Source organism: Streptomyces albus subsp. chlorinus (assembly GCF_013302895.1).
Lineage (GTDB): Bacteria > Actinomycetota > Actinomycetes > Streptomycetales > Streptomycetaceae > Streptomyces > Streptomyces chlorinus.
This window is the reverse complement of sequence record NZ_VJOK01000001.1, coordinates 5,601,179-5,642,626: the sequence shown is the minus strand read 5'-3', so window position 1 is coordinate 5,642,626 and position 41,448 is coordinate 5,601,179. Positions and strand designations below refer to the sequence as shown.

28 protein-coding genes and 1 pseudogene are annotated in these 41,448 nt (G+C 71.6%); 7 read left to right on the top strand and 22 right to left on the bottom strand.

Annotation, left to right across the window (positions count from 1 at the left end):
• Positions 1-211: 211 nt before the first annotated feature.
• The 3 genes from FM076_RS24770 to thyX form a co-directional block, all read right to left on the bottom strand.
• Positions 212-1,897: a ribonuclease J gene (locus FM076_RS24770; RefSeq protein WP_173873132.1), complete on the bottom strand. Its 1,686-nt coding sequence runs from the start codon at positions 1,895-1,897 to the stop codon at positions 212-214.
• 169 nt (positions 1,898-2,066) lie between these two features.
• Positions 2,067-2,966, bottom strand: coding sequence for a 4-hydroxy-tetrahydrodipicolinate synthase (gene dapA, locus FM076_RS24765; protein WP_173873131.1), 900 nt, complete (start codon positions 2,964-2,966; stop codon positions 2,067-2,069).
• Positions 2,967-3,217: 251 nt separating this feature from the next.
• Positions 3,218-3,910 (bottom strand): FAD-dependent thymidylate synthase, encoded by a 693-nt coding sequence (gene thyX, locus FM076_RS24760; RefSeq protein ID WP_180218650.1) that lies wholly within the window; start codon positions 3,908-3,910, stop codon positions 3,218-3,220.
• A gap of 335 nt (positions 3,911-4,245) precedes the next feature.
• Between thyX and FM076_RS24755 the strand changes: the two genes are divergently transcribed.
• The gene (locus FM076_RS24755) at positions 4,246-4,482 is read left to right on the top strand and encodes a hypothetical protein (protein ID WP_173873129.1); all 237 of its coding nucleotides are present in this window, start codon (positions 4,246-4,248) and stop codon (positions 4,480-4,482) included.
• 179 nt (positions 4,483-4,661) lie between these two features.
• Entirely contained in the window at positions 4,662-5,246 is a 585-nt protein-coding gene (locus tag FM076_RS24750) for a hypothetical protein (protein WP_173873128.1), read from the top strand.
• Here FM076_RS24750 and FM076_RS24745 read toward each other — a convergent pair.
• The 6 genes from FM076_RS24745 to eccD all read right to left on the bottom strand — a co-directional run bounded on the left by FM076_RS24745 (position 5,243) and on the right by eccD (position 12,343).
• Positions 5,243-5,692 carry a hypothetical protein gene (locus tag FM076_RS24745; RefSeq protein ID WP_173873127.1) on the bottom strand — a complete coding sequence of 150 codons (450 nt, stop codon included), beginning with the start codon at positions 5,690-5,692 and terminating at the stop codon, positions 5,243-5,245. The genes FM076_RS24750 and FM076_RS24745 overlap by 4 nt on opposite strands.
• 14 nt (positions 5,693-5,706) lie before the next feature.
• Positions 5,707-6,459: a 4-hydroxy-tetrahydrodipicolinate reductase gene (gene dapB, locus FM076_RS24740; RefSeq protein WP_173873126.1), complete on the bottom strand. Its 753-nt coding sequence runs from the start codon at positions 6,457-6,459 to the stop codon at positions 5,707-5,709.
• Between the two features lie 47 nt (positions 6,460-6,506).
• Positions 6,507-7,889 carry an insulinase family protein gene (locus FM076_RS24735; protein ID WP_173873125.1) on the bottom strand — a complete coding sequence of 461 codons (1,383 nt, stop codon included), beginning with the start codon at positions 7,887-7,889 and terminating at the stop codon, positions 6,507-6,509.
• Positions 7,886-10,135, bottom strand: a complete 2,250-nt coding sequence (locus tag FM076_RS24730; RefSeq protein WP_173874981.1) for a polyribonucleotide nucleotidyltransferase — start codon at positions 10,133-10,135, stop codon at positions 7,886-7,888. Before FM076_RS24730 ends, FM076_RS24735 begins: the two co-directional genes overlap by 4 nt.
• 297 nt (positions 10,136-10,432) lie before the next feature.
• On the bottom strand, positions 10,433-10,723 hold the full coding sequence (gene rpsO / locus FM076_RS24725; protein ID WP_016470189.1) for a 30S ribosomal protein S15: 291 nt from the start codon (positions 10,721-10,723) through the stop codon (positions 10,433-10,435).
• A 93-nt stretch (positions 10,724-10,816) separates the two neighbouring features.
• Positions 10,817-12,343, bottom strand: coding sequence for a type VII secretion integral membrane protein EccD (eccD, locus tag FM076_RS24720; protein WP_173873124.1), 1,527 nt, complete (start codon positions 12,341-12,343; stop codon positions 10,817-10,819).
• 273 nt (positions 12,344-12,616) lie between these two features.
• Between eccD and eccCa the strand changes: the two genes are divergently transcribed.
• Positions 12,617-16,594, top strand: coding sequence for a type VII secretion protein EccCa (gene eccCa, locus FM076_RS24715; protein WP_173873123.1), 3,978 nt, complete (start codon positions 12,617-12,619; stop codon positions 16,592-16,594).
• 73 nt (positions 16,595-16,667) lie between these two features.
• On the top strand, positions 16,668-16,931 hold the full coding sequence (locus FM076_RS24710) for a DUF397 domain-containing protein (protein WP_173873122.1): 264 nt from the start codon (positions 16,668-16,670) through the stop codon (positions 16,929-16,931).
• A gap of 185 nt (positions 16,932-17,116) precedes the next feature.
• On the opposite strand, the gene FM076_RS24705 is transcribed toward FM076_RS24710, so the two are convergent.
• The 7 genes from FM076_RS24705 to eccB form a co-directional block, all read right to left on the bottom strand.
• Positions 17,117-17,461, bottom strand: coding sequence for a WXG100 family type VII secretion target (locus FM076_RS24705; RefSeq protein WP_173873121.1), 345 nt, complete (start codon positions 17,459-17,461; stop codon positions 17,117-17,119).
• A 54-nt stretch (positions 17,462-17,515) separates the two neighbouring features.
• Positions 17,516-17,971 (bottom strand): WXG100 family type VII secretion target, encoded by a 456-nt coding sequence (locus tag FM076_RS24700; protein ID WP_173873120.1) that lies wholly within the window; start codon positions 17,969-17,971, stop codon positions 17,516-17,518.
• Positions 17,972-18,033: 62 nt separating this feature from the next.
• The gene (locus tag FM076_RS24695) at positions 18,034-19,248 is read right to left on the bottom strand and encodes a S8 family serine peptidase (protein ID WP_173873119.1); all 1,215 of its coding nucleotides are present in this window, start codon (positions 19,246-19,248) and stop codon (positions 18,034-18,036) included.
• An 18-nt stretch (positions 19,249-19,266) separates the two neighbouring features.
• Positions 19,267-20,985 carry a hypothetical protein gene (locus tag FM076_RS24690; RefSeq protein WP_173873118.1) on the bottom strand — a complete coding sequence of 573 codons (1,719 nt, stop codon included), beginning with the start codon at positions 20,983-20,985 and terminating at the stop codon, positions 19,267-19,269.
• Positions 20,986-21,059: 74 nt separating this feature from the next.
• Positions 21,060-21,536, bottom strand: coding sequence for a hypothetical protein (locus FM076_RS24685; RefSeq protein WP_173873117.1), 477 nt, complete (start codon positions 21,534-21,536; stop codon positions 21,060-21,062).
• 180 nt (positions 21,537-21,716) lie between these two features.
• Positions 21,717-22,994 carry a type VII secretion-associated serine protease mycosin gene (gene mycP / locus FM076_RS24680; protein WP_173873116.1) on the bottom strand — a complete coding sequence of 426 codons (1,278 nt, stop codon included), beginning with the start codon at positions 22,992-22,994 and terminating at the stop codon, positions 21,717-21,719.
• A gap of 14 nt (positions 22,995-23,008) precedes the next feature.
• Positions 23,009-24,529, bottom strand: coding sequence for a type VII secretion protein EccB (gene eccB / locus FM076_RS24675; RefSeq protein ID WP_173873115.1), 1,521 nt, complete (start codon positions 24,527-24,529; stop codon positions 23,009-23,011).
• Positions 24,530-24,805: 276 nt separating this feature from the next.
• On the opposite strand from eccB, the gene eccE reads away from it, so the two are divergent.
• The 3 genes from eccE to FM076_RS34145 all read left to right on the top strand — a co-directional run bounded on the left by eccE (position 24,806) and on the right by FM076_RS34145 (position 30,903).
• A complete protein-coding gene (gene eccE, locus FM076_RS24670; protein WP_173873114.1) occupies positions 24,806-26,185 on the top strand; it encodes a type VII secretion protein EccE in 1,380 nt (459 codons plus the stop codon).
• On the top strand, positions 26,185-26,889 hold the full coding sequence (locus tag FM076_RS24665; RefSeq protein ID WP_173873113.1) for a hypothetical protein: 705 nt from the start codon (positions 26,185-26,187) through the stop codon (positions 26,887-26,889). Before eccE ends, FM076_RS24665 begins: the two co-directional genes overlap by 1 nt.
• A gap of 114 nt (positions 26,890-27,003) precedes the next feature.
• A complete protein-coding gene (locus tag FM076_RS34145) occupies positions 27,004-30,903 on the top strand; it encodes an SCO5717 family growth-regulating ATPase (protein WP_345945203.1) in 3,900 nt (1,299 codons plus the stop codon).
• A 637-nt stretch (positions 30,904-31,540) separates the two neighbouring features.
• On the opposite strand, the gene FM076_RS24655 is transcribed toward FM076_RS34145, so the two are convergent.
• The 6 genes and pseudogenes from FM076_RS24655 to infB all read right to left on the bottom strand — a co-directional run.
• Positions 31,541-32,485 carry a bifunctional riboflavin kinase/FAD synthetase gene (locus FM076_RS24655; protein ID WP_173873112.1) on the bottom strand — a complete coding sequence of 315 codons (945 nt, stop codon included), beginning with the start codon at positions 32,483-32,485 and terminating at the stop codon, positions 31,541-31,543.
• 224 nt (positions 32,486-32,709) lie between these two features.
• On the bottom strand, positions 32,710-36,927 hold the full coding sequence (locus FM076_RS24650) for a serine protease (RefSeq protein WP_173873111.1): 4,218 nt from the start codon (positions 36,925-36,927) through the stop codon (positions 32,710-32,712).
• A 319-nt stretch (positions 36,928-37,246) separates the two neighbouring features.
• A complete protein-coding gene (gene truB / locus FM076_RS24645; RefSeq protein ID WP_173873110.1) occupies positions 37,247-38,173 on the bottom strand; it encodes a tRNA pseudouridine(55) synthase TruB in 927 nt (308 codons plus the stop codon).
• A 3-nt stretch (positions 38,174-38,176) separates the two neighbouring features.
• Positions 38,177-38,659, bottom strand: a complete 483-nt coding sequence (gene rbfA / locus FM076_RS24640) for a 30S ribosome-binding factor RbfA (RefSeq protein ID WP_173873109.1) — start codon at positions 38,657-38,659, stop codon at positions 38,177-38,179.
• A gap of 97 nt (positions 38,660-38,756) precedes the next feature.
• Positions 38,757-39,053 carry a DUF503 domain-containing protein gene (locus FM076_RS24635; protein ID WP_173873108.1) on the bottom strand — a complete coding sequence of 99 codons (297 nt, stop codon included), beginning with the start codon at positions 39,051-39,053 and terminating at the stop codon, positions 38,757-38,759.
• 277 nt (positions 39,054-39,330) lie between these two features.
• Positions 39,331-41,448, bottom strand: a pseudogene (gene infB / locus FM076_RS24630) (translation initiation factor IF-2); the annotation flags it as partial.

Genomic DNA, 41,448 nt, shown 5'->3' with positions numbered 1-41,448 from the left:
GCCCTTTCGATGTTCTCCACCTTACCAGAATCTTTTTCCGGCTCGTTTCCGAGTCGAATTCGGATTCCTGGATACCGGTCGGCCTCGGACCGTAGTGGTCCCGGGTTCCCGATGCGGTGGAGAGGTAAACGTACTGGAGCGGGGCGCCTGGAGGCAAATCGAGGGGCGCCCCGCTCCTCCGCGGGCCCGCCGAGGGGCCACGACGGGCGGGTCAGACCTCGACGACCACGGGGAGGATCATCGGACGACGGCGGTAGCTGTCCGAGACCCACTTGCCGACCGTGCGGCGCACCAGCTGCTGGAGCTGGTGGGTCTCCGCGATGCCGTCCTGCGCGGACTTGGCGAGGGCCTCGTCGATCTTCGGGATGACCGCGGCGAAGTCCGTGTCGTCGATGCCGGAGCCCCGGGACTGGATGTGGGGCCCTCCGACGATCTTGCCGGTGGTGCTGTCGACCACGATGAAGACCGAGATGATGCCCTCGTCGCCGAGGATGCGCCGGTCCTTGAGGGAGGACTCGGTGACGTCGCCGACCGAGAGGCCGTCCACGTAGACGTATCCGGCCTGGACCTTGCCCGTGATCTTGGCCTTGCCGTCGACGAGGTCCACCACGACGCCGTCCTCAGCGATCACGATGCGGTCGTGGGGGATTCCGGTGGCCGCGCCCAGTTCGGCGCTGGCGCGCAGGTGGCGCCACTCGCCGTGGACGGGCATGAGGTTCCGCGGCTGGCAGATGTTGTAGAAGTACAGCAGTTCGCCCGCCGAGGCGTGGCCGGAGACGTGGACCTTGGCGTTGCCCTTGTGGACCACGTTGGCGCCCCAGCGGGTGAGGCCGTTGATGACGCGGTAGACCGCGTTCTCGTTGCCCGGGATCAGGGACGACGCGAGGATCACGGTGTCGCCCTGGACGATCCGGATCTGGTGGTCCCGGTTGGCCATCCGGGAGAGGGCGGCCATGGGCTCGCCCTGGGAGCCCGTACAGACGAGGACCACCTCGTCGTCCGGGAGGTCGTCGAGCGCCTTGACGTCCACGACGAGCCCGGCCGGCACGCTGAGGTAGCCCAGGTCGCGGGCGATGCCCATGTTGCGGACCATGGAGCGGCCGACGAAGGCGACCCGGCGGCCGTGCTCGTGGGCGGCGTCCAGGATCTGCTGGATGCGGTGGACGTGGCTGGCGAAGCTGGCGACGATGATCCGCTTCTGCGCGCTGGAGAAGACCTGGCGCAGCACGGAGGAGATCTCGCGCTCCGGCGGGACGAAGCCGGGGACCTCGGCGTTGGTGGAGTCGCTCAGCAGCAGGTCGATGCCCTCTTCACCGAGCCGGGAGAAGGCCCGCAGGTCGGTGAGGCGGCCGTCCAGCGGCAGCTGGTCCATCTTGAAGTCGCCGGTGTGCACGACGAGGCCGGCCGGGGTGCGCACGGCGACGGCGAGGGCGTCGGGGATGGAGTGGTTGACCGCGAGGAACTCGCATTCGAAGGGGCCGATGCGCTCGCGGTGCCCCTCCTCGACCTCCAGCGTGTAGGGCCGGATGCGGTGCTCCTGGAGCTTGGCCTCGATCAGGGCGAGGGTCAGCTTGGAGCCGATGAGGGGGATGTCCGGCTTCTCCCGCAGGAGGTAGGGGACGCCGCCGATGTGGTCCTCGTGCCCGTGGGTGAGGACGATGCCGTCGATGTCGTCGAGGCGGTCCCTGAGCGTGGTGAAGTCGGGGAGGATCAGGTCGATGCCGGGCTGCTCCTCCTCGGGGAAGAGGACGCCGCAGTCGATGATCAGAAGCCTGCCGCCGTACTCGAAGACGGTCATGTTGCGGCCGATCTCGCCGAGGCCGCCCAGAGGGGTGACGCGCAGGCCGCCCTTGGGGAGTTCCGGGGGCGGGCCCAGTTCTGGATGCGGATGACTCAAAAGACTCTCCTTACCACGCGCGCCACGCACCCGCCTGGGTACGTGGCGCGCGGTATTCATGAGGCGCACGGGGACGCGGCGGTTCTGCCGCGCAGGTGTCGTGCGTGTTCCATTGGGCTGTGCACTTGTGCCGCTGAGCGGCCGTATGCAGTTGTGAGAAGTCTGGGGACTACAGGTGTACCCCGCCGTGGGCGAGATCGTGCGTCAGCTGGTCCAGCTCCTCGGAGGACAGTTCGACCAGGGGGAGGCGCAGCGGCCCGGCGGGGAGGCCCAGACGGGCGAGGGCGGCCTTGGTCGTGATGACGCCCTGGGTGCGGAACATGCCGGTGAAGACCGGCAGCAGCTTCTGGTGGATCTCGGTGGCCTTCGCGACGTCGCCGCTCAGGTGCGCCTCCAGCAGGGAGCGCAGCTCGGGGGCGACGACGTGGCCGACGACGGAGACGAAGCCGACGGCGCCGACGGACAGCAGCGGGAGGTTGAGCATGTCGTCACCGCTGTACCAGGCCAGGCCACTGGTGGCGATGGCCCAGCTGGCGCGGCCGAGGTCGCCCTTGGCGTCCTTGTTGGCCACGATGCGGGGGTGCTCGGCGAGCCGCACGATCGTCTCGGTGTTGATGGGGACGCCGCTGCGGCCCGGGATGTCGTAGAGCATCACCGGCAGGCCGGTGGCGTCGGCGATCGCGGTGAAGTGCCGGTAGAGGCCCTCCTGCGGCGGCTTGCTGTAGTACGGCGTCACCGCCAGCAGTCCGTGGGCGCCTGCCTGCTCGGCGGCGCGGGCCAGCTCGACGCTGTGTGCCGTGTCGTTGGTGCCGGCTCCGGCGACCACATGGGCGCGTTCGCCCACCGCCTCCACGACGGCCTTGACGAGCTGGGCTTTCTCCGCATCGGTGGTGGTCGGTGACTCGCCGGTGGTGCCGTTGACGACGAGGCCGTCGTTGCCGGCGTCCACCAGGTGGGCGGCGAGCTGCTGCGCGCCGTCGAGGTCGAGCGCGCCGTCCGCGGTGAACGGCGTGACCATCGCGGTCAGGACCCGCCCGAAGGGCGTCTGCGGTGTGGAGGTCGGAGCCATAGGCTCCACGCTACTCGCAGCGCACCCCGGGACGCTTCCTCGGGGCGCCGGATCGGAGCGACGGGAGGGGATCCGGGGGAAGAAGAGGGGGCCCCGGCACTGCCTGCTCGGGGGTTCAGGCAGTGCCGGGACCGCATATTCACCCTAGAGGAACATCTTGAAACGTCGCAATACGGACACCTCCCGGGGGACTCCGACCGGCGGGTACGGAGTGCGGGACGAGTGAGCCCGCCCTCCGGCCCCGGGAGCCGTCAGGGAGCGATGCGGCCGTTGGCGTTGAAGGCCGCGTGGGTCAGCGGCATCAGCTCGGCCCACCGCTCCTCCATCAGCTCGCCCACCATCTCGATCTCGCGCTGCGGGAAACTGGGCACCTTGGCCTGCTCGTGCTGCGTCCGCAGGCCGAGGAAGTGCATCAGGGAGCGTGCGTTGCACGTGGCGTACATGGACGAGTACAGCCCCACCGGGAGGACGGCACGGGCCACCTCGCGGGCCACCCCGGCCTCCAGCATCTCCAGGTAGGTCTCGTACGCCTTGCGGTAGACGTCCTCCATGGCGCGCCCCGTCAGCTTGTGCTGCTCGGGGGTGCCCTCGACGAACTCGTACTTGCCGGGGCGGCCCTGCTGGACGAGCTTGCGGGTGGCGTCGGGGACGTAGAAGACGGGCTCCAGGCGGCGGTAGCGGCCCGACTCCTCGTTGTACGACCAGCCGACGCGGTGCCGGTGGAACTCCCGGAAGACGAAGAGCGGGGCGCTGATGAAGAAGGTCATCGAGTTGTGCTCGAAGGGGCTGCCGTGGCGGTCCCGCATCAGGAAGTTGATCAACCCCTTGGAGCGCTCCGGGTCCTTGTTCAGCTCGTCCAGGGACTGCTCGCCCGCGGTAGAGACCCGGGCGGCCCACAGCACATCGGTGTCGGCGGCGCTGTGCTTGACCAGCTCGACCGTCATGTCGCTGCGGAAACTCGGGGCGGGCGGGGCGGAGGTCTCGGTCACCGGCGGGGTCCTTCCACGTGCGTGTGCCAGGGCGGGGCAAGCCTAAGGGGAGGTCCTGACAGGTGACTCGACGCGGGGGCCGATAGCCCGTTTTGGTGGAACATAAACGGACAAAACCGACTCGGTGCCTGGAAACGGCACCCCCGGTGACATACCTCGTCGCCGCGGTTGATATTTTTCACATGCGTCCCCCGGCAGCGGGCACTCGGAAGCCGGCTCGGACGTTGTGTCTACGAACAGCAAGTGCCAGCAAGAATCCGCCCAGAACGATCAAGCAGGAGCGCACCGTCATGTCCCGCCGCGGAGAGGCAGTTCCGTTCGCCTTCATAGCCGAGGCCGACCGGTTCCGCAGCAATGTCACCCCGCCGCCCCGTGCCCGCCGCAGCTTCCGCCAGGTCGCCGGCAGTGCACTGGTGGGCGTGACGATCGTCGCCGGACTCGTGGGTTCCGTCTTGCTCGGCGGTCCCGCGCTCACCGATAACCAACTGCCGGCGCGCGATCATCCGGCAGCGGCCGAGGGCCGCTGACCCGAGCGGCCACTCCCGGGATCGCACCCGGGGGTGGCCGCTTTTCTCCACCCTCGCTAATGTCACCGCTCACAACCGCCATGGCACGCAGCCGTGGCGGCGGCCCCCACGGTCTCGGGCCGTTCCCTTCCGGGACGCGCCCGAGCAGCCCCTGTCGTGAGCGAGCGAGGACCCCTGCCGTGCCCCTGCCCTTTGTGACAGCCGACCGCGAGGACCGTATCGAGGCGGCGCAGTCCGTGACGCTCGCCGAGGCCGACCGCGAGGTGTGGCGGCGTCCCTACAGCCCCGGCCCCTGCCGGGTGGCCGGCGGCGCGCTGCTGCTTCTGCTCGCGTCCTTCGTGCTCTTCTCCGCGCTGGTCGTCGTGCTCGCCGGCGCGCTGCCGAGCGGGGTGCTGTGCGCGGGCTGCGGCGTACTGGTGATCGTGCTGGCCGTGCGGCTGCTGCGCGCGGGCGTATGGGTCAGCTCGTACGGGCTGCGCCACGCCGGGCTGCTGCGGACCACGACGCTGCGCTGGACCGAGGTGGGCACGCTGCGCACGGTCCAGCAGCCCGTACGGTGGCTCGGCCTGCCCCGCACGGTGCAGGGAGAAGCGCTGATGCTGCTGCCCCCGCGCGGGTCCGCGGACACCCGGGCGGAAGGCGACCGGCGGATACTGCTGACCGACCACAACGCGGACTTCCTGACGCGCCGCGGGGGCTTCGTCCGCGCCGCTGACGTCATAGAGGGCTGGGCTGCCGAGTCCCGCCCCGTGGCGGCCGGCTAGCCGCGCGGGCGCCCCTCGCGCAGCGCGATGGCGTGCTGCATGGCCTTGCGGGCGCGGGGGGTGTCGCGGGCGTCGTGGTAGGCGACCGCCAGCCGGAACCAGGAGCGCCAGTCCTCCGGGTTCTCCTCCGTCTCGGCCCGGCGGCGGGCGAAGACCGCGTCGGCGGAGGCGCGGTCGATCCGGCCCGAGGGAGTGCGCTCCAGCTCGTCGACCGGCAGGCCGCCCTCCGCCTCCAGTTCCCGGGCGAGCTGTCCGGCGCGGCGGGCGAAGCGCGTGGTCTGCCACAGGAACCAGGCGCCGATGAACGGCAGCACCAGCACCGCGATGCCGAAGGGGACGGTCACCGCGGTGCCCTGCTCGATCAGCAGGACGCCCCGGCTGCCGACCAGGACGAAGTAGACGACCAGGATGGCGGCCAGCAGGAAATAGGTGATCTTCGCGCGCACGGTGCCGTACCCCGTCAGTCCAGGTCGAGGAAGTGTTCGAGACCGAAGGTGAGGCCCGGGGTGGCGGGCACCTTGCGGATGCCCAGCAGCACGCCGGGCATGAAGGAGCTGCGGTGCAGCGAGTCGTGGCGGATGGTGAGCGTCTCCGCCTCGTCGCCGAAGAGGACCTCCTGGTGCGCGACCAGGCCGCGCAGCCGCACCGCGTGCACCGGGACACCGTCCACGTCGGCGCCGCGCGCGCCCTCCAGGGACTGGGTGGTGGCGTCGGGCTGGGCGGGCAGACCGGCGTCCTGGCGGGACTTCGCGATCAGCTGCGCGGTGCGCACCGCGGTGCCGCTGGGCGCGTCGACCTTGCCGGGGTGGTGCAGCTCCACCACCTCGACGGACTCGAAGAAGCGGGCCGCCTGCTGGGCGAACCGCATGGTCAGCACCGCGCCGATGCCGAAGTTCGGGGCGATGAGCACGCCGGTGCCCGGCGAGTCCGCGAGCCGGGCGCGGACCGCGGCCAGCCGCTCCTCGGTCCAGCCGGTGGTGCCGACCACGGCGTGGATGCCGTTGGCGACGCAGAACTCCAGGTTGTCCATGACGGAGTCCGGGCGGGTGAGGTCGACCGCGACCTGCGTGCCCGCCTCCGTCAGCGTGCTGCGCGCGTCCCCGCTGCCGAGGGCCGCCACCAGCTCCATGTCGTCGGCGGCCTCGACGGCCCGTACGGCCTCGGAACCCATCCGGCCCTTGGCGCCGAGGACGGCTACGCGCAGCTTGCTCATGGTGCTCGTTCCTTACGTGGTGGGAGTGACGGAGAAGGGGGCGGGGCTCAGGCGACGGCCTCGTGCAGCCGTCCCGCCTGACGGTCCCCGAGCTGCCCGATGACGGACAGCGAGGGGCGGCGGTCCAGCACGTCGCGGGCGACCTGACGGACGTCGTCCGGGGTGACGGCGGAGATCTTGGCGAGCATCTCGTCCACGGACATCTGCTCCCCCCAGCACAGCTCGCTCTTGCCGAGGCGGTGCATCAGGGCACCGGTGTCCTCCAGGCCCAGCACCGTCGAGCCTGAGAGCTGGCCGACGGCACGGCGCAGCTCGTCGTCGCCGAGGCCGTGCCGGGCCACGTGGTCGAGTTCGTCGCGGCAGATCCCCAGCACGTCCGGCACCTGGCCGGGACGGCAGCCCACATAGACGCCGAACAGTCCGCAGTCGGCGAAGCTGGAGGTGTAGGCGTAGGTGCTGTAGGCCAGTCCGCGCTTCTCACGGATCTCCTGGAAGAGCCGGGAGCTCATGCCGCCGCCCAGGGCCGTGCTGAGCACCGCGAGCGGCCAGCGGCGCTCGTCGTGCCGGGAGACGCCGGGCATGCCGAGCACCAGGTGGGCCTGCTCGGTGGGGCGCTCCACGTAGTCGACGCGGCCGGCGGTGCGCAGGGCGCGGCTGCCCGAACGGGGGCCGACCGGGTCGGCGCCCTCGGTACGGGCCGGCACGCCCGCGCGTTCGAACGCCGCCCGGACCTGCTTGACCACCGTGTGGTGGTCGAGGTTGCCCGCGGCGGCGACCACCAGCCGGGTGGGGTCGTAGTGCTTCTTGTAGAAGCGGGCGACCTGGTCGCGGGTGAGCGCGTTGACCGTCTCGACGGTGCCCAGGACGGGGCGGCCCAGCGGGGTGTCACCGAACATGGTGCGGGCGAACAGGTCGTGGACGCAGTCCCCCGCGTCGTCCTCCGTCATCGCGATCTCCTCAAGGATGACGCCCCGCTCCGCGTCGACCTCGGCCGGGTCGATGACGGAGGAGGTGAGCATGTCGGAGACCACGTCGATGGCCAGCGGGAGGTCGGCGTCGAGGACCCGCGCGTAGTAGCAGGTGAACTCCTTCGTGGTGAAGGCGTTCATCTCGCCGCCGACCGCGTCCAGCGCCGCCGAGATCTCCAGCGCGCTGCGCCGCTCGGTGCCCTTGAAGAGGAGGTGCTCCAGATAGTGCGTGGCGCCGCCCAGCGCCGGTGTCTCGTCCCGGGAGCCCACATGGGCCCAGATGCCGAAGGTGGCGGAGCGCACGGTCGGCACCGTCTCGGTGAGGACGCGGAGCCCGCCGGGCAGCACGGTCTTGCGGACGGTGCCGGCGCCGTTCTCCCCCGCGATCAGGGTCTTGGTACGGGCGACGGCCCGCCCTGCCGGGGAGGCGGGGCGGGCCGTCGTACGGAACTGCGAGGTCACTTCGCGGTCTCGTCCTCGGACTCGGTGGCCGTGTCGGACTTCTCGGCGGAGCCCTCGCCGGACTCGGCCTCGTCCAGGACGGGGATCAGCGAGAGCTTGCCGCGCTGGTCGATCTCGGCGATCTCGACCTGGACCTTCTGGCCGACGCCGAGGACGTCCTCGACGTTCTCCACGCGCTTGCCGCCGGCCAGCTTGCGGATCTGCGAGATGTGCAGCAGACCGTCCTTGCCGGGCAGCAGCGAGACGAAGGCACCGAAGGTGGTGGTCTTGACGACCGTGCCGAGGTAGCGCTCGCCGACCTCGGGCATCGTCGGGTTGGCGATGCCATTGATGGTGGCACGCGCGGCTTCGGCGGCCGGGCCGTCGGCGGCACCGATGTAGATGGTGCCGTCGTCCTCGATGGTGATGTCGGCGCCGGTGTCCTCCTGGATCTGGTTGATCATCTTGCCCTTCGGGCCGATGACCTCACCGATCTTGTCCACCGGGATCTTGACGGTGATGATCCGCGGCGCGTTCGGGGACATCTCGTCCGGAACGTCGATCGCCTCGTTCATCACGTCCAGGATGTGAAGCCGCGCGTCGCGGGCCTGCTTGAGGGCCGCGGCCAGCACGGACGCCGGGATGCCGTCCAGCTTGGTGTCGAGCTGGAGGGCGGTGACGAACTGCTTGGTGCCGGCGACCTTGAAGTCCATGTCACCGAACGCGTCCTCGGCGCCCAGGATGTCGGTCAGCGTCACATAGTGCGTCTCGCCCTCGATCTCCTCGGAGATCAGCCCCATGGCGATACCGGCGACCGGGGCCTTGAGCGGCACACCGGCGTTCAGCAGCGACATGGTGGAGGCGCAGACCGAGCCCATGGACGTCGAGCCGTTGGAGCCCAGCGCCTCGGAGACCTGCCGGATCGCGTACGGGAACTCCTCGCGGGTCGGCAGCACCGGGACGAGGGCGCGCTCGGCGAGGGCGCCGTGGCCGATCTCGCGGCGCTTGGGGGAGCCGACGCGGCCCGTCTCACCGGTGGAGTAGGGCGGGAAGTTGTAGTTGTGCATGTAGCGCTTGCGGGTCACCGGCGAGAGGGTGTCCAGCTGCTGCTCCATACGCAGCATGTTCAGCGTGGTGACGCCGAGGATCTGCGTCTCGCCGCGCTCGAACAGTGCCGAGCCGTGCACCCGCGGGATGGCCTCGACCTCGGCGGCCAGGGTGCGGATGTCGGTGACACCGCGGCCGTCGATGCGCTTCTTCTCCTTGATGACGCGCTCGCGCACCAGGTTCTTGGTCAGCGCGCGGTAGGCGGCGGAGATCTCCTTCTCGCGGCCCTCGAACTGCGGCAGCAGCTTCTCGGCGGCCAGCGCCTTGACCCGGTCCAGCTCGGTCTCGCGCTCCTGCTTGCCGGCGATGGTCAGCGCCTGGGCCAGCTCGTCGCGGACGGCCGCGGTCAGCGCCTCCAGGACGTCGTCCTGGTAGTCCAGGAAGATCGGGAACTCGCCGGTGGGCTTGGCGGCCTTCGCGGCGAGGTCGGCCTGGGCCTTGCACAGCACCTTGATGAAGGGCTTCGCGGCCTCCATGCCGGCGGCCACGACCTCCTCCGTCGGAGCCTCGGCGCCGCCCTTGACCAGCTCGATGGTCTTCTCGGTGGCCTCGGCCTCGACCATCATCACGGCCACGTCACCGTCGGGCAGCACGCGGCCCGCGATGACCATGTCGAAGACGGCCTCCTCCAGCTCGGAGTGGGTCGGGAAGGCCACCCACTGGCCGCGGATCAGGGCGACGCGGGTGCCGCCGATCGGGCCGGAGAAGGGCAGGCCGGCCAGCTGCGTCGAGCAGGAGGCGGCGTTGATCGCGACCACGTCGTAGAGGTGGTCGGGGTTGAGCGCCATGATCGTCTCGACGATCTGGATCTCGTTGCGCAGTCCCTTCTTGAAGGAGGGGCGCAGCGGGCGGTCGATCAGGCGGCAGGTGAGGATCGCGTCCTCGGACGGGCGGCCCTCGCGCCGGAAGAAGGAACCGGGGATCTTGCCCGCGGCGTACATCCGCTCCTCGACGTCCACCGTCAGGGGGAAGAAGTCGAGCTGGTCCTTCGGCTGCTTCGAGGCCGTGGTGGCCGACAGCACCATCGTGTCGTCGTCCAGGTAGGCGACGGCGGAACCCGCGGCCTGCTTGGCCAGGCGGCCCGTCTCGAAGCGGATGGTGCGGGTGCCGAAGGCGCCGTTGTCGATCACGGCCTCGGCGTAGTGGGTCTCGTTCTCCACCAGGAAAATCTCCTCGTCTTCGTCCGCGCACATCGCGTGGCGGACCGTGTGCCGCAAGGAGCGCTCCCGGTACGGGCCGGTCTTCGATCGAAGCTCCCGGGACTGCTCGCCTCCGGGGGCCACTACCGAGGACCGGCGTCGGGTCGCTCCTGCCTCGTTGTGTCGTTGTGCGCGCTCGGGGTGTGAGCGCTCTCGCGTGACAAGACTACAAAGGTTCTCCGTCACGCGAGGGTTCTGTACTGCGATACGGCGAAGGGAGCGGTTCCCGGATCCGGGAACCGCTCCCTTCATCGCGTCCTAGCGGGCGCCGGCCGCGCCGCGGCGGATGCCCAGGCGCTCGACCAGCGCACGGAAGCGCTGGATGTCCTTCTTGGCGAGGTACTGCAGCAGGCGGCGGCGCTGGCCGACGAGCAGCAGCAGACCACGCCGCGAGTGGTGGTCGTGCTTGTGGGTCTTCAGGTGCTCCGTCAGGTCGCTGATGCGACGGGAGAGCAACGCCACCTGGACCTCGGGGGAGCCGGTGTCACCCTCCTTGGTGGCGAACTCGGAGATGATCTGCTTCTTCGTCGCGGCGTCGAGAGACGACACTCGTACTCCTCTGGATCGGTGCTGCCGAGCGCCCCTGGTCTTCCTCACAGGGGAATCTTCGATACTCGGGAAGCCCGTACAGAGTAGCAGTGGCTAGCTGGTGAGACTGCGGGCGGCCGAGTAGACGTTCATCACCGCGAGGCACAGCGGCACCAGGGTGAGCAGGACGAAGGTCTCCAGGATCTCCACGAACCGGCCCCAGAAGGGTGTCACACCCTTGTCCGGCACGGTCAGCCCGATGGCGATCACCAGTACGGCGCCGACGGCCAGCGCCGCGCTCAGCCACACGGTGCGCAGCGCGTCACCGTCCGCGGGGAAGTCCCCCGCCAGGCCGGCGCCCAGCAGCACCAGCGCCACCAGCCCCGCGATGAGCGCGCTGCCGACCTGCGAGGTGTAGCGGAAGAGGCGGGCCCGCAGCAGCATGGCGATGCCCGTCGCCAGGGTGAGCAGCTGCCCCCACCCCGAGTCGGAGAAACTGAGGACCGCGCAGGAGACCACGACGACGGTGGCGCAGCCGCCGACCAGGCCGACCAGCAGCTCGTGGCCGCGGCGGGCCTGCGCCGCGACGCGCTCGGCGTCGATCGGGCCCTGCGTCTGCGGCGCCGCGTCCGGGTCGGCGTCGTAGTCGCTCATCCGGGTGCGGGTGGCCTCGAACCCGATGGGCAGCCGGGCGAAGCGGGTGGAGAGGCCCGGCAGGAACGCCAGGAGGCCGACGGCCACGGGCGCGCAGATCGCGGCGGTCTCCACCGGGCGGATGTCGCTCACGATCGCGATGAAGGTGATCAGGGTGCCGACGGTCGCGGTGAAGGCGGCGGCGACGAACGGTCCGTCGCCGTTGGGGGTGAGGGCGATCAGCACGGCGGCCGCCAGCAGCACGGTCACACATCCGAGGAGGAACTGCAGCCTGCCGATGCCCTGCCCCTCCTCCAGGGGCAGCAGCCCGCTGCCCGCCACCATCAGGTGCGGCAGACAGCCGAGGCCGAGCGTGATCGCGGTGGGCCGGTCGTCGTAGACGCGGGCCCGCACGGCCGACAGCGCCAGCAGCAGCACCCCGGTGACAGCCGCCAGGACACCCGCCAGCCCGTGCATGTCGTGGCCGGCGGGGTCGGAGAACCACAGCACGACCGCCATGAGGGCCAGCAGCACACCGCCGCCGATCAGCCCGGCCGCGCGCATCATGCCGTCGCCCCACAGCTTGCGGTCCTTGGTGACGGCGGAGGCGACCGCGTCGGACACGTCGTCGAAGACGGCCGGCGGCAGCGACTCGGCGAAGGGGCGCAGGCTGAGCACCTCCCCGTCGAGGATGCGCTGGGCCGCGAACGTGCGGGAGCTGTCCAGGACGGTGCCGTCACGGCGCACCAGGTGGTATCCGACGGGCGCGCCGTCGGCCGGGCTCTGGCCGGACAGGCGCAGGATCTCGGGGTAGAGGTCGGCGACCGCGATGTCCTCGGGGAGCGCGACGTCGATCCGGCTGTCGGGCGCGACGATGGTCACCCGGCAGAAGCCGGTGTCCAGGGCTGCTCCGGCTGCCCGGCCGGGCGTGCCGGCCGCTCCCCGGGATCCGCCCGGGCCCGGCTGCCCACCGGGTCCGGTGGCGGCGGCGGAAGCCGTCGTACTCACCTGTGTGTCCCCCTCGATAGCCTGCTGGGCACCTGCCGCCCCGCATGTGCCTGGATGCGCGGAAAGTACGGGATACCGCCCGGCTGTGGACGCCTGTGCGGACCGTGCCGCAGGTCGCGGCGGCAGCGCGCGCCACCCTACCGCTCCCGGTCAACTCACTGTGCCACTAGGATCGCCAGCCGCGGAGGGGGAACCGTCGCCACGGGGGCGCCGGCAGCGAGATGTCCCTTCCGCACCAGGACGCGAGGGAACGCAAAGAAGAATGGTGCGCGAGTGACCCAGATCGTCGTCAAGCGTCCGCCGCGGGCTCTGCCTCCCGAAGTACCCAGCGAGCAGCTCCAGTTGCAGCCTCCGCCGGAACTGCCGCGCGGGCAGCAGGAGGGCATGTGGATGCAGCTCCTGCCGATGCTCGGCATGGGCGGGTCCAGCATGTTCTTCCTGATGCCCGGCTACAACTCCCACCCGATGATGCGGGTCATGGGCGCGCTGATGCTGGTGTCGACGGTCACCATGGTCATCGCGATGGCGATCCGGATGCGCCGCGGCACCCAGGGCGAGATGGCGCAGTCCCGCCGCGACTACCTCAAATACCTGGCACAGACCCGGCGTACGGTGCGCAGGACCGCGCTCAAGCAGCGCGACGCCCAGTTCTACCTGCACCCCGCGCCCGACCAGCTGTGGTCCCTGGTGGCCGAGGGCAGCAGGCTGTGGGAGCGGCGCCCCTCGGACGGCGACTTCGGCCAGGTCCGCGTCGGACTGGGCACCCAGCAGCTGGCCACGCCGCTGGTCGCCCCGGAGACGGCGCCGGTCGACGAGCTGGAGCCGCTGACGGTCGGCGCCATGCACCAGTTCCTCAACACGCACGCCACCCTCGACGGGCTCCCCATGGCCGTCTCGCTGCGCGCCTTCTACCACATGACGGTCAGCGGCGAACCGGACGCCGTCTACGGCTCGGCCCGCGCCATGCTCTGCTCGCTGGCAGCGCTGCACTCCCCCGAGGACCTGGTCATCGCGATCGCGGCGGGCCGGGAGACCTACAGCTCCTGGGACTGGGCCAAGTGGCTGCCGCACGCCCAGGCCAAGGACCTCGCCGACGGCGCGGGCACCCGCCGGCTGATCGTCACCGACACCCTCGAGCTGGAAGAGCTGCTCGCCGCGCGGCTGGAGGGACGGCCCCGGTTCAACGCCGCCGGGGAACCGCTGCTGGAGCAGCCGCACATCGTCGTCGTCCTCGACGGGACGGCCGTCCTGCCCAACTCGCTGCTGGCCGCGCCCGAGGGCCTCCAGGGCGTCACCGTCGTGGAGATCGTCCCCGGCGACGCCGATGTGGCGCGCGGCGGCCTCTCCGTCGTCGTCCAGCCGCGCGCCCTGCGCCTGGAGTCGGGGCACGGCCTGGTCTACGACGGAACCCCGGACACGCTCTCCTACGAGGCCGCCGAAGCGGTCTGCCGCCAGCTGGCGCCGCTGCGCGTCGGCTCCGGCGACGACGGTGACGAACCCCTGCTGGCCAAGCTGGAGTTCACCGACCTGCTCGGCCTGGGCGACGCCGCCTCGGTGGAGGTCTCGCGCACCTGGCGGCCCCGCTCCCAGTCCGAACGGCTGCGGGTGCCCATCGGCGTCGGCGAGGACGGCCAGCCGGTGATGCTGGACCTCAAGGAAGCCGCGCAGGACGGCATGGGACCGCACGGGCTGTGCGTGGGCGCGACCGGCTCCGGCAAGTCGGAACTGCTGCGCACCCTGGTGCTGGGCCTGGCGGTCACCCACTCCTCGGAGACGCTGAACTTCGTCCTCGCCGACTTCAAGGGCGGCGCCACCTTCGCGGGGATGGCGCACATGCCGCACGTCGCCGCGGTGATCACCAACCTCGCGGACGACCTGACCCTCGTCGACCGCATGGGCGACTCCATCCGCGGCGAACTCAACCGGCGCCAGGAGATGCTGCGGGACGCGGGCAACTACGCCAACATCCACGACTACGAGAAGGCCCGCGCCGCCGGCGCCCCGCTCTCGCCGATCCCCTCCCTCATCCTGGTCATCGACGAGTTCAGTGAGCTGCTCACCGCCAAGCCGGACTTCATCGACATGTTCATCCAGATCGGCCGCATCGGCCGGTCGCTCGGCGTCCACCTGCTGCTCGCCTCGCAGCGGCTGGAGGAGGGCAGGCTGCGCGGTCTGGAGACCTACCTGTCCTACCGCGTCGGTCTGCGCACCTTCTCGGCCGCCGAGTCCCGCGCCGCCCTCGGCGTCCCCGACGCCTACCACCTGCCGTCCGTGCCCGGTTCCGGCTACCTGAAGTTCGGTACGGACGAGATGACCCGCTTCAAGGCGGCCTACGTCTCCGGCGTCTACCGCCCCGGCAGCGACGGCGAGCCGACCGGCGGGCCGGTCGCGCCGAACCGCCGCCCCGTCCTCTTCACCGCCGCCGAGGTACCGGTGCAGCGCCCCGACCCCGGCACCGCCGCCCCGGTGCCCGCGCAACCGTCCGGCACGGCCGACGACGACGCGCTGGCCGACACCGTCCTCGATGTGATCGTGCGGCGTCTGGAGGGCCAGGGCACCCCCGCCCACCAGGTGTGGCTCCCTCCGCTGGACAGCGCCTCACCGCTGGACGAACTCCTCCCCGGCCTCACCCCCGTGGAGGGCCGCGGCCTGACCGCCCCCGACTACCCCCGGCTGGGCGGGCTCGTGGTGCCCGTCGGCCTCGTCGACAAGCCGTTCGAGCAGCGGCGGGACCCGCTGTACCTCGACTTCTCCGGCGCCGCCGGCCACATGCTCGTCGTCGGCGGCCCCCAGTCCGGCAAGTCGACGCTGATGCGCACCCTCATCTCGGCGTTCGCGCTCACCCACACCCCGGCCGAGGTCCAGTTCTACGGCCTCGACTTCGGCGGCGGCGGCATGTCCGCCATCGCGGACCTCCCCCACGTCGGCGGCATCGCCTCCCGCCTCGACCCCGAACGCGTCCGCCGGACCGTGGCCGAGGTCTACGGCGTCCTCAACCGCCGCGAGGAGTACTTCCGCTCCCGCAACATCGACTCCATCACCACCTACCGCCGCCGCCGCGCCCGCGGTGAGCTCACCGACCAGCCCTGGGGCGATGTCTTCCTCGTCATCGACGGGTGGGGCAACTTCCGCAACGACTACGAGGGCCTGACCGAGATCGTCAACGACATCGCGGCCCGCGGTCTGGGCTACGGCATCCACCTCGTGGTGACCGCCTCCCGCAACATGGAGGTGCGGGCCGCTCTCAAGGACCTGCTGATGAACCGGCTGGAGCTGCGGCTGGGCGACACGATGGACTCCGAGTTCAACCGCAAGGTCGCCGCCAACGTACCGGCCGGCGTCCCCGGACGCGGCCAGACGATGGACGCCCTCCACTTCATGGCCGCCGTCCCGCGGATCGACGGCGTCGGCTCGGACGAGGAACTCGCCGACGCCAGCGCGGAGATGTGCCGCGCCCTGGCCACGCACTGGCAGGCCGACCCGGCACCCAAGGTCCGGCTGCTCCCCCGCGAACTCCCCGCCGCCCACCTGCCCGGCGGCGGAGATCACCCGGAGCGCGGCGTCGCCTTCGCCATCGACGAGAACAACCTGGAACCCGTCTTCGTCGACTTCGAGACCGACCCGTTCTTCCTCGTCTTCGGCGAGAGCGAATCGGGCAAGACGGCGCTGCTGCGCCTGCTCGTCAAGCAGATCACCGAGCGCTACTCCGGTGACGAGGCGAAGATCGTCGTCGGTGACTACCGGCGCTCGCTGCTCGGCGCGATCCCGGAAACCCACCTGCTCGAGTACGCGCCCATGTCCAACACCATGGAGACGCACATGAACGCGCTCCGCGACCTGATGGACCGGCGGGCGCCCTCGTCCGACGTCACCCCGCAGCAACTGCGCGACCGCAGCTGGTGGAGCGGCCCGCAGATCTTCGTCGTCGTCGACGACTACGAACTGGTCGCCACCTCCAGCGGCAACCCGCTGGCGGTGCTCACCGAACACCTGCCCTTCTCCCGGGACGTGGGCGTGCGCTTCCTGATCGCGCGCAGCGCCGCGGGCGCGTCACGGTCGATGTTCGAGTCGTTCATGACCCGCATCAAGGAACTGGGCGCCCAGGGCGTCGTCCTCTCGGGTGACCCCAACGAAGGCGACCTCCTCGGCAACGTCCGCCCCCGCCCCATGCCACCCGGCCGCGGCTTCTTCGTCTCCCGCCGGCGCGGAACGCCGCTGGTGCAGCTGGGATGGCTGCCGGACGAGAGCTGAGAGAACCCGGGCCCCGCCGTGCCCCGGCCGCGTAGTCTGGCAACCGCACGAAGGCACGAAGGGAGAGCCGCTGATGGGTACGCAGCAGGAAAAGGAAGAGCTCTACGCGATGGACATCTCCGGCGCGGTCTGGGAGAGCGCTCCCGGCAGCCCGGAGGACGAACGCGTCGAGATCGCCCACCTGCCCGGCGGCGCCGTCGCCATGCGCAACTCCAAGGAACCGGACGTGGTGTTGCGCTACACGGCAGCGGAGTGGCGCGCGTTCGTCCTGGGGGCACGGGACGGTGAGTTCGACCTGGAACCGGCGCCGCGTGAGGGGGGAGCGGGGGAGCGGTAGGGAGCCGGAAGGAAGCAGGACGAAGAGCCGGAAGAGCCATAGCGGCCAGAGGGCAGCAGGGCGACGAACGGCGAGGCGACAAAAGAAAAAGAAGACGCCCCACAGAAGAAGACGCATCACAGAGGGGGCGCCAAAAGAAGGGGCAGGGTGTTCGGTGACACCCTGCCCCTATGCGTCGCTGAAGGTCACCAGCGGGACACCTGACCGGACAGCTGCGCGAAGAGGCTCTCGCCCTTCTTGTCCGTCATCTGGTAGTGGTCCTTGCCTTCCAGGATCAGCTTCTCGATCTTGTCGAGCTGGGCCTTGATGTCGTTCGCGCGCGCGTGCCACTGCCTGTCGATCGCGCGGAACATCTCCTTGGCCTCACCCTCCCAGGCCTCGTCGACCTTCTTGACCTCGGTCCAGACGGCTTCCATCTGGTCCTCCAGCAAGGTGCGGCGCTTCCTGAGCTGCTCGGCGATGGAGACGACGTGGGCGTAGTTGACCTTCAGGACGTCGGGGGTCTCCAGGGACATGATCTCTCCGATCACGAAAGGGATGTGCGGGGAACGTTCTCCGGCGGAATGACACGCGCGGACGGGGAATTACAGTCCGGACAGCTTGCTGCGGTCGACGCCGACCTCGACATTGTTGTAGTTGGCGCTTCCCGCACCGCTCTTGTCCAGGCCCGCGTCGATGCCCCCGAGGCCGCTGTCCGCGCTGATGTGACCACCGGCGGCGGACCCGTTGACGTCGATCTGCCGGAAGGAGTTCAGGATTTCCTCGTCGTTGCCCACGCCGAGCTTCTGCGTGTTGTGCACGGCGTCGATGATGCCGTGCAGCAGCTGGTTCATGGCGTGGTGATCATTGTTGATGGCGTTCTGCGCCCTCTGGAAGGCTCCGGCGCCGGCGCCCTGCCACCCGGCACTCACCGTTCCGATGAGCGCCTGGAGATCCCGCACGTTCTGGACCAACTCACCGTTGATCCTCTCCAGGTTCCTCTTGAAGGTGTTGTATTCGGAGTGGCTGATCTTCTGGCCGTAGCCAGCGGCTTCCGCCATGGTGTGCCCTCTCTGCTCTCGAACATGTCCGCTTCATGATCCAGGACGTCGGCTGACCCCTGCTAGTTCCGTCGCAGACGCGCGACCGCGAAGCCGCACCCCGCGAGGAGGACGACTCCCGCTGCGATCCCGACCGCCGGAAGAAGCGAACTACTGTCCCCATCCTCCGACTTCGAGTCTGCCACCTCGACCTTGTCAGGGGCACCACTTTTATCGGAATCGTTGGCCTTCGAACTCGCCTTTCCGGATGCGGATCTGGTGTGAAGAGTCCGCTTCCCCGTGAGTGGACTGATGTCCGGATCGCCCGGGTCGCCCTTGTTCTCCAGGAGGTTGAGACGGGGACGGACCGCGCCATACCCCAGATATTTACTCAACCCCTTCTTCTTGCCCTCCATGCCAGCGGTGTCGGTCAGCACCCGAAGCACCTGGTTCGCCGTCCAGTTCGGATGCTTGGACCAGATCAGAGCGGCGGAGGCAGAGGCGATGGCGGTGGCCACGCTGGTGCCTTGGACCTTGCAGTAGCTGGCTCGTCGGGCGTCACACCAGCCGGGGACGCCTTCCCCGGGTGCCGCCAGCGTGACGTCGTCGCCGGATACTGGGAAATCGCTGACCTTTTTGGCGTTGATCGAAGTGACACCGACAACTTCGGGATGACTCGCGGGCGCGGAAAGGGGCAACTTCTTCGTTCCGACGCCCGCGAAGAGCAATTTGCCCTTCTTGATCGCGTAGTCGATCGCAGAGTCCTGCTCGTCGCTGCTCGTGCCGCCGAACGACATGTTGATGATTTTGGCGTCACTGTCAGCTGCTGCCCTGATGGCCTGCGCACTCTCGGTGAATCCCTTGTTACCTTTGACTCCGAACAGGCCCAGCCTGTAGGGGAGGATTTCAGCGTCCGGTGCCAGCCCCCGAATCCCTCCCCCTTCCCCTGAGCCAGCGATAAGTTCGGCCATTGTCGTACCATGGCCGACGTCATCCTTGGTCTCATCACCTGGCGCAACCGCGAAGTCCTTTCCGGGAAGCACCTTGCCCCGCAGTGACTTCGTTGACGGATCAACTCCCGTGTCCAGTACGGCCACGGTGATCCCTTTACCGGTGCTGACCTTCCACATCTTCTCGGCCTGCATGGCATCGAGGTACCACTGCTGGGAGCGAGCGTCCTCGGCGGTGGCCCCTGGTGCGAGCCCCCCTTGGACGGCTACAAGAGCACCTGTGGCCAATACGGCGGCGATCAGTCGCCGCCGCGTCGACCAGTTGGTTTCGGCAATGCCTGCCGTCATGGACGCACTCACTCCGCACTACTCGATGACGGGGGGAACGGGGTTGGAACGGCCCTTCTTCCGATTGCCTTCCTCTGCTGGCCGAGACGCGCTGTTCTCCATCGATGCGTGGCCGTCGGAATTTCCCCGAGACGAACCACGCCGGGAGCCGGAGCCGTTGTTGCGCGGTGTGCCCAGGACGCCTCCTGGGCTCGCGCTCGGCGTCTGACGCTTCTTGCCCTGTGCGGACTCCGAGTTCTGCCCTGGCACTCCGATCGCAGGCGTACCGATCGGACCGCGCCGCGGGGTGGTTTTCCCTTCCGTCCCGACGACCGTTCCCCGCGGAAGGCTCTGGCTGCCGGAAGTCGGCCGGGCCTGGCTCGGAGTCCCCCCGACGACTCCCCCGGTTTGCGAAACCCGCGGGCTTCCCGCGTTGTTCGTCCGACCGGGGCTGCCGGTGCTGGGAGGCATGGCACCGGGCCTCGTTCCGGGGCGGCCCACCGGGCCCGGACGGCCTGCGGACCCTTGCGTCGTCGGCCCGGTGCGTGGCGGAGGCGTTCCCGCCTGCCCCGGCATGCCGAAGGGGCCGGGGCGGCCCATGGGACCGGGACGTCCGGCCGGACCGGTTGCCGGGCGGCCGGTCGGCCCCGGACCCACCGGTCCGGGCCGGGCGGGCCCAGGAGGCGACGACTGCACCGGCGAGGTAGGGACGCGCCCCGGGGGCCTGGCTGTGGGCGGCCCCAGCGTCTTGCCGGCCGGGGGCGCCGGGGCGGGCCCCACGATGGGCTGAGTAGGACCGGGCCCGGTCGGCCCCGGACCGGTCGGCCCGGGGTTGGACGGACTGGGCGGCATCGCCTGAGTTGTCGTCGGGTCGAAAGTAGGAGTCTGGACGCTGTCGATGGAGGTGGAGACTCCCGTGTCGGGTACGTGGGGCATCTCGGGCTGGTGAGGCGTCACAGGGGACATCACCGCACCGCTATGCGGCGGATTGGCCGGTACGTAGGCCCCGTCAGGGCTCTCCACATCTTCGCGAGCGGCGAAGCCGGCTTGGTTCGCGCTCGGCGCGACACCTCCGGGTACGGCCGCCCCAGCAGCGCCGGGACCCGATCCGCCGTTCTCCGGGTCGTAAACCGGTACATCGAGCGGCGGCGTCGGCTCGAACTGCGGAACCATGCTCTCCGCAACCACGAGGCTGCGGGTCGAGACGTTGTAGTAGGAAGCGAGGCGGTTCATCTGGATAAGCGCCTCGTTGTGGTGCTTCTTGTACCGCTTGTACTTCGGGTTGTCGTCCTTGCGCTCGTCCTTGGGAATCTCTTCGATATCCCGGACGTCGACATCCTCCTCCTTGGGCATCGCGCTCTGCGCGCCCGCCAGCCCGAGGCTCATGACCGAGAGTTCGGTGCTGACCGCCTCGGCGTAGGCTCCCATCTGCTGGGTGTTCTTGCCGAGTTGCACCGCCCACTTCTTGCAGGCTCGCTCCGTCTTGCCCTCCCACTCGGCACGTCCGGCCTCGGTCTGCAGCCAGGAGCCGGCCGCCTTGATGGCCTTGGACGCGTTGTAGAGGGCGTTGCCCACCGCTTCGAGGTCGGAGGGCTTCGCACCCCGCACCATGTCGAGCATCTCCCCGAGGGTCTTACTCTCGAAGTCGGTGGTCTCCCCCGGCATGTAGAGCACCGCGAAGGGGGAAGGCATGAGCCCGGACTGCGCCAGGTCACGCATGACCTTGTTCACGCCGGCGTTGGGGTTGTCCAGATCCACGTTGTGGCCGGGCGAGCCGCCACCTTCTTTTTCACCCACGGTCTGCCTCCGTCACAGTCGCTGGCGGCCAGAACTCACAGCTTGGGGCGGTCCTGGTCGTTCGCCCCGGTGTCTTCCCTCTTGCCGTCCTTCGCGTGCTTCTCGGCCTCGGCCCGCCGCTTCTCTTGTTCCAGTTCTGCCTGGATCGCCCAGTACCGCTGGCTGTCTTCGGCGCTCACCCGGTCGAACCCTTTGTCCGCCCCCTCGACGGCGACGCCGAACATGAAGATCTGGTCGTCGAGCTTCCTCGACAGTTCGGTCAGATGGCTGTGCACCTTGTTGTACTGGGCGAGTACGGCGTTGGCCTCGGGGAAGGGGCGGTCGCCGTGGACCGATCTCGGCGTGAGTCTCTGGGCCTCCATGGCGAGACGGCCGCCCTCGGACTCCCGCAGTTCCTTCAGGGCATCGTCGATCTTCTTCTTGAAACCCTTGAGGACTTCCTCACCACGCAGCAGGTCCGGCTTCTTGCTCCCCTGCGGTTCACTCTTGGGCGTGCCCTTCGGCTCGCTCATGCCCTCCCCCTCGTGCGCGTCCACCCGTTCCAGGTCCTGCCAGCGGGCCCGCGCATGCCCACCGTTCGCTGTGTGTCACTGTAGCCACACCCTGTGCCCGTTCCCACTGGGAATCCGGCAAGGATGGCCGGTCGCAGCACGGCTGTTGCGTGCGTGTGACAGACAGCTTCTCCCATCTTCTCAACCCCCACCGACACCCGCCCCCCGCCGGCGGCGCCAGTCGCGGTGGATCATGGACGTGCCCGCCACGATCGCGACGAGGATGGCGCCTCCCAGGAGGACGTAGGTTCCGAGCCTCTCGTTGCGTTCCTGCTCGGTTTCTCCGAGTTGGAGTTTGGCCGGCGTCGGTTTCTTTCCGGTTTCGATGCCTTCTTCGGCGACCGGGTGGTCGATGCGTTTGTCGTCGTCGGTCAGGGCGGCGACCGGGTCGACCACGCCCCAGCCGACGAGGCGGTCGTGGCCGGGGACGGAGCGCTCGGCGGTCTGCTCGATCTGGGCGACGATGTTCTGCTGGCTCCAGCGGTCGGCGCCCTCGTTGTGCTTGGCGCGGAGGAGGGCCGCGACGCCCGCCACGTAGGGGGCGGAGAAGCTGGTGCCGTTATCGGAGCAGTGTCCTCCGTGGGGGACGGTGGAGACGATGTCCACACCCGGCGCCGCCACGTCCACGAAGTCACCCGACTGGGAGAAGGGCGCGCGCTCGTTGTTGCGGTCGGAGGAGGCGACGGCCAGGACGCCGGGGTAGGAGGCGGGATAGGTCTTCTTCACGTTGCCGCCGAGGCCGTCGTTGCCCGCGGAGGCGACCACGACGACATCCGCGTCCAGGGCGCGCCGGACGGCGAGTTGGAGCGTGGAGTCCGGTTGCAGGGCCTCCGCCGTGTCCTGGGAGATGTTGATGACATCGGCACCGGCCTCGACCGCGTAGTCGATCGAGCGGGCGAGCGACTCGGCCGTGCCGCTGCCGTTGGCGTCGTTCTGTTTGATGGGAATGATCGTCGCCTTGGGCGCCAGGCCGACGAAACCGGTGTCCGGTGCGGGGCGTGCGGCGATGATGCCGGCGACCTTGGTGCCGTGTCCGACCTCGTCGGTGGTGGGCTTGCCGCGCGGCGTGGCCTGGCCGGTCTCGTCCTTCTTGGGCTTCTTGGGGAGGAAGTTCCTGCCCAGGCGGGGGTCGACGGCGTCCGTGAGCTGTTCGTTCCTGACGTCCACGCCGGTGTCGATGACGGCCACCCGCACGCCCGCGCCCTGGTCCGTCTCCCGCCACAGCTCGTTGAGGAGGACTCTCTGCAGCGCCCAGGGGCGGCCCTTGTACGGCTTCGCGGGGAAGCTGCACTGGGTGCTGGGGTCCGCCGCGGCCGGCGGGGCCGTGGTGAGGGTGAGGGTGGAGGCGACGGCGGCCGTCGCCGCGGTGAGGGCCGCCAGACGTCGCAGGGCCGTGGCGCCCTTGGTGGTTGCGCGCATCCTTCCCGTCCCCCTTACGAGCCCTGCGGCTGGAGCGCGTCGCCGGTGGACAGCCGGGGCCCGGTGGGCAGGAACGCGGCCCACTCGGCCGGTACGGGAGCGATCCGCACGTCCTCGTACCCGAGCCTGCGCTGCGCGTTCTGGCCCTCCTGCTGCTCTTGCCGGGTCTTCTTCTTGCCGTCCTCGCCGATGCCGGAGTCGTCGTGCGCGCTGTCGGAGTTGGACTGCATGGCGTACCGCAGCCCTGTGTCGGTGACCAGGAAGACGCCGCCGGACTTGGTGTCGCGGCCCTTGATCTGGCGGAAGAGCTGGCCGGTGCCTGGCGTGACGTAGGCGCTGGAGGTGCCCGCGGGCAGCTGGGCGGGGAACTCCTCTCCGGACCAGGTGCTCAGTGTGGTGGCGCCGGTCTTGCCGTTCACCTTGCGCAGCACGTTGCAGGCGACGTTGCGGCTGCCGGGCCGGGGGCTGGCCGAGTTGACGGCGTGGGACTTGTCCTCGGGCCACTTCAGCGAGCCGCCGAAGTGCGCGTTGCCCGTCGAGAAGGCACCGGCGTTGACCTTGAACGCCTCGCCGTTCTGGTTCAGGGACAGCAGCTGCTTGGAGGAGAGCAGGAGCTGCGCCATGAAGTCGGAGATCTTCATGACCTTGCCCCGCAGAACGACGTAGTGCTGCCAGTGGTCGCCCTCCGGCGCCGTGATGACGGCGCCCACCCGGTTGGTCCGCGAGTCGAGGCCCTGGACCCCGGCGTCGGTCCCGGCCCCACCGGGGACCTGGGGGAAGGCGATGGGCTCGCCCGGGTGAAGAGTGGCCAGCCATTGGCGGGAGACCCGCTGGGGCTCGCGGTTGCCCGTCAGGATGCGCAGAAGAGTCTCGTCGTTGTGGACGGGATACTTGGTGCCCGCCCTGTCGACGACGTAGAGCCGGTCGTCGGGGCCCTGTACGTAGAGGAGTTCCCCGCCGCGCAACCGGCTCGCGCCGCCCACCTTGCCCCTGTCGCGGTCGGCCAGCACGAAGGCGGCCTTCTGGACGGCCCGGCCGCCCTGTCCGGGGCGCTCGCAGACGGCCCACTGCTTCCTCTCACCGGCCTCCTTGGGCTCGGGGAGACGGTCGGGCGCGTACGGGATGCCGAGAGTGGCGCCGTGCGGGATGTCACCGCTGTCGAGAACCTTCTCGTCGACCTTGACCACCTCGCCCTTGCCCGGGTCGAGAAGCAGCTTGGCGGAGGCCAGGTTGAGCACGGGGTGGAGCTGCGCCTTTCCGTCGGTCTCCAGCACCACGTACCGGGTGGTCGACTTCGAGCCGATGATGACCTTCTCCTGGGGCTTGTCCCAGCCCTCCGGGGCCTTCGGCTTGAACATGCCCCACGCCCCGAACCCTGCCAGGATCAGGGCGCCGACGACGATGCCGGGGAAGATGCCCCGCAGGGGGCGGGGGGCGCCCTCCTCGGTGCCGGTCGGAGACGGCTGGAGGAACGCCGCCACCAACCGCTTCTTCGCGAAGGTGTAGGCGTTGAGCTCGTCGCGCCGTGATGCCATGAGTGAAAGACGCTCCCTGGAAGTCCCTGCTGTCCCCGCTGTCCCCCGTGCCGCCCGCCGGACCCTGATGGCCCCGGCCGGTCCGGAACGGTCCCGCTCACCGGTCCGCCCGGCACCCCCGTGGCGACCGCGGGCGCCGCCTCGGACACTGCCGATTGTCGGACCGGACACCTACTATGCCGGTTGGGGATCGCCTTGTGCCGCTCCGGTATCGTGATCGCCCGCCCAACACCCTTGACGAGTGGGGCGAATTCGGACATGAGGGGGCCTTCCGGGATGGGATCTGCGACGCGCGCGCGGGGTGCGGCGAGCACCGCGGGGCGCCCCGGGCCGGGAACGTCCCGGCGTCCGGGAGCCGGCGCCTCCGCCGCACGCGCGTCCCAGTCCCCGCCGCCGGCCCCCGCCTCGACGACGCTGCGCACCGCGTCGCGGACCAGCAGGCTCGGACCGTTCCAGTTGCAACAACTGGTGCTGCTGGAACTGGCCGCCGCCGTACTGCTGGTCGCGGCGGCCGTCGACGAGCTGCTGCTGGTGCCCGCGGTCGTCGTCGCCGCCCTGCTGGTGGCGCTGGCCGTCATCCGCCGGCACCAGCGCTCGGTGCACGACTGGGCGGCCACGCTGCTCGCCCTGCGCGCCCGCAGGCGTGCGGCCGCCCTGCCCCTGACGCCTGCCATGGTGCTGGACGAGGAGGGCGAGCGGATCGATCCCGGCTTCCTCCCGCTGGTGGAGTGCGCGCCCCGGCTGCGCACATACGCCTACCTCGACAAGAAGCGCCGCACGGTGGGGATGCTGGGCGACGGCACGTTCCTGACGGCACTCGTGCGGATCGAGGCGGCTCCCAGTGCGCTGCGGCCCGCGTTCGGGGCCCGCGCGCTGCCGCTCGGTCTGATGCACGACGCGCTCGACGTCGACGGTATCGCGCTGGAGTCGGTCCAGGTGGTGCAGCACGTCCAGCCCGCTCCGGCACCCCACCTGCCCGACCAGTCGGTGGCGCGGCGCAGTTACGGCCCGCTGCAGGAGCAGACCGGCTCGCCCGCGCTGCGGCTGACCTGGGTGGCGCTGAAGTTCGACCCGGAGCTGTCCCCGGAGGCCGTCGAGGCGCGCGGAGGCGGTCTGGAGGGCGCGCAGCGCTGCCTGGTGCGCGCCGCGGACCATTTGGCCAGCAGGGTGACGGGCGCCGGCTTCGTGGCGACGGTGCTCAACGAGCAGGAGCTGATAGCCGCGGTGGCGACCTCCGCCTGTGTGAGCCCGGTGGCGACGGCCCGCGCGAGCCGCCCGGACGCCGCCCCGGCGCGGCGCACCGCCGAGACGGTCCGCGCCTGGCGGTGCGACGACCGCTGGCACACCACGTACGCGGTCGGCCGCTGGCCCGAGCTGGGCCGCGCCGCCACCCCGCTGCCCAGGCTGGTGGCACAGCTGACGTCTGTACCCACCCTGACGACGACGTTCAGCCTGACGCTGGGCCGCTCGGCGCGGCACAGCGATGTCGCGGTCAGCGGACACGTACGGGTGACGGGCCGGTCGGACAACGAACTGGCCGCCGCGCGCCGTCATCTGGAGCGGTCGGCCCGCTCCGCCCGGCTGGGCCTGGTGCGCCTGGACCGGGAGCAGCTCCCGGGCGCGCTCGCGACGCTGCCGCTGGGGGGTGCCCGCTGATGGCGAGCCGCTACCTGCAGGGCGTACTGGGCCCGCGCCGTACGGAGCACGCGGTTCCCGCGGCTCACTTGGGCGCGCTGTCGCTGCCCCTCGGGGACGACGGCGTGGTGGTCGGCAACGACGCCGAGGGCCGCCCCCAGGTGATCGGCTTCCACCATCCGAGCCCGTACGACGTGGTGCTCATCGGCGGCCTGTGGACCGCGCAGGTGCTGGCACTGCGGCTCGCCGGGACAGGTGCGCGCGTCGCCGTGGAGACCGGCCGGGCCCACGTGTGGACGAACCTGGTGCAGGCGGCGGGCGCCGGACAGGAGTGCATCACGCTGTACGACGTGGGGCGCGTACCGCCGATGGGTCCCACGGTGAGCAGCCCGGTGCTGGTCGTACGCGACTGCGGGATGCGGCCCCCGCGCGGCCGTGTCGCCTCCATGCCGTGGCAGTCCGTGCTGACGCTGCTGCCGTATCTGAGCCCCGTGGCTCCCCGGTTGCTGCGCGGCGCCGCCCTGGCCGGCATCCAGCGGGTGTCCCCGGACGAGGCAGAGCAGATCGGCCGCCTCATGCAACTGCCGCGGCAGGAAGTGGAATCCCTCTCCACACTGGGCGACGGGGTCACCCTGTGGTGCACCCGGCGCGAGCGCCGCTACGCGCTGACGCAGCCGACCGACGCGGAGACCGGGCTGCTCGGCTCGCCGCGTCGTCTCGACTGAGCACCGGTCCTCGGACCGCACTGCCGTAGCGACAGTTGTGATGATTAGGCTGGATGGACGCGCGTGTGGCGGGCGCGCGGCAAATCGGGGTGAATGACCACAGCAGGAGGCATTGTGAGCAGCGACCGGGACGAGATCCGCGTCCGCGGGACCATGCCCGGTTCCGAACAGCTCGACGCGGAAGCGGATGCCGAGAGCGAAATGGAGTCGACCGGGCAGTTCACGATCGACTACACACCGCCCGCCTGGTACACGCAGAACGCGGCCGGCACAGCGGAGCCGGAGAGCACACCGGCGCACCCGTCCCAGGAAGGGCCCACGGACTTCGCGGCGCCCGCCTCGTCGAGCGGAGCGGACGAGGACGCACGCGCCGGCCAGGGCGGGGCCGACTGGTGGACGGCCTCGGCACCGACGAGCACGCCCCCGCCGCCGCCGGCACCACCCGTTCCGGACCTTGCGCCCCGGCCGGACGCGGCGCCGTCGAACACCTTTGACGACGCGCCCTCGGACGAGGCGTTCGGCACGGCCTCACAGGCGTCCGACTCGCGGGTGGACGCGGCTTCCCCGTCCGACCTGCCATCCTTCCCCTCGCTGCGGCCGTACCGCGAGGAGAGCGCGGAAGCCCACGGCGACCACGACGCGTGGGACGCTACGACGGATACTCCGGCACGGGACGCCGCCTCAGAGGCTCCGGCACAGGACGCCGCCGCGACGGACGCTCCGGAGGAACCGCGTGCGGTCCGGGAGGAGCCGTTCCCGCGCGAAGAGACGTCCGGACGCGAACAGGTAACCGTGTTCGAAGAGCTGACGGCACGCGGCGAGGCGCCCGCGCGGGAGGACGACGAGGAACGGCGTGCCGAACGGGCGGAGGAGCCGCCGGTAGCGAACTTCTCGCTGGACCCTTCCTTCGACCGCCCCGTGACGGACCCGGACGCGGCTTCGGTCCGCGACGCGGACATGAGTGCGACGACGCCCGGGGCCGCGGAGTCGGCCCCGGGCGGACGCGTGGCGTCCGACGCGGACGTGGCCTCGGAGAAGGACGCTGAGCCGGAGGGCGGGGGTGCCGCGGGCTGGGACGACGTGCTGGGCCCTGACTCCTTCGGGGCGGAATCCTGGGAGGCGGCGGCGCTCGAGCCGGAGGTCGAGCGTGGAACCGAGCGGGAGCGCGACGCCGACGGTGACCGTGACGGTGACGCAGCGGACGCCTCGACGGCTCCCCCGGAAGCGGGCGACCCGTGGGGCCCGGCGGCCCCGGCAGACCCGACCGCGACAGCCGGCTCGGACGCATCGGCGGGCGCCGCACCGAGTTGGCGTGCCTCCTCCCCCGAGCCCCCCTCCGGTCCGGAACCGGAGTCCCCGGCCAGGCCCACCGCCGAGGACGGCGCCACCATGCGCTTCTCCGCCTCGGCACTGCGCCGGGAGATCGCGGCCTACGCGGCGCAGGAAGAGCGCGAGCGTGACGAGGCCGGCGACGCCCCCGCCGGCGAGCCGGCCCGTCCCGGCACCTCGGCCGGCGGTACCGGCCGTACCGGCGAAGAGCCGCCGACCGACGCCGCATCAGGCGGAAGCGAGGGGGCCGCCCGGCCGGAGCGGGAGGAGCGGGCGGCCCGCACGTCCGAGCCGCAGGACGCGATGTCCCCGTCGTACGACTTCGACCTCACGGCGCCCTCCAGCACCCGCCGGTACGAGGCTCCGCCGTCGACGCCGTCCCCCTCGCCCTCTTCCGAGGCACCGCGAGAGGAAGCCCTCTGGTCAGCCTCCCCCGCCACGGAGGGCGGCCGGCCCACCGAGAACGCGGAGGCCCTTCCTCCGCTGCCCCCGGACTTCCAGCCCGCGGCGTCGGCCCCGCCGGCCGGCACGCCATGGCCGGTTCCGGACACGGGCACGGGTACCGGTACGGGTACGGACGCAGACAGCACGGGCGCGGCGACGGGGGCCGGTGCCGGCGCCGAGCAGCCCGGTCACCGGAGCCGGGCGGAACCGCCCACGTCGTACGCGCTCCCCGCCCCGTACGCACCGCGGCAGCCGCAGGCACCGAAGTCCCCGGACACACCGGACACACCGGATACACCGGATACACCGCAGGCTGAGCAGCCGTCGCAGGTCCCTCAGTACCCGCGGGTGCCGCACGCTCCTCAGCAGAGCCCGCATGTCCCGGCGCAGCAGGGCGGTCCCGGCTGGAACCAGGGGGAGGCCCCGGGGAACGGCCCGGCGCAGCAGAGCCACTACGGCTACCCGCAGGCGACTCCGCAGCAGCCGCGCGGCGGCCCCGCGACGCCCCCGGCGCCGTCTCCCCACGCACAGCCCCGGTATGGGTACCCGGTTCCCGGACAGCCGGGACAACCCGGGCGACAAGGCCAGCCGGAGCAACCGGAGCAACAGGGCCAACCAGGACAGGGGGAGCAGCCGGGGCAGCAGCAGCCGGTGCCGCCCCAGGGGAGCGGACAGGGCGCCGTACCCGGGCAGTTCCCGGGGGCGGGCGCTCCGCAGCACCCCGAGAGCGGTCGCGACGGTCACGACGCTTACGGTGGCCAGGGCGGTCACGCCGGTACGCCTCCGCAGCTGCCCCAGGCGCCCCACGTTCCCCGGGCCCCCCATGGGCCGGGTCCGCAGGGGCAGGAACCGGGAGCCGTTCCGGGCCAGCGCCCCGGACAGCACCCCGCTCAGGCCGGGCCCGGGCCCCAGACCCAACTGCCCGGCCAGGCGCAGCCGTCCGCCCCGCAGCAGCCCCACGCGGCGCAACAGCCGCAGGCCGGTCAGCCGGGTCAGCAGGGTCAGCAGCCGCAGGCGGCCCACCAGCCCCTTCAGCCGCATCCGGGTGCCGTCGATCCGCGCCGGGTGGACCAGTCCGGTTCGCCGCTGGGTTACACGGCCGCCGTCGAGCTGTCGTCGGACCGGCTGATCAACAGCAAGAAGAAGCCGCGTCCGCAGTCGGGCAACAAGGGGCCGCGCTTCCGGTTCGGCGCCAAGAAGGAGGAGGCCGAGCGGCAGCGGAAGCTGGAGGTCATCCGCACGCCTGTGCTGTCGTGCTACCGGATCGCGGTCATCAGCCTCAAGGGCGGTGTCGGCAAGACGACCACGACCACGGCGCTGGGCGCCACGCTCGCCACCGAGCGCCAGGACAAGGTCATCGCCATCGACGCGAACCCGGACGCGGGCACGCTGGGCCGCCGCGTACGCCGGGAGACCGGTGCGACCATCCGCGACCTGGTGACGGCCATCCCGTACATCAACAGCTATATGGACATCCGCCGGTTCACCTCGCAGGCACCCTCCGGTCTGGAGATCCTCGCCAACGACGTCGACCCGGCGATCTCCACGACGTTCAACGACGACGACTACCGCCGCGTCATCGACGTGCTGGGCAAGCAGTACCCGATCATCCTGACCGACTCGGGCACCGGCCTGCTGTACTCGGCGATGCGGGGAGTCCTCGACCTCGCCGACCAGTTGATCATCATCTCCACGCCGTCCGTGGACGGCGCGAGCAGTGCCAGCACCACGCTCGACTGGCTGGCGGCGCACGGCTATTCGGACCTGGTGCAGCGGAGTATCACGGTGATCTCCGGGGTCCGCGAGACCGGGAAGATGATCCGGGTCGAGGACATCGTGGCCCACTTCGAGACCCGGTGCCGCGGCGTGATCACCGTCCCGTTCGACGAACACCTCGCGGCCGGGGCCGAGTTGGACCTCACCATGATGCGGCCGAGGACGCGGGAGGCGTATTTCAACCTGTCCGCCATGGTCGCGGAGGACTTCGTCCGCGCCCAGCGGGAGCAGGGCCTGTGGACGGCGGACGGGAGCAGCCCTCCGCCGCAGCTCGCCCCGCCGATGCCGGGGCAGGGCGGCGTGCCCGGCCCGGGGCCCGCGGGCCCGCCCGCGGCGGGACAGCAGCCCCAGCCGCCGTACGGCGCGGGCGGCGGTTACGGCTACCCCGGCCCCGCGCAGCCCGGTCACCCGGGTCATGCCGGTCACCCGGGACAGCCGCAGCCCGGCAGCGGCTGGAACCAGTAGCGCACGGGCCGCCTCGCCCGGCGCGCCCCCGACGGGACGCGCCGGGCAGAAGCGGACAGAGGCGGTCCGAGCTGCGCCAAACCGGACAGCGCCGGGCCGAGTTGGACCGAGCTGGGCCGGGCCCGGTCCGGCAGCACCCACCCGGGCGGGCGACGGCCGCGGTGGACAGGGCGGACAGGCGTGCGGCGAGGGGCCGACGGGTGATCCGCCGGCCCCTCCGCCGCACGCCGCTTCTCGCATCGTCTCCGGCCTGTCGCGCCGGACCTTTCGAGGGACCTGTCGCACCGGGCCTCCGGGCAGCCGCCCGGGGTGGCATCTCCGAACCGAGTCCGCACCGGTCGGGCGCCCGGGCCGGCCGAGCGTCCGGACCTGACCGGCTCGGAACCGAGTCGACCGAAACGGTGTCGGATCTGGACCAGGTCGAGCCGGAACCAGATCGGATCGGAACGAGGCCGAGCCAGAACCCGGGAGGATCGGAGCCAGGTCGAGCCCACCCAGCCAGGTCGAGCCCATCGAGCCCATCGAGTTGACCGACATCGGGTCGGGCCGACATCGAGTCAGGCCGACATCGTGTCGGGTTGGGTCGGCGCCGGGGCGGCCGGAACCGGTCGAGACCGGCGGTTTTCGGGCCGGTCCGTCAGCCCTCGGACGCCGCGACCATCCGCCTCGCCTCGTCGACGTCCTGGGCCATCCGCGCCTTCAGCGCGTCCAGCGTGTCGAACGTCTCCTGGCCGCGGATGTAGTCCAGGAAGTCCACACCGACGTGCAGTCCGTACAGATCGAGGCCGACACGGTCGATGGCGTACGCCTCCACGGTACGCTCGGTGCCCTCGAACTGGGGGTTGGTGCCGACGGAGATCGCGGCGGGCATCGCCTCGCCCTGGACCGTCAGCCAGCCCGCGTAGACGCCGTCGGCCGGGACGGCGGTGTGCGGCAGAGTCTCGACGTTCGCCGTCGGGTAGCCGAGTTCCCGGCCGCGCCGCGCTCCGCGCACCACGACGCCCTCGACACGGTGCGGCCTGCCCAGAACCTCGGCGGCACCGCGGACCTCGCCCGCGCCGATCAGCCGCCGCGCCATCGTGGAGGAGAACGCCTCGCCACTCTCGGCGCGCTCGAAGAGGTCCACGACGACGACGTCGTAGTCGTAGGTCTCCCCCAGCTCGGCGAGCGTCTCGACGGTGCCGGCGGCCTTGTGGCCGAAGCGGAAGTTGGGGCCCTCCACGACAGTGCGGGCGTGCAGCTTGTCGACGAGGACCTTCACCACGAAGTCGGCGGGCGCCAGCTTGGAGAACTCGGAGGTGAACGGCAGGACCAGCACGGCGTCCACGCCCAGCTCGCCCATGAGTTCGGCCCGCCGGTGGTGGGGGGCGAGCAGCGGGGGGTGGCTGCCGGGCCGGACGACCTCGCTGGGATGCGGGTCGAAGGTGACGACGACGGCGGGCACGTCCAGCTCCCTGGCCCGCTCCACCGCCTTGCCGATGATGAGCTGGTGTCCCCGGTGCACCCCGTCGTACGAGCCGATGGTGACGACGCTGCGCCCCCAGCCCTCGGGGATGTCCTCCAAGCCACGCCAGCGCTGCACGTCTGCTCCTCGTCGCTGCCTAGTCCGCTAGTTCGCCAGTGCCTGAGCCGATGGCGATGACGATGGTCTCGCCGGTCCAAGGGTGCCATGCCCCACCGCCGTGACCCGCACGGACCCACCTCCGGGGCCGCCGCCCGGACCCGGAGCCTCCTCCCCGGTCACGGGACGGCCCCGGGATCCGCGGTCCGCAGCTCATCCGGCCCCGGACTCACTCGTATACCGGCTCACCCGTATACCGGCTCGCCGGTCACCGGCCCCCTCTCGCCGCACACGCGGCGGATACCGGGTCCCGTGAGGGCCGACCATCTCTCCGGCGCCTCCGCCAGCCAGCCGCTGAGGGCCGCGGCGAAACCGGGCAGTTCATGGGCGAGGCGGACGAGCGCCCGGTCGAAGGCGTCCGCGCCGTCCGGCGTCGTGGCCATGCACAGCCCGATACGCCGCACGAGACGCTCCTCCGGCCCCGCCCAGGGCCCGGTCCGCGTACTCGCGCGCTCCCCACCCGATACGCACTCCCCGTGGGACCCGTGCTCTCCACCGGTCCCGCTCTTCCTGCCAGGCCCGTGCTCCCCACCCGACCCGCCCACGGGCTCCCCGTCGGACCGCGCAGGTGCCGCCGCACGGAGCTCTTCCCCGGACCGGCTTCCGCAGGGCTCCGTCCCCGGGTCGGGGCCCGGACCCGGACCCGGCTCCCGGCGAGGTTCCGGGAGGGGCCGTCGTCGTGCCACGGCGTCCAGCGCGGCCTCCAGTACGGACGGATCGGCCTCGTCGGCCAGCAGGAGGTCCAGTAGTTCGTCGCGCAGCGGCCCCTCCCCCGCCGCGAGCACCCCCGCGACCCGTGCCCGGAAGGCGGCGTCCTGTTCGCGCAGCACTTCCGCCACCATGGGGCGGAGCACCGCGCGGGCGGCCGGACCGTGGCGCAGCCGGGTCGCGAGGTAGGCGGCCACGTCGTCGCGGGCCTGCCGGGGATGCCGGGCGGTGTACTCCCGTACCAGACAGGCCGCGCGCCGGGCCAGTGCCGGGGTACGCAGCCGGGCGAGCGCCCGTACCGCCCGGGACTGCGCCGTCGGGGAGCCGGGACCGGTCAGCAGGGTGCGCAGGGCGCCGAACACCGGCTGCGGATGGGTTGCCGCGGCCGGACCGAGTGCGGCGGCCAGGCCGGTGTCACCCCGCGCGGCGAAGCACCGCAGAGCGGCCTCCAGGTACCGCGAACGGCTCGTCGGGTCCCGGACGAGCACCGCGAGGGCGGCGTCGTGCAGGGGTCCGGGTCCCGGGCGGCGCAGCAGTGCGCGCGCCGCGCGCCGCAACAGCTCCCGGTCGCCCTCGGTACGGGCGAGGCACGCGGCCCGCAGACCGTACGCGGCGGCGGCCTCCCCGCGCGCGTCCCGCATGTCGCGGGCCCACCGTTCGACGGCCCGGCACAGGGCGGACGTCTCGTCGCGGACCAGTTCGGCCAGCAGCTCGTCGGCACGGGGGTGCGCGGCGTCCAGGAGGGCCTCGCACAGGTCGTCCACGGCATGCTTCCTGCGGGTGTGCAGCAACGCCTGCGCCGCCGCGGCGACGGTGGGCAGGGGCGCGCCCGTCACGTCGGTACGGGGGCGCAGCGGGCGCAGATCGCTCAGCCACTCGCACAACAGCGGTTGCAGCGCGCGGGGTTCCGCGGCGAGAAGCCCGTCCAGGACGTCGAGGTAGCGGCCCTCGGGACCGGGCGTGTCAGGGGGCGGGTCGGCGGGGAGCAGGATCCGCAGCAGTTCCGCCTTGGCGGCGGCTCCCAGCGGCAGCCGACGCCAGAACGCGGGCCCGAACCCGGACCGGAGCCCGGCCCCGGGTACCGCCCGGGGCTCGTCCGCCCGGAAGCTGTTCCGCACGTCGTTACCGCCACCGCGGCGCTTGGCGAGGCGCTCGGCCAGGCTCCGCAGCACATGGAGGTACGGACGGGCGTCGGGCAACCGCAGCAGCGTCTCGCGCAGCAGCCGGGTGGCCCACCACACCGCCTCGCTGTCCGTCCGGGCACCCGCCGTAGCGCCGCCCTCCGTACCCTCCGCGTCCGCCGCGCACACCAGCCGCTGAAGGCGGAGGGCGAGCATCTCCGCGCCGTCCCGACGGTCGCACAGCAGCAGCGCCTGGAGGACGGGCCCGATACGGTGCCGGGGTACCGGAAGCGCGTCGGCGGCCGTCGCACGCCGGTGCACCAACGCGTCCAGGGCTCCGTCGAGGTCGAGGTGCCGCCCCTGGAGCCAGTCGGCGAACTCCTCGTCCACGAAGCGGTACCCCTCACCGGCCGGGGCCAACACGCCCTCCGCGAGCACCGCCGCGGCCCACCCACCCCTCCAGGGGAACAACTCCTCGAAGGCGCCGCGGCTCAATTCCCCCTGCCCCGGGCCCAGACAGCGCCGTGCCGCCTCGTGCAGCTGCCCGGCGACACGGGCCGCCAGCCGGCGGACGGCCCCGGGCGACGGGGGCGTCGGCGGGGCCGTGCAGGTGTCCCCTGAGTTCCCGTCGTCCCCTGTGTTCCCGTCGTCCCCTGTGTTCCCGTTCGCTGTGTCCGCGTCCGCTCTCCCTCCCGGCTCCCTGCCCCCTCCTCCCCCGTCACCGCCGTCATCACCGTCACCGCCGTCACCTCTCGCGTCCTCGCCGTGCCGCTCCGCGAGGCGCTGTGCGATGCGGAGGGCGAGCAGGTGGCAGAACGCGGAGAAGATGTCGTGCCGGTCCGGTCGCTCTCCTGCCTTCCCGGTGAGCGTGGGGTCCTCCTGTGTGCCCTCCATGTGGGCGCCCTGTGCGGTGCCTGTCCGCACGCCCTGTGGGGAGCCTGTCCGTGCACCCTGTGCGGCACGTACCTGGGCCAGCATGCGCATCACGAGGGGGTGCCCTTCGTCGTCCGGGGCCAGTGCGCCGTCCGGCAGGCCGTAAGCCGCTCGCGCCCGTGCCGCCTGGCGGGGTGGCAGGTCCTCCAGCGGCACCCACCCAGTGGTTCCCTCCGGCGCGTACAGCAGGTCAGCGGGAAACAACGCGGCGGCCTGCTCGGCGAATTCGGGCCGGCAGGCGAGGACCAGCCGCGCACCGGCCGCCCGCAACCAGCCGGCCGTGCGGATCGTCCAGTGCCGCAGCCGGTGGGCGAGGTGGGGCGGCATCTCCTCCGGTGCGTCCAGCAGGACGAGGAGCGGACGTCCGCCCGCGCGGGACAGGCGTGCGACCACGTCGGGGTCACTGTCCCGGGGATCGCCGACCAGCACCGGCCCACTGCCCGCATCCGGTTCGCCGTCCGGCGGCGGTGCGGCCGCGTCCGTCCGGACCGGGGCCGTGAGGGCCCGGCCCGCCGTCGTCAGGGCACGCCCGACGGCCTCCCGCAGGCTTCCGTCGTCCGCCCGCAGGTCGGCGCCGCGCAGCCAGACGCTGGGCGCCGGTACCGCCGCGCGGGAACGGCGGGCGGCGAGGGCGGCCAGCTCGGTGGTCCGGCCGGTACCGGGGTCGCCCGCCAGCACGGCCACGGTCGCCGAGCTGTGCGGGAACCGGTCCAGCAGCCCCGCCGCCCCGGGACGGGCGACCGCGTGGGCGCACCGCTCCACCGCGGGTCCCACCGAGGCGGCGGACAGCCGCAGCACACCGGCCAGGTTCAGGTCGGGACCGAAGCCGGGCGCACAGGCGCCGTTGCGCCGCAGCAGAGTGCCCAAAGGCCCGTCGGGGTCCAGCACGGACGCCACCGGCAGCGGCACGGCGAAGGCGTGCCGCTGGGAGGGCGCACCGGCGGAGGGTGCCTGCCCGGACGCGGAAGGAGCCGGCTCGCTCCGCGCCTGCTGCTGCCGCGCCTGCTCGCTCCGCGCAAGCTCGGTTCGCGCGTGTTCGCTCCGCGCGTGCCCGGTTCGCGCGTGTGCGGTTCGCGCGTGTGCGGAGGGAGCAGGCGCGGAGGGAGCAAGCACGGTGGGCGCGGGCGCGGCGCTCGCGTGCCCGGTGGGGGCGTAGGCCGCGGAGCCGTCGAAAGCCGTGCCGAGGACGCCGAGCACGGCGCCGGTGGCCGCGTCCACGACGGGTGCCCCGGACGTCTCGCGGCACAGCACCGGCCGGGCACCGGCCGTGTCGGCCAGGGCGAGGCGCAGCACCTGTTCCAAGGAGTACCGGCGGGCGGCGGAGGCGTAGGCGGCACCCACGGTGTCCTCCAGGCGGGCGGCGAGGGGGCCTTCCTTGGTGAGGACGCGCACCTCGCCACCGGGGCCGGGGCGGTCACCGCCGATCACCAGGGGCGCCAGACCGAGCCCCCGGGTGCGGATGAGCGCGAGGTTCCATTCGGGCAGGGGCGTGATGTCGCAGGCGGCCACCGCGCACGAGGTCTCCCCCGCGTGGAGGACCGCTCGGCCCAGACCGTCCACCGCTTCATGGCTGGTGACCACGGTTCCCAGGTCGTCGGCGGGGAACCCGGTCCCCCGCGGCCGTCCCGCCAGGTCTCTCACGCACACCAGCGTGGGTCTCCCGTACACCGCCGACATGGTCCCCCTTCCGCGCTGCCCGCACCGCAGCCTCGACCGTAGAGCCGAGTTGATCAGCGGCGACAGGCCCGGCGGGGAACGCGCCCCCACCCGCGCCCGCGCTTCACACCGAGCGCCTGCCCACCCGGGTGAAACAGGGGCCGTTCAGGGATGGAGCCGCACAGGTCACCCACACGAGGGCGGATACGTCACCCACACGAAGACGAAATGCGCCGCGCAAGCGGCGCATTCGAAGGGCACCCGGAACCGGACCGGTCACGCGGAACCGGTCACATGAAACCGTTCACACGAAGACGGCGAGGCTCTTCGCCCTGCCCCCCTGCTCCCGCACGAGCGCGACGAACTCCTCGCCCGGGCCGAAGACCGCCACCGGGCCCGGCCCCAACCCCTGGGCGGGCATCCGCAGTTGGACTCCGTTGCCGATACGCCGCGCCTGCTCCTCGTCCAGGTCCCAGCGGGGGAACGCGGCGGCAGCCGCCTCTCCCAGCGGCAGCACCGGCAGCGGTTCGCCGGCGTCCAGGCGCTCCTGGAGCCGATCCAGCGTGTGGGCGCCGTCCAGCTTGTAGGGTCCCACCCGGGTGCGCCGCAGCGCCGTGAGGTGTCCGCCCGTGCCGAGGGCCGCGCCCAGGTCGCGGGCGAGCGCGCGCACATAGGTGCCGGACGAGCACACCACCGACACCAGCAGGTCGGTGACCGGGGTGCCGTCCCCGGCGGTCTCCTGACGCAGGTCGTGCACCACGAACGCGGATACGGTGACCGGCCGGGCGGCCAGCTCCACCTGTTCGCCCTCGCGCACCCGCGCGTAGGCACGCTTGCCGTCCACCTTGACCGCGCTGACGGCGGAGGGGACCTGCTGGATCTCGCCGGTCAGCGAGGCGACGGCCGCCTCCACCCGCGCCCGGTCGAGGTCCTCGGCGCCGCGGGAGGCGGTGATCTCCCCCTCGGCATCCTCGGTGACGGTCTCCTGCCCGAGCCGGACCGTCGCCACGTACTCCTTCTCCGTCAGGGCGAGATGGCCGAGCAGCCGGGTCGCCCGTTCGGTGCCGATGACCAGGACACCGGTGGCCATCGGGTCCAGCGTCCCGGCGTGCCCCACGCGCCGGGTACGGGCCATGCCGCGCAGCTTGGCCACGACGTCGTGGGAGGTGAACCCGGCGGGCTTGTCGACGACGATCAGCCCGCCGGGGCCGTTGTCTCTCTTGCGTGCCACGGGTCAGGCGCTCTCGTCCTCGCCGTCCTCGTCCTCGACGCCGTCCGGCTCGTCGAGGCCGGGCTCGCCGGGCTTGCGGTAGGGGTCGGCCTCGCCCGCGTAGGAGGCCCCCGAGGACGCCTTGCGGACCTCCTCGTCGGCGGCCCGCGCCCTCGCGAGCGCCTCGTCGATGGTCTTGGCGTTCTCGGGCAGCGCGTCCGCCACGAACGTCAGGCTCGGGGTGTGCTTGATGCCCGCCGCCCTGCCGACCGCGGTGCGGAGCACGCCCTTGGCGCTCTCCAGACCGGCCGCGGCGGCCTTGCGGTCCTCCTCGTCGCCGTAAACGGTGTAGAAGACCGTCGCTTCCCGCAGGTCCCCGGTGACGCGGGTGTCCGTGACGGTCACATGTGTGCCGAGCCGCGGGTCCTTGATCCCCCGGTGCAGCTTCTCCGCGACCACCTCACGGATGAGGTCTGCCAGCCTCTTGGCCCGTGCGTTGTCGGCCACTGGTCCGTCTCCTTGCTCTGCGCCGCGCGCTCGCACGCGCCGCGGCTCTTGTGCGTCTTTGCGTCTGTGCGACGTCGCGTCGTCGCCGTCTGTGCGTCTATTCGTCGTCGTCGCCGTGGAACCGCCGCCGGACGGACAGCAGCTCCACCTCGGGACGCGCCGCGACCAGCCGCTCGCAGCGGTCGAGCACGTCACTGAGGTGCCCCGCGTCCCCGGAGACCGCCGCGAGGCCGATGTGGGCCCTGCGGTAGAGGTTCTGCTCCCCCGTCTCCGCCACGCTGACCGCGTACTTGCGCTGCAGCTCGGCGACGAGGGGACGGACGACGGAGCGCTTCTCCTTGAGCGACCGCACGTCGCCGAGGAGCAGATCGAAGGACAGCGTCCCTACGTACATACCGTGCGGGTCAAGCCACCCGTGGGGCCTTGGGGACGCCTCCCAGCGGCGGCTGGAAGGCGGTAGGCGTCTTAGGCACCGTACACGCAACGGCCGGGGCCGATCGACGGATTTCCCCGCCGACCGGCCCCGACCCGAGTCGCTCCGGCACGGCCGCCTCACGGGCGGCCGCTCCGGTCGGAGGCGGGACCACTCCCGCCTCCCGCCTTGCCCTTCCCCGGCTGCCGCCGGGGGCCCAGGCCCGGCCGCCCCAGGGCGGCCGGGCCTGGGCACGGCATCACGCGCGGGGCTTCTCCCGCATCTCGTAGGTGGTGATGACGTCGTCCACCTTGATGTCGTTGAAGTTCCCGAGGTTGATACCGCCCTCGAAGCCTTCGCGGATCTCGGTGACGTCGTCCTTGAAGCGGCGCAGGCCCTCGATGGTGAGGTTCTCCGCCACGACCTTGCCGTCGCGCACGACGCGGGCCTTGGAGTTCCTGCGCACCTCGCCGGAGCGGATGATGACACCGGCGATGTTGCCCAGCTTGGACGACCGGAAGATCTCGCGGATCTCCGCCGTACCCAGCTCGACCTCTTCGTACTCGGGCTTGAGCATGCCCTTGAGGGCCGCCTCGATCTCCTCGATCACCTGGTAGATGACCGAGTAGTAGCGGACGTCCACGCCCTCGCGCTCGGCCATCTGCGTCGCGCGCCCCTCGGCGCGGACGTTGAAGCCGATGACGATGGCGTCGGAGCCGGTCGCCAGGTCGATGTCGGTCTCGGTGACCGCACCCACACCGCGGTGCAGGATGCGCAGGTCCACCTCTTCGCCGACGTCGAGCTGGAGCAGCGAGGACTCCAGGGCCTCGACCGAACCGGACGCGTCGCCCTTGATGATGAGGTTGAGCTGCTGCACCTCGCCCGCCTTGAGCACCTTGTCCAGGTCCTCCAGGGAGACCCGGCGGGTCCGCTTGGCGAAGGCCGCGTTCCGCTCGCGGGCGGCACGCTTCTCGGCGATCTGACGGGCCGTACGGTCCTCGTCCACCACCAGGAAGTTGTCGCCGGCGCCCGGGACATTGGTCAGGCCGAGCACCAGGACGGGGGTCGAGGGACCCGCTTCCTTGATGTTCTCGCCCTTGTCGTCGAGCATCGCGCGGACCCGGCCGTAGGCGTCGCCCACGACCATGGTCTCGCCGACCCGGAGGGTGCCGCGCTGGACCAGCACGGTCGCCACGGCACCGCGGCCGCGGTCGAGGTGGGCCTCGATCGCGATGCCCTGGGCGTCCTGGTCCGGGTTGGCCCGCAGGTCGAGCGCCGCGTCCGCGGTGAGGACCACGGCCTCCAGCAGCTCGTCGATGTTGGTGCCCTGGCGCGCGGAGATGTCGACGAACATCGTGTCGCCGCCGTACTCCTCGGCCACCAGCCCGTACTCGGTCAGCTGGCCGCGGACCTTGGTCGGGTCGGCGCCCTCGACGTCGATCTTGTTGACCGCGACGACGATCGGCACATCGGCCGCCTTGGCGTGGTTGAGCGCCTCGACGGTCTGCGGCATCACGCCGTCGTTGGCCGCGACCACGAGGATCGCGATGTCGGTCGACTTGGCACCGCGGGCACGCATGGCGGTGAACGCCTCGTGGCCCGGGGTGTCGATGAAGGTGATCTTGCGCTCTTCGCCGTTCACCTCGGTCGACGCCTGGTAGGCACCGATGTGCTGGGTGATGCCGCCGGCCTCGCCCTCGATGACGTTGGTCTTCCGGATGGCGTCCAGAAGCCGCGTCTTACCGTGGTCGACGTGACCCATGACGGTCACCACCGGCGGACGCGGCGCGAGCGCCGTCTCGCCGCCCTCGTCCTCGCCGAACTCGATGTCGAAGGACTCGAGCAGCTCGCGGTCCTCCTCCTCCGGGCTGACGATCTGGACGGTGTAGTTCATCTCGTCGCCGAGCAGCTGCAGCGTCTCGTCGGAGACGGACTGGGTCGCGGTGACCATCTCACCCAGGTTGAACATGACCTGGACCAGCGACGCCGGGTTGGCGTTGATCTTCTCCGCGAAGTCCGTGAGCGAGGCACCACGCGACAGCCGGACGGTCTCGCCCTTGCCGCGCGGCAGCATCACACCGCCGACGGACGGCGCCTGCATCTGCTCGTACTCCTGGCGCCGCTGCCGCTTCGACTTGCGGCCACGACGGGCCGGACCGCCGGGACGGCCGAAGGCACCCTGTGTGCCGCCACGGCCACCGGGACCACCCGGACGACCGGCGAAACCGGGACGGCCACCGCCACCGGGACGGCCGGCGAAACCGCCGCCACCGCCACCGGGACGACCGCCGCCGCCACCGCCGCCGCCGGGGCGGCCGGCGAAACCGGGACGGCCACCGCCGCCCGGAGCGGCCACCGCCGCCACCGGGACCACCGC

Bases quoted from the DNA above. Each gene is read 5' to 3' on its own strand.
- dapA (WP_173873131.1), bottom strand. From the start codon at position 2,966: ATGGCTCCGACCTCCACACCGCAGACGCCCTTCGGGCGGGTCCTGACC.
- thyX (WP_180218650.1), bottom strand. From the start codon at position 3,910: ATGACGGTCGAGCTGGTCAAGCACAGCGCCGCCGACACCGATGTGCTG.
- FM076_RS24755 (WP_173873129.1), top strand. From the start codon at position 4,246: ATGTCCCGCCGCGGAGAGGCAGTTCCGTTCGCCTTCATAGCCGAGGCC.
- dapB (WP_173873126.1), bottom strand. From the start codon at position 6,459: ATGAGCAAGCTGCGCGTAGCCGTCCTCGGCGCCAAGGGCCGGATGGGT.
- FM076_RS24710 (WP_173873122.1), top strand. From the start codon at position 16,668: ATGGGTACGCAGCAGGAAAAGGAAGAGCTCTACGCGATGGACATCTCC.
- FM076_RS24700 (WP_173873120.1), bottom strand. From the start codon at position 17,971: ATGGCGGAAGCCGCTGGCTACGGCCAGAAGATCAGCCACTCCGAATAC.
- FM076_RS24695 (WP_173873119.1), bottom strand. From the start codon at position 19,248: ATGACGGCAGGCATTGCCGAAACCAACTGGTCGACGCGGCGGCGACTG.
- FM076_RS24685 (WP_173873117.1), bottom strand. From the start codon at position 21,536: ATGAGCGAGCCGAAGGGCACGCCCAAGAGTGAACCGCAGGGGAGCAAG.
- mycP (WP_173873116.1), bottom strand. From the start codon at position 22,994: ATGCGCGCAACCACCAAGGGCGCCACGGCCCTGCGACGTCTGGCGGCC.
- eccB (WP_173873115.1), bottom strand. From the start codon at position 24,529: ATGGCATCACGGCGCGACGAGCTCAACGCCTACACCTTCGCGAAGAAG.
- eccE (WP_173873114.1), top strand. From the start codon at position 24,806: ATGGGATCTGCGACGCGCGCGCGGGGTGCGGCGAGCACCGCGGGGCGC.
- FM076_RS24665 (WP_173873113.1), top strand. From the start codon at position 26,185: ATGGCGAGCCGCTACCTGCAGGGCGTACTGGGCCCGCGCCGTACGGAG.
- FM076_RS24635 (WP_173873108.1), bottom strand. From the start codon at position 39,053: ATGTACGTAGGGACGCTGTCCTTCGATCTGCTCCTCGGCGACGTGCGG.